Below are 41,668 nucleotides of genomic sequence, written 5' to 3' on the forward strand. Positions count from 1 at the left end.
TCGCAGCGGTCGTCTCCCAGCAGGTTCGTGGCGAGGAGGTCACACCCGCATTACAGCTCCTGCTGTATCCGAAGGTCGATTCCGTCGGTGAGTACGGTTCGATCCGCGAATTTGGCAAGGGATACTTCCTGACGGCCGAGCGAATCGACCAGTTCACGGAGGTGTACGTGCCCGATCCGGCGCAGTTGGCCGATCCTCGTGTCTCTCCGCTACTGGCAGAGGATCTCTCAGGTCTGCCGCCGGCACACGTGGTGGTCGCCGGGTTCGATCCGCTGCGTGACGAGGGCATCGCCTACGCCGACGCACTCGGTAGTGCCGGTGTGCCTGTGACGTTGCAGCGAGAAGGCGCACTGATCCACGGTTTCGCCAACATGGCCGGGTTCAGTCCTGTTGCAGATCAAGCGATCTCGCGGTTCACCAGCGTGGTGTCCGACGCCCTGCGGTGACGCGGTGTCGTACCTCAGTAGAGTGATCAACGGTTCGGGGTGCGACCACACGTGTGACGTTTGGGGGATGGAATGAGTCGATTGAAAAGCGGGCGCGTGATGATCGGGTGGGCGATGGTCCCCGCCGCGGCCGCGGCGATTGTGGGACTCACGGGATGCGGTGGCGGCGGCAGTGATTCGGATTCGACACAGTCGAGTCCGCCCGCGCCCGACACTGCGGCGGCGGTCCCGCTGCAGGGTGATCAGCTCTACCTGGCGGGGCTCAAGCAACTCAACGTGCGGTTTCCCAGTGACGAGGCAGCAGTCGGTGCGGGCAAGCAGGTGTGCACGAACCTGACTGCGGGAGACGGGCTCGTCGATGCCATCGGCAAGGTGGGCAACGGCCTCGACGAGACCGACTCCGGCAAGGTAGTCGGCCTCGCCACACAGACCTACTGTCCAGACCAGATCGGAAAGCTCAGCGGCGTCACGCCGAGCAACTGAGTTCAGAAACGGTGGTCGGCCGGTGGTATGGCCTCCGGCGGCGCCGGCTCGTAATCATATTGGGGTGCAGCAGGATACTGCGGGGGAAGCCCGTCGGGCAGTCTTGTCGCCGGATATTCCTGCAGCCCGGGTGACTGCGCCTGGTAGCCGGGTGGTGGTCCCTGGTAGCCGGGTGGCGGTCCTTGATACCCCGGCGGTGGGCCCTGGTAGCCGGGCGGTGGGCCCTGGAACCCGGGCGGTGGTCCCTGGTAGCCGGGTGGCGGCCCCTGATACCCCGGCGGTGGGCCCTGGAACCCGGGGAAGCCGGGACCGGGTTGTCCCGGATTGAACGAATCCGACACCGTCGCAGCGAGTTCCAGGAACGCATTTCGGGTATCGCGATTCATCTGATCGAGATCGATCTGTGCGCCAGATGCGAGATGGTCGTCGAACGGGATGATCTGGACCGCACGAGTGCGACCCAGGAAGTGCTGGGTCAGCATGTCCAGATCGATGGGGGCGTTGCCCGGCTTCGACGCCGAGACCACCACCACGGCTTGCTGGACGAGTCGCTGGTAGCCGTGAGCGTTGAGCCAATCAAGCGTGGCCGCAGCGCTTTCGGCCCCGTCGACAGCGGGTGACGTGACAAGGACGATGGCGGTCGCCGAACTCAAGACGCCTTCCATGGCCGAATGCATCAGTCCGGTCCCGCAGTCGGTCATGATGATGTTGTAGTAGTTCTCCAGGATCCCGATGACCTCGAGGTAGTCATCGGCGCTGAACGATTCAGACACGGCCGGATCACGTTCGGACGCAAGTACTTCCAGGTGGCTGGTGGATTGCGAGGTATGGCGCCGGACGTCGGCGTACCGCGTGATGCTCGGATCGTTGAGCAGCGAGCGGACCGTCGAGCCGGTCTGCTGCGGGACGCGCCGCCCGAGCGTACCGAAGTCGGGGTTCGCGTCGACCGCGATCACGTGGTCGCCGCGTAGCGATGCGAACGCCGACCCGAGCCCGACTGTGGTGGTGGTCTTTCCGACGCCACCTTTCAGCGATAGCACGGCCAGACGGAAGTCGCCCGCGATCGGTCGGCGGATGCGCGCGATCATGTCGTCGAGTTGCTGCTGCGACTTGCTCTGACCCAGGTTGATCAGACCGCCCGACACGGTACTGAGTGCTCGACGCCATCCGGCTCCACGTGCCGAGAATGGTATGGACGGTTCGGAACTCGGGTATCCCGGTGCAGTTGCTCCCGGGTACGCCCCGACGGCCCGTTGCCCGGCGATCGGGTACTGGCCAGAAGGTGGTTGCGTGGCGAAGTGTTCCTGTGCCGGATAACCGGCCTGTGGGGTCATCGATCCGGATGGGTACGGGGCTGCGGACCCCGGCTGGTACCGGTCGGCGACGGCGGGACCGGGTGGTGGCTGCTGCGGTGCGGTGTACTGGCCGACGGCTGCAGGTGGAGCACCTGCCGGCTGCTGGATTCCGCTGGTCTTGCCCGTATACCAGTCACGCTCGACGGGCGGTTGCGGCGTCGAGTGTGGCGATGGCTGAGATTCTGGCGATGACGGCCCGGTGACCGGAGGCTGCGGGGTTATCCAGGGCGGTGCGACCCGGTCGTCATCAGCGGTTCGAGAGGTGTGCGAGGAGAGTGGCTCGGCCTGCTCCTGGTTCTCGCTGATGTGGGGGCCGATCCGATGATCGGTGTTGCCGCTTGTCTGCAACGACGCTGGTTGCGAGTGTTCGGCATGCGACATCTCGTTCATCATCCCCTCAGGTGTCCGAAGACGTGCGTTGTGCGGTTCGACCACTGATAGTAGGGCGTTCCGCGTGGCGGGTCGCTGTGGCGTCGTCGCGGTCGGCTACGACGCCAGCAGAACGATGCTCACGATGCCGGCCACCAGCAGCGAACCGCCGATCATGATGGCGGCCCAGATGCCGATGACGAGTTTGAGCGTGCGGGCGGGGTGGTTCTCGGAGTGCAGGTGCCACCCGCGGAGGACGAGGTTGTCGTAGAAGTACTGCGAGAGCGGCCCGGTGGGTTGGATCTCCCACTTACCGGTGGCGGGCTCTCGCACGATGGCTGTGGACAGTTGGGTTCCGTGCCCGGCGAGGATGACCGATCGTGCGAACCCGAAGTCGCCGACTCGGGCGTAGCCGCCCGCGAAGTCGTCCCCGACACTGGTGACGCGTTGGACGAGGCCGTCGTAATCGGAGATGGTGAACTGATGATTGTCGTCGTCGAAGGTGATGAGCGCACTTTCGTCGTTGACGCGGGCCGCGATCTCGTTCATGGCGAGCTGCTCGATGGTGACACCCGGTGTGACGTGCTGGGTGCTGAGCAGGCGCTGGATGGCTGCCGCTGAGTTCTCGGGTATGTTCACGCGGGACATCGTATTGTGCCCGCATCTCTGCACAATGCCGGAGCCCGAGGCGTGTGCCCGCCCGACGATCGCAGGCGGCCGGGAGGTCTTCGGTCACTGTGCGGAGACAACGAAGTGAGGATTGAACGAATGCGCAAGGGTGGAATGAAGGTCGGAATCCTGACGGGATTCTGTGCTGTGGCGTGCGTATCGATGGTGGGGTGCTCTTCGTCGGACGAATCGTCGACGGCCGAGCCAACCACGACGGGCAGCGCGTCGCAGATCGACACCACTGGTAGCTCATCCACCGCTCCGGAGGGAAACATGGATGGTAAGTCGGGGATGAGCAAGCAGCTCCTCGCAAAGTCGGTGTCCGAAGAGCTCACGAAGAGCACCGGGCGCACACCAGACGAGGTCCGATGCGAGGGAATGCTGGTCGCCGAGCCGGGCGCAACGCAGACGTGTGCCCTCCGCGCCGGGAGTAGCTGGCTTCCGGTCAACGTGACGGCCACCAACGTGCAGGGCAACGGCGAGGTCGAGTTCACCGCGAGCGTCGGAAAGAGCCCGATCCCCGAGCCGGCGTACTGAATCGCCGGAGCGTCGCGCCCTTGTCAGTCGACATCGGACACGCTCGCAGCGAGCTGGGCTCGTGGCGGTGGTGTGGTGCCTGGTTCGCTGGAAGCGGGAGACGGCGAAATGCGCGCGCGTGATCGAGGCGTCGCCAGCACACCGGCCGCGCACCCGGCAATGACGAGGGCTGCCCCACCGAGTTCGAAGTAGGTGGGCTGCTCACCGAGGAAGAGCCACGCCGCGGTGATTCCGACGACCGGAACCAGCAGTGACATCGGCGCGACGCGACTGGCCGGATAGCGCTGCATCAGCGACGTCCAGAGGCCCGAACCCGCGATGGTTCCGAGTAGCACCACATACGCGAGACCGCCCAGTGCTACGAGGCCCGATGCCGAACCAACCGTTGCAATCGAGTGCCAGCCCGCCGCGGGGCCCTCGACGACCAGACTCAGCAGATACAACGGGATGGGCGGCACCACCGTCATCCACAGGGTCATACGCAGTGCGTCGCCCGAATTAGGTGGCAGCGCGAGGCGATTCCCGATGTTGCCGAACGCCCACGAGAGTCCGGCCAGGACGGTGAGCACGATCGGCACCACGACTCCGATGCCGAGCGCGCTGTGACCCGCTCTGTCGACACCGATGAGCACGATTCCTGCGACTGCGATGACAATGCCGATGACCTGCGCGGGAACGAGGCGTTCACGTAGGAACACGACGCCGAGCAGCACCGTGAACGGAGCCGACGTCTGTAACACGAGTGATGCCAGGCCGGTCGGCATGCCGATGTTCATCGCGAGGAAGAGAAACGCGAACTGCCCGACGCCGAATCCGAACGCATACAACAAGAACCACCTGATCTGCATGCGGGGGAAACGGACGAACAGCACCACCGGAACCGCCATCACGGCGAAGCGGAGCGCGGCGAAGAAGAACGGCGGGAAGTGGTCGAGTCCGAGACGGATCGCGATGAAGTTCAATCCCCATAGCACCACGACGGTCAGTGCCAGCATGCGATCACGCGTTGTCATGTGTCTATCGTCGAGGTCTCATCCGTGAAGCACAATCGAAATTAACTGGATGGACAATGTAGTAGATCTGCACAATCCTGCTGCTCAGGTCGCGTCGACAGCGCCGGAAGGTTCGTCGACAGCACCGGGAACAACGCCGACGGCACCGGGAACAGCGCTGACGGCATCAAAAAGAACGTCGACGGCACCGTGGTTCGGTGCCGTCGACGCTAAATGTGGTGCTGTCAGCGAGCGATGTGTCAGCGCCAGCCGAGCTCAGGAGCGACGTCGTTAAGAATCGACTCCATCACGTGGGCGTTGTACTCGACGCCGAGTTGATTCGGGATGGTCAACAGCAGTGTGTCGGCGGCGGCGATGGCCTCGTCCTCACGCAACTCCTCGATGAGCTTGTCGGGCTCGGCCGCGTAGCTACGGCCGAATCTCGCAAGTCCGCCCTCGAGGTGGCCGACCTGGTCCTGGTCGTCGCGGTCACGTCCGAAGTAGGCGCGATCCATGTCGGTCGTCAGCGGGAAGATGCTGCGGCTCACCGAAACTCGCGGTTCACGGTCATGTCCTGCCTTCTCCCACGCGTCACGGAAGCGTTGGATCTGCTCGGCCTGCAACTTGTGGAACGGGATGCCCGTGTCCTCGGTGAGCAGCGTCGAGCTCATGAGGTTCATGCCCTTCTCGGCGGTCCACTCTGCAGTGGCACGGCTACCGGCGCCCCACCAGATGCGGTCGCGCAGCCCCTCCGAATAGGGCTCGATGCGAAGCAATCCCGGCGGGTTGGGGAACATCGGCCGCGGGTTGGGTTGCGCGAAGGCGGTTCCTTCGATCACCTTCAAGAACACGTCGGTGTGCTGACGTGCCATGTCGGCGTCGGTCTCGCCTTCGGCGGGTACGTAGCCGAAGTACTTGTAGCCCTCGATCACCTGCTCGGGGGATCCCCGGCTGATGCCCAGCTGCAGCCGACCGTCGGAGATGAGATCGGCGGCGCCCGCGTCCTCCGCCATGTACATGGGGTTTTCGTAGCGCATGTCGATCACGCCGGTGCCGATCTCGATGCTGTTGGTTCGCGCGCCTACCGCCGCGAGCAGCGGGAATGGTGACCCGAGTTGGCGTGCGAAGTGGTGCACGCGGAAGTACGCGCCGTCGGCGCCGAGCTCTTCGGCGGCCACGGCGAGGTCGATGGATTGATGCAAGACATCTGACGCCGTCTGGGCCTGCGAACCCGGAGACGCCGACCAGTGCCCAAAGGACAAAAAGCCGATTTTCTTGGTCATGTGATATACAACCGGACCATGGTCCGATTATTCCGGCGGTAAAGGTCTTCCGTGGTGCTGTCGGCGCAGATTTCGGTGCCGTGGGCGGGTTTTTCGGTGCTGTCGGCGCTCGTCGCGGTGCCGTCGGCGCTTCGTCCAGACCGTTAAGCCGGATGACCCCGATCTGCGGAATCGTCGTAGCATCACTTCATGGATGTCAAGCGCCTGCGGCTGCTGCGTGAGTTTGCCGACCGTGGTTCGGTGGGCGCGGTCGCTGACGCGATGCACATGACGCCGTCGGCGGTCTCCCAGCAGTTCAAGGTCCTGGCCAGAGAGGCGGGTGTCGAACTACTCGAGGCGGACGGCAGGCGGGTGCGGCTGACCGCCGCGCGGGGCAGGCGCTCGTCCTGCGCGCCGACGAGGTGATCGCCGCGGTCGAGCGTGCGCAGGAAGAGATGGCCACGTACCGCTCCGGCCGGTCGAGGGTGCGGCTCGCAATGTTCCCGTCCGGCTCGACGCTCCTGCTGCCCGCCGTCCTCGACCGCGCTGCCGACAACGAGATCGCGGTCGACGCCTCGCACCTCGACGTCGGCTATCCCGATGCCCCACCTGCGCTGGCCGATTTCGACGTCGTGGTGACACACCGCGATGAGCGCACGGCTCCGGTCGCCTCACCGCGGGTGCGCGTCACAGAACTCATGCGCGAGCCCCTCGATGTCGTCGTCCCCCGTACGTCGTCTCTTGCACAGCGTGATTCGGTGTCGGTCGCCGAGCTTGCCGACCACGACTGGATCAGTGTCGAGGGAGGATTCCCTGTCGACGACGTGCTGCTCTCGATCTCGGCGGTCACAGGCGTGGCTCCGCGCGTGACACAACGGATGCTCGACTTCACCACGATCGAGGCGCTCGTCGCGGCCAGACACGGGATTGCGTTGATGCCTCGGCACGCGTCACGGCACCCCGGCGTGAAACCGCTTGTCCTGGAGGGTGTTCGAGCGGCACGGGTCTATGAGGCGCTGACGAGGCCTCGACCGCGTCGAGCAGTCGCGGCGGTGGTCGACACCCTTGCGGCTGCGGCAGCCGACCTTGCGGAATGAACCCTTCGATTTCAGGCCGTGGTAGCTCGCCGCCCTCGAGGCATCGCTGCGAGCGGGATGCCGAGGGCTACCAGCACCCCCACGTAGGCGGTGATCCCGGCCCAGCCGAAGGCTGAGTAGGTAAGCCCGCCGAGCGCTCCGACCACCGAACTGCCGAGGTAGTAGTGGAAGAGATATAGCGACGACGCTTCTGCGCGGTGTTCGGTCGCCCGCGCCGATACCCAACCGCTCGCCACGGAATGCGCGGCGAAGAACCCTGCGGTGAACAGGAACAGCCCGATGACCACCGACCAGAGGTGATCGGGGAGTGTGATGAGCAGGCCAGTCAACATCATCGACGTCGAAGCCACCAGGACGCGCCGTCGTCCGAGGCGGTCGGCGAGGCGGCCACCCCACGCCGATGACACGGTTCCGGCGAGATACATCAGGAAGATCGCCGCGACGACCCCCGCGGGCAGACCGAACGGCCCACCGAGCAGCCGGTAGCCGATGAAGTTGTAGACGGTGACGAAACCGCCCATGAGCACGAAGGCCAGTGCGAACAGCGACAGGAGGCCCGGATCACGTAGATGCCCAAGGAGATTGCGTCCGGTGGCACGCAGCGAGACGGGCTGCGGGGTGAAGAACTGTGAGCGAGGGACCATGCGCCAGAACGCGATTGCGAACACGAGCGAGACGATGGCCGCGATCTCCAGCGCCCACTGCCACGACACCACGTCGACCGCGAACCCCGGGATGAGGCGCCCGACCAGTCCGCCGATCGTCGTGCCCGCCACGTACTTGCCCATTGCCCCACCGAGCGAGCCGCCGTCGACCTCCTCGGCGAGATATGCCATGGCCACCGCGGGTACCCCGGCACACAGCAGGCCCTGCAGCGCGCGACCGGCGAGAAGGAACTCCATCGAGGGCGCCCACGGGAGCAGCAGCCCGATGACCGACGCGGCCACTGCGGAGCCGACCATCAGCCGCACACGGCCATACCGCTCCGATAGCGCGCTCGCGGGGATGATCGCGACGGCAAGGAGGCCGGTCGTCAGTGAGACCGCCAGCGCCGAGGTCGTCGGCGACACCTGAAAGTGCGACGACAGCTGCGGTAGCAGCCCTTGGACGTAATACAAGGCCATGAACGTCGTCATGCCCGCCGCGAACAGCGACAGCGTCGCGCGTCGATAACCGGGGGAACCGGGAACGTGTTTGACGGGCGCGAGGTCGGCGGCAGTGGAGCGCAGGGCGGTGGTTGTCACCGGATCCACTGTGGCCGGGTAAGCAGCTATGTGGAAATGAATGTTTAGCGACATATCAATTCATATGTGAATAACAGCAGCTAGGATCGATTCCATGTACGACGACCTCCGCTGGTTCATCGCGATCGCAGAGACGCAGAACCTCACCGCGGCGGCCGACCGCGTGCATTCCTCGCAGCCGACTCTCTCCCGCTTCCTCGGACGACTCGAACGCGACCTCGGGGTAGCACTCTTCGATCGGGATGGTCGACGCCTGGTTCTCAATCGATTCGGGCGGGTCTACCTCGACCGCGCGCGCCGCGCCGCGTCACAGTTGGAGGCCGGGCGACGTGAGATAGACGACATGCGCGCCCCGGCACGCGGCGCCGTGCGTCTGGCGTTCCTGCACTCGTTCGGGCTCGGACTGGTGCCCGAACTCATCAGCGGCTTCCGCATCGAGAATCCCGAAGCCCGATTCACACTGACCCAGGATGCCGCGGCGACGGTCGTCGGACACGTCGTCGACGGCGAGGCCGACCTCGCGATCGTCGCGCCCCGGCCGATGCGGACCGATATGGCGTGGGCGCGTGTCGCGGAACAGAAGCTCGCACTGGTTGTCCCGCGCGAGCACCGCTTCGCCGGGCGTGATCAGATCGGCATCGTCGAGGCGGGCGACGAGGAGTTCATCGTGATGCAGCACGGCTACGGCATGCGGCGGATCTTCGACGAGATCTGTGCAGCACACGATCTCAATCCCGCGATCGCGTTCGAGTCGTCGGAGTTGGCAACGGTGTCCGGGCTCGTCGCCGCGGGCCTCGGCGTCGGGGTGGTACCCGTCGAGGAGTCGGTGCGACACCCCGGCGTCGAACTCATCCCGCTCGCCGGAGAATCGCGCGAGATCGGTCTGACGTGGTTTCGTGGCCGTCCACTGAGCGACGTCGCATCGCGGTTCCGTGACTTCGTGGTGGCGCGAAGTACTGACGTGCGGTGAGCGGCTGACTTACATCCGTTCGGAAACCCGGCCTCACATCCGTTCGGAAACCCGGCGGGCCGCCAATTGCACTGCCTCCCAGACCGTTGCGAACGGTGGCGCGTAGGCGAGGTCCATCTCGGCGAGATCGTCGACGGTCATCTCACCCCACAGTGCCGCGGCGACGGTGTCGATGCGCTTACCCGATTGCATTCCGCCGACGATCTGCGCGCCCAGGATGCGTCGGGTGCTCTTGTCCGCAGTGAGTAGCACGGTGATCGGTGCGGCCTCGGACATGTAACCGCTTGCGGTGTCACTCTGCGTGATCAACGTGAGAGCGTCGTGGCCGAATCGTCCGGCGACCTCGGTGTTCATTCCCGTCCGCGCGATCTCGAGATAGGTCGGGCCCGCGGAGAATCGCGTGATGGCGGTCGCGAGCACCCCGGCGAAGCGTTTGGTCTCGTCGCCGCCCAGATTGAAGCCGCAGACCCGGCCCTGCTTGTTGGCGTGTGTGCCCAGCGGCGCGAAGATACGCTCCCCGGTCATCCTGTCGACGGACTCGCAACAATCGCCCGCTGCCCAGATACCGTCGGCAAGGCGTTGATGGTCGTCGGGCAGGTATCCGCCGTGGACTCCGATCGGTAGTCCCGCAGCTGCACCCAGAGACGTCGACGGTCGGACGCCCAATGCCAGCACCACGACGTCAGCCTCGATTGTCTTCCCGGAAACCGTTGTGACAGAGCGAATCCTCCCACTCGAGGATTCGGCGCTCGCGATGACCGTGTCGGTCAGGACCGTGACACCCGCGGCTCGCATGCCGTCCTCGATGCGATCACTCATCTCCGGATCGAGCTTGCTCATCACCCTGGTGCGCGTGGCGAGGGTCGTGTCGAATCCACGCTCGGCCAACGCTTCTGCCATCTCCACGCCGATGTAGCCGCCGCCGATCACCACTCCTCGACGACCGGAGCCTGCGATCAGATCAAGCCAATAGCGTGCGTCGTCAAGGGTTTTGGCCGGGTGGACGCCCTCGATCAACGCGCCGGTGCTGTCGCGAGCCCACGCTGGGACGATGGCCTGCGCACCGGTGCACAATACGAGCTGGTCATAAGAGATCTCCGACGATTCGTCGAACTCCGACGTCGCCGAGACGTGCTTCCGCTCGCGGTCGATGCCGGTGACCGTCATTCTCATGCGGAGGTCGACGCCGAGTTTTCGGTGCTGCTGCGCGCTCCGTGCGATGAGGTCGGTGTCCGAATCGACGAGGCCGCCGACGAGGTAGGGAATGCCGCAGGCCGAGTAGGAGGTGTCCGACGTCTGCTCGAGTGCGATCACCTCGACGCCGCGCCCAGTGACCTCTGCGGTCCGAAGTGCCTGGTGAGCAGCACTCATGCCGGCGGCGTCTGCGCCGACCACGACGATACGTTCCACCTGCGTCACGCTACCCGCGTTCAGCGAGCATCCGTGTGCCGGAGGTCAGCGTTCCACGCTCACTGCCTTACCGATGACAACCCCGATCCCCGCGACCATGAGCGGCAGCGCAACGAGCACAGAGACCAGGAGAACCACTGTTTGCATACCGCCAATGGTCCGCCCATATTTCCGTGCCGTCGCGCTGACCAGGCGTAAGGTAGCCAGTTTCACAAATGGTACGGGTGACACGTTCTCGGCGTGGCCCAGGTAGATTCTCGTGAACGACAGAATGGGCCGGAACCCCTGCGAAGCGAGGATCGCCCGCTCACAGCAAGGGATTCCGGCCCATGCCAGTCACGCCGAACACCAGGGGTTACCCGCTGTCCCGTGAGTTCTTCGGTGAGAGAGGTTTACGGCGCCCAGGTGCGCGGCGCGGTGTCGGTCTCAGCGGGCGCCGGTGCGGTCACGCGGTAGGCGCGGTTGACCGCCGAGACCACGGCACGCAGGCTCGCGGTGGTGATCGACGACGCGACGCCGACACCCCACACGGTTTCGCCGTTGACCTCGGTCTCGACGTAGGCCGCAGCACTCGCGTCGCCACCTGCGGTCAGAGCGTGCTCGGCGTAGTCGAGCACGCGGACATCGAAGCCGACGGTCGAGAGTGCGTCGACGAACGCGGCAAGTGGTCCGTTGCCGCTGCCCGAGATCTCCTTTTCGGCGCCGTCGACCTTCACCACTGCCGTGATGTGGTCGTCGCCGCCGTCGACCTCGGAGGCGTCGACCTTCTGACGCATACGCTCCAGCGGACGGATCGGGTGCAGGTACTCGTCGGCGAAGACGTCCCACATCTCCTTGGGAGAGACCTCACCACCCTCGCCGTCGGTGATCTTCTGGATCTCGCGGCTGAACTCGATCTGCAGGCGTCGCGGCAGGTCCATGCCGTGGTCGGCCTTCATGATGTAGGCGACGCCGCCCTTGCCCGACTGGCTGTTGACGCGGATGACGGCCTCGTAGTTGCGGCCGACGTCCTTGGGATCGATCGGCAGATACGGCACCTGCCAGAGGATGTCGTCGACATCGGAGTCGGCTGCGTCGGCGTCGACCTTCATCGCGTCGAGGCCCTTGTTGATCGCGTCCTGGTGGCTGCCCGAGAATGCGGTGTACACCAGGTCGCCGCCATAGGGGTGACGCTCGGGTACGCCGAGCTGGTTGCAGTATTCGACGGTGCGCCGGATCTCGTCGATGTCGGAGAACGAGATCTGCGGGTCGACGCCGCGGCTGAACATGTTCATGCCCAGCGTCACCAGGCACACGTTTCCGGTGCGCTCGCCGTTACCGAACAGGCAGCCCTCGATCCGATCGGCACCTGCCTGGTAGCCGAGTTCTGCTGCGGCGACGGCAGTTCCACGATCGTTGTGTGGGTGCAGGCTGAGGATGATCGAGTCGCGACGCTCGAGGTTGCGGCTCATCCACTCGATGGAGTCGGCGTACACGTTGGGTGTGGCCATCTCGACGGTTGCCGGCAGATTGATGATGAGCGGCTTGTCCGGTGTGGGGGCGATGATCTCGCTGACTGCGTCGCACACCTCCTTGGCGTAGCTCAGCTCGGTGCCGGTGTAGGACTCCGGTGAATACTCGTAGCGCCAGTTGGTGTCCGGGAACTTCTTCTCCTCCTCGAGCACCTTGTGCGCGGCGTGCGTTGCGATCTCGGTGATCTTCGACTTGTCGGCGCGGAACACGACGCGCCGCTGCAGTACCGACGTCGAATTGTAGAAGTGCACAATCACATTCGACGCTCCGCGGCACGCCTCGAAGGTGCGCTCGATCAGTTCGTCGCGACACTGGGTGAGCACCTGGATCGTGACGTCGTCGGGAATGGCGCCGTCCTCGATGATCTCGCGGACGAAGTCGTAGTCGGTCTGGCTCGCCGAGGGGAATCCGACCTCGATCTCCTTGTAGCCCATGCGCACAAGCAGTTCGAACATCCGGCGCTTGCGGGCGGGACTCATGGGGTCGATCAGTGCCTGGTTGCCGTCTCGCAGGTCGACAGCGCACCACATCGGAGCCCTGGTGATGACCTTGTCGGGCCAGGTGCGGTCGGGGAGCGAGATCTTCTCGACCTCGTCGGCGAACTGCCGGTAGCGATGCACAGGCATCGCGGAATTGCGTTGCGGATTCCAGGAGGGCTGGTCTGCGGGGATCGGACCCGCCGGTTCGACGATGCGGCTCGCGCCCGAGGTGAAAGTGTCTGCTGGTGCCATGATGGTCAATCTCCGAAGGTGATATCGAGGGGAGTGACCGGCGCGTGATGAGGCCCCGCGACGGAGGGCCGGTCGATCAGACCCCGCCGCGGCAACCGAGAAGGAGTGCACGCTGCATGGCAATGAATGTACTCCCCGGGCCGGTCGTCGATCAAATGAGGGTCGAACGGACGGGGCACGTGCGCGCCGGGGAGAACCCGCATGTCAGGGCTCTGTGGGTGCATGGACCGCAGCGCGATGAGTGCACAGTGTCGCGCGAATGTCGGCGGGGATCGGCGACGACTGGTCGGTGCGGTGGCACCAGTCGAGCGTTTCGTAGCCCACGCGGCACAGTCTGATGTGTCGTGGCCAGCGTGGCGCTGACCAGCGAGGCTCGTCACTGGCGCTGTCCGTTGCGCTCATCTCCGCTTCGAGAAGCGCCCACTGCAGGTCCCGCCGTATCGCGAGCAGCGGTGCAGAACCGACCGGCGCGCGTGCGGAGCGGTCGAGAAGACGGTCGACATGATCGAGAACGTCGGTGTCTGCCCGTGCCCACGTGTGGCGGTGAGCGTGCGGCAGCAGCCAGAAGAGCGCCGCGACGGCCAAGCCGACGCCGAGCAGCGTTTCCAGGAAACGGTCGCGGACAGGGATGGTGATGTCGGAGTCGGGGGTGCCCATCAGCATGGCCAGCGGAGTGATGAAGGAGACGGCCACACCGTAGTTGCCGACGATGGTCAGTTCGATGAGCACGTTGAGCACCGCGATCACCACGATGAGCCAGGCGGTCGTCAGACCGAGCTGATGGAGGCCGACGTAGATCACCAGGCCGACAACGGTGCCCGCGAGCCGGTGGGTGGCACGCACGACTCCGCGGATTCGATCCGGTCCGAGTTGGAGAACAAGAACGGTGCCCAGGATCGCCCAGTCGGGTCGTGAGAGTCCCACCGCGAGTGAGGCGACACCCGCCGCGAGCGCTGTCACCGCCACCCGCACGGTCGTGACCTGCGCGTGGCTGTACTTGCGACGTGCAGCAGCCATCCGGTGTCGCACGGACGGTCGACGCATCGGTGGCGACAGCGGACCCGGCGGCGCCACGTGGAACTGATGTAGCGAGGTCCAGAGACGTTGCGCGAGCGGTGTGTCGGTGGCAGCGGCGTCGTGCAGCACGGTCCACGCGTTGAGCGTCGACATCGCCACACCGTGTCGGTGGGCGGGGTCGGTGGATTGATTGCTGGCGAGGTAGGCGTCGATCGTCTCGATCGCGGCGAGTGTCGCTGCGGTTTCCGGACCGTCGGGTCGCCAGAGCGCAGGCGCCATCCCGACCACGAGTGAACCCACGGCGCCGGCACACGTCGCGATCACCAGGTCTGAGACGTCGACGCCATGTCTGGTCACCACCGACGAGATGCAGGCGGTGAGCACGAAGAAGAACGGCCCAGGTGGTCCGAGACGCATGGCGTTGACGGTGAACACCGACGCCGACGCCCAGACGACGAGTCCGGCAACCACGATCAGCGAGGCGGTCGTACTCGGGTGGGCACCGGCGAGATCGCCCAGAAATCCGAAGATCGTCGCGGCAGCGATCAGCACGACGGCTGCGAGCGCGATGACCCGCCAGCGCACACGGTAAGGACGCTTCTCGCCGTAGAGCACCGCGAATGCGCCGAGTGCCGCGAGCAGGGCATCGCGCTCGAAGCCCGCGGCGAACAACACGGCTGCCGGTACGGCGAACGCAAGCCCTGCACGAATCGCGGCGGGCCATCGCCCGCGCACGTCGGGAATTGCGAACAGGATCCGTGTGGCCCGAGGTCGTGGTGGTGGCAGCGGGGCGTTCACCGCTCACACATTAGGCGGCGTCGTGGTGCCGTCGCGCGGCAACGATTCCAGCGGCCAGGGGGGTGCGGCGCATCCAGTCGGCAGCCAGCGTGTCCGGGTTCGGTGTCCAGTGTTCGGTCGCTCCAGGCCACCCGCCGCCGACCGCGAGGTTGAGAATCGCACATGTGGGCTCGTCGAACATCCATCGCGGCGCCTCGAGTGCTCGACGAGGTCGATTTCACCTGCGGCAGGAAACCTGACGAATGGATGTCGTTGCCCAACAGCCAGAATCCGTAAGTCCCTTATGTCGGATTACGGAAGCGACGAATAGTACATTCCTTTCGGCTGAAAGTCTCTTTGCCTGAGCATTACTGGGTATTAGCACTGTGAATTCTCAGCTGGCACTTAGTATTTGCGAGTTTGCTTCGAGTGGTCGCCGGAAAGCCGGTCGCCCCCACTCGACTGCGAGTGTGTGCCGAGAAAGGTAGAGACATGTCACGTTTGTTCACCGGAGCGGCGGCACGTCGCATCACCCTGGCGCTGGCCGGCGTCGGCGTTGCGAGCGCGATCGCCACGGGCGGTGTGGCAACGGCTGCGCCAGCGCCCGCACCGACAAAGCAGGCTCCGGCCCAGACGACGCCGGTGCCCGGTACCAAGTGCACGCTGGCCGGGGTCGAGAAGGCCTTGGCCAAGGAGGACCCCACATTGTGGAAGGAGATCGAGTCCCATCCACGCGCCAAGGAGCGGTTCGAGAAGACGATCGTCCTGACACCGCAGCAGCGCAAGCATCGCCGTCAGGAGATGCACAAGTCACACCCCGAGCGTGCGCAGATCAAGAACTTTCTTCGCGACCACGGTCTCGCCAAGAAGGACCGCACCGCTCACCGGGCAGCGATCAAGAAGGCCTTGGAGGCCTGCAGCGGATAGCCGAGCACGCGGATACACGTGTTTCTGACACACGCACGGCGAACTTCGCTCGCATTCGTCAGAAACACGTGTATCGACAGCGATCCGTCAGGCCTCGAACGGGTCTCCCCAGCGTCTACCGAACGCGATCTGGTCGAGCGGTAGCCGCTCACGTGGGCGCTCGTCACGTTCGCGGATCTCGTCGGGCAGGGTGGATCGGTCGGCCAGCTGTCCGACGGCGAGCATCGCGAGCGGCTTCTTGTCGTCGGGGATGTCGAAAGCCGTTCTCGCGGCGCCCTTGTCGAACCCCGCGAGCGGATGGCCGTTGAGACCGAGTGCCCCGCACTGCAGGATCATCTGCGCCAACGCCAAACCGAGGTCGACGCCACCGTAGAGGTCGGGTTTCGGGTCGGACGGATCGTCGGTGGTACACAACAAGATCAGCGCACCCGCCGCGGGCGCCCACGTCGTATTCCCTCGGTTGAGGACGGCGGTCAAGGCGTCGAACGTTTCGTCGCCGCGCAGTCCGACGACGAAACGGACCGGTTGCATGCTGCCCCACGTGGGTGCCCAGCGCCCTGCCTCGAGGATCTCGACGACGTCGTCGGCCGAGACCGCGGCGACAGGGTCGTAACCGCGGGCGCTCCAGCGCTGCCGTATCAGTTCGTGCACCGTGACGACGGTACTGGCCGGGGCTTGTCGAGGTGCGGTGACGGCGGGGTGCGGTGGATCGGTCAGAGGCGGGCGAGGTCACGCCGAGGGCGACGCATCCTGCTCCGGTTGGCCGACGGATCGCGGAGTACGCATGACCACCGCGAGGATCACGCCGAGCACGCCGAGCGCGATCACCGCAGCCAGCGACGCCGCGTGGATGCCGCTGACGAACGCCTCCTTGGCGGCGTCGGCCAGTGCTCCGCCCGAGGACCCCATGTCGTGGGATCGATGCAGCGTCTCGCCGAGCGTGTCGCCGAACGACCAACCGTTGTCGTGCTCACGGAACATCAAGGTCGCGAGCGAGCCGAGAAGTGCCAACCCGAGAGCAGTGCCCAACTCGAAACTCGTCTCAGAGATGCCCGACGCCGCTCCCGAACGCTCCGCCGGTACCGATCCGACGACGACGTCGGACACCAGCGAGAACTGGATGCCGTAACCGATGCCCGCGATCGAGGTGAACACGAGATAGATCCACAACGGACTCGACGTGGTGAGCCACAGCAGGCCGAGATTGCCGACGGCGGCCAGCGCGACCGAACCGACGAACGCGGTGCGCATACCCACGAGGACAGCGATTCGGGTGGCGCCGATGGAGAACACCGCGACTGCGATCGCCATGGGCAGTCCGGCGAGCGCGGCGTCGAGGACATCGAAATCTCTCACCGATTGCAGGTACACGCCCGTGAGGTACGACATGCCGCCGAGTGCCATCATCCCGACCAGCGCCACCGACACCGCTGCGCTGAACTGCACGTTCTTGAACAGTTTCAGGTCGAGCAGCGGTGCGGCGATGCTGCGCTGGTGGACGAGGAAGATCGCGAACATCACGACGCCGACCACGCCGACGGCGGCAACGGGAGCGGTGACGCCCTCCGACGCCATGGTCTTGATGGAGTACACCACCGGCAGGATCGCGAGCAGTGAGAGACCGACACCGACGAAGTCGAACGGGTCACCTGTCCCTGCGCGATACTCCGGAATGAGTTTTGGTGCGAGCAGGAACAGCACCGCGAGCACCGGCACGTTGATCAGGAAAACGACGCCCCACCAGAAGTGGTGCAGCAGAACGCCTCCGACGACCGGGCCGATGGCCGATCCGCCCGCGAACGCCGCGGTCCACACGCCGATTGCACGGCCCCGCGCCTTGGCGTCGGGGAACATATTGGCGATCAGCGACAGGCTCGACGGCATCAGCGTCGCACCGCCGATGCCCATCAGAGCGCGCGCCGCGATGAGGATGCCCGCAGTGGGGGCGAATGCGGCGATCACTGAGGCGATACCGAACAGCCCGGCACCAGCCAGCAGTATGCGCCTGCGGCCGATGCGGTCGCCGACGTTGCCCATCGTGATGAGCAGGCCGGCGATGAGGAAGCCGTAGATGTCGAGGATCCACAACTGCTGTGCTGCGCTCGGATCGAGTGCATCGGTGATCGCCGGGATCGCGAGGTAGAGGACAGAGAAGTCCATCGACACCAGCAGCACAGGGAGCGTCAGCACGGCCAGTCCCCACCACGCACGTCGATCGGCGCCCTGCTGTTCGCGGGTGCGCTTCTCGGACGGACGGATGCGGACGGACATGACTACTGCTCTCCTCGGAATAGGTAATGAATGCATCGACGCGTGGTGGCCATCGCGGCACTCGCGTACGCCGTACGCATCGACGGTACGGTCATGAGTACGCTGTACGCAAGTGAGTTATTCCCGCAGATAGAGGAGCGAGGGTGTCCGACGAGCGTGCACCGAAGCTGACGGCTTCGCTCATCGTCGACACCGCGATCTCCGTCGCCGACCGCGACGGCCTCCCCGCGCTCTCGATGAGACGTATCGCCGAGGAGCTCGGCGTGGGTGCGATGTCGCTGTATCGACACATCGCGGACAAGGATGCGCTACTCGAGGCCATGGCCGAGGAGATTGGTCGGCGCTTTCCGTATCCCGTCGACGAGACCGGCACGTGGACGTGGCGAGAGCGGGTGGCCATCGCGGTCGACGTCGACTGGGAACTGTATCGGCGTCACCCCTGGGTGGTGCTGGCTTACTCGGCGCCGAGGTACAGCTTCGGCGTGGACGCGCTCGAGGGACTCGATTGGCTCGCCGCGGGTTTCACCGAACTCGGCGTCGACATCGCGACGGCAACGGAAATGGCGCTCGCGGTGTGGAACTACGTCAACGGCGTCGCGCTCGCGCAGGTCAGCGAGCAGTTGCTCGAAACAACGCCGGGTGAGCGTCCGAGTGGGCTCGCCGACCTCATCGACGGTCGGGTCGCGTCACGCCTGCCGCATCTCTCGACGCTGTCCGACGCCCCCGAGGCGGCACGCCTCAACGATCCGCGCGCGCTGCTCGACGCGGGCATCGACTATCTATGCGCCGGATTCGAGGCGAGAGCGGCGTCGTCGTAGGGTCTTGGGCCCGCGCTCGCTCGGGGTGCTGGTCGGCTTCGCTGGCGTGGCCGAAAGTGGGGGAAGGGTTGCGGCGCGGGGCTGGAAGTCGCGGAAGGGTCTCGCGGTGCGGCCGAAAGTGGGGGAAGGGTTGCGGCGCGGGGCTGGGAGTCGCGGAAGGGTCTCGCGGTGCGGCCGAAAGTGGGGGAAGGGCCTCTTCCGCTACTTTTGTGCTCTTCCGCTGGTTGTTTCTCGGGGAGATGACAGGAACTCGCGGAAGAGCCGCGCCAGCGTGCAGGATCCCGCGGAAGAGTTGCGCCAGCGTGCAGGAAGCCGCGGAAGAGTCGCTCCGACGTGCAGAAACCCGCGGAAAGGACACTGCTGCTCGGCCGAGATTCGCAGAACGGCTGCAGGGTGCGCGACGAAACTAGCGGAACAGCTTCCGAGCGCGCCGAAATGCGCGGAAGAGCTGCGCCGAATGTGCTTGAACGCGCGAAGGGGCTTCGTGGCGTGGCTGAGCGCCGCGACAGCGCCGCGGCGCTGGAACCCGCCAAAAGTAGGGGAAGGGCCTGTTCCGCTGCTTTTGCGCTCTTCCGCTAGTTGTTTCTCGGGGAAATGACAGGAACCCGCGGAAGAGTCTCGCCAGCGTGCAGAAACCCGCGGAAAGCCCGCGCCAGCGTGCAGAAACCCGCGGAAAGCCCGCGCCGGCGTGCGGAAGCCCGCGGAAACGCACCGCACCGCGCCGCGGCTACCCACGACCACCCACGACCACCAGCGCCGCAAGAGTCCCGCCCGGAACCCCGCCCTCACATCGCGTGCGGGTAGACCGTCAGCATGTGCGCGCCGAACCATGCGCTGCCGATCACCATCGGGACGACGACGGCCATGGCGACCGAGGTCTTCTGCCGAGCCAGCGCTATGGCCAGCGGCAACAGCAGGACGAAAGCGGGGAGCAGTAATCGTGGTCGACTGATCATCAGGCCGCTGGACAACACGATCGACGCCACGATCAGCGTTCCGTAGACCAGCACGGGCCACGGCAGGCGGGCCCAGAACGCGACGACGACCATGACGAGCGTCGTGATGATGATCCACGCCGTCGCAACCGACGCCACCTCGCCGGAGTTCACCAGGGCGTCGTTGACGAAGTTGAAGGTGACCACTCCGCCGTCGATCCGGGTGTCCCACCCTTCGGTCTGGATGCGGAACCAGCCCGTCGGAGATCCCGTGTGTGCCCAGACGACGGCCAGATACCCGAGGTACCCGAGCGGGCTGATCACGATCGCCAACCAGAGGTAGACACCGCTGCCGCGCCGTGATCGCCACGACCTCGCGTCACGATCGCGCAGCAGTGTCAGGGCTGCGGCCACCATGACCACGCCGATCATCACGACGGCGGTCGGGCGGACGGTGCCCGCGAGACACGCGGCGATTCCCGCGAGCAGCCAGTTGCGTTCGAGGACGCCCACCAACGCCCAGACCGTCAACGCGCAGAACAGCGTCTCGGTGTAGGCCATGTTCAGCACCACCGACATCGGCGTGGCCGCCAGGATCGCGACGAGATACAGGCCGACCCGCTCCGGATTGACCGACGCCCCGCGCGTCAGCGGTGAACGGTTGCCCATGGTGCGCACGCAATCGGCGCCGAGGCGCGCGGCTCCGACGGCGGTCAGGCAACCGAGCACGACGTTGAGCGAGATCGCCGCACCGAACGGCGTGACGAACGGCAGCTTGGCGATCCACCCGACGAGGTAGGGGTAGCCGGGGAAGAAGGCATATGCGGTGTCGGCGGTGTGCAAGCCGCGGGCGTCGGTGAGCGTGTACGGGACGTCGCCGTAACCGTGCTCCGCGATCGCGAGCATCCATTTGCCGTCCCACGCCGAGAGTGCATTGCCGACCGTGGTGTCGCGTAGCTGTGCGAACCGGGCGAGAACCAGCAAACCGACGAGCCGGATAGCGATGAAGACCCCGATTGCCGAGACCCAGTAGGGCAGGGAATCGTCGTAGCCGCGGCCGTCGGTGGTCTCAACTCGACGCTCGGTGGTCGCGTCGGCTCGTCCAGCGGAGGGTGCGTCGGATCGAGTCGACGGGGGTGCGTCGGCGCGACCGGCGTCGAGGGTTGCGTCGGCTCGACCAGTGGAAGGCATGCGTGGGGTCCTGCGGTGCGTGCGCACCTTCCCGACCTCGGTCTCGCTGGTCACCACAGCGATGTTAGGTGACATGTGTGGTCTGCAGCACGGGTAAGGCGTCCCGTCGCCACCACGCCGTGGGCCAGCGGAGCGTCGTCGGTAAGGTTGTCTCGGCAGTGAAGCGGAAAACCCGACGTCGAACCCTGCTGGGAGGTTATCTACGTGGCACTCGTCGTGCAGAAATACGGTGGATCATCGGTTGCGACAGCTGAGCGCATCCGTCGGGTCGCCGAGCGCATCGTCGAGACCAAGAAGCAAGGTAACGACGTGGTCGTTGTGGTGTCGGCGATGGGTGACACCACCGACGAACTCCTCGACCTCGCGCAGCAGGTCAACCCCGCGCCGCCCGCCCGTGAGATGGACATGCTGCTGACCTCGGGCGAGCGGATCTCCAACGCGCTCGTGGCCATGGCCATCAGCTCGTTGGGTGCGCAGGCACAGTCGTTCACCGGCTCGCAGGCTGGCGTGATCACCACGAGTAGTCACGGCAAGGCCAAGATCATCGACGTCACGCCGGGGCGTGTGCGCAGTGCGCTCGACGAGGGAAAGATCGTGCTCGTCGCGGGTTTCCAGGGCGTTTCACAGGACACCAAGGACATCACCACGCTCGGTCGTGGCGGTTCGGACACGACAGCCGTCGCGCTCGCGGCGGCGTTGGAGGCCGATGTCTGCGAGATCTACACCGACGTCGACGGTGTCTACACCGCCGACCCGCGCATCGTGCCCGACGCACGTCGCCTCGAGACCGTTTCCTTCGAGGAGATGCTCGAGATGGCGGCCTGTGGCGCGAAAGTCTTGATGCTCCGGTGTGTGGAATACGCCCGCCGATACAACGTTCCCGTTCATGTGCGCTCGTCGTACTCGACCAAACCCGGCACGCTCGTAGCCGGCTCTATGGAGGACATTCCCGTGGAAGAAGCGATTCTCACCGGTGTCGCACACGACCGCAGCGAGGCCAAGATCACCGTCGTCGGCCTCGAGGACCAGCCCGGATACGCGGCCAAGGTGTTCCGCGCGGTGGCCGACGCCGAGATCAACATCGACATGGTGCTCCAGAACATCTCGAAGGTCGACACCGGAAAGACCGACATCACCTTCACCCTCCCGCGCGAACTCGGTCCGCTCGGCGTCGAGAAGCTCACCAAGCTGCAGCACGAGATCGGCTTCACCGAAGTCCTCTACGACGACCACATCGGCAAGGTCTCGCTCGTGGGCGCCGGCATGAAGAGCCATCCGGGCGTCACGGCGACATTCTGCGAGGCGCTCAGCAACGCAGGGGTCAACATCGAGCTGATCTCGACGTCGGAAATCCGTATCTCGGTGTTGTGCCGCGACACCGAACTCGACGACGCCGTGCGCGCACTGCACGAGGCATTCGACCTCGGCGGAGATGAAGAAGCTGTTGTCTACGCAGGAACGGGGCGCTGACATGGGCGAGCCCTTCGACGGAGCTCAGGAACCACGAAGCGACGGGAGATGTGACTGATGGGTGTACGTATCGGAGTTGTCGGAGCCACCGGTCAGGTCGGCGGCGTCATGCGAACCCTGCTGGCGGAACGCAACTTTCCCGCTGACGAGGTCCGCTTCTTCGCATCACCGCGGTCGGCCGGTAAGAAGTTGCCGTGGGGCGACGGCGAGATCGTCGTCGAGGACGCCGCGACGGCTGATCCGAGCGGACTCGACATCGCACTGTTCTCCGCCGGTGCCACGATGTCGCGTGAGCAGGCACCGCGCTTTGCCGCCGCAGGCGTGACCGTCATCGACAATTCGTCGGCATGGCGCAAGGATCCCGATGTGCCGCTGGTGGTTTCGGAGGTCAACGGCGAGCTCGCGAAGAATCCGCCCAAGGGCATCGTCGCCAATCCCAATTGCACGACCATGGCAGCGATGCCGGTCCTCAAGCCGCTGCACGACGCCGCCGGACTGGAACGACTGATCGTGTCGTCGTATCAGGCGGTCTCGGGAAGCGGCCTCGCAGGTGTCGAGGAACTCGCGACGCAGTCGCGTGCCGTGATCGACGACGTCGAGAAGCTGGTGTACGACGGCTCGTCGGTCGACTTCCCGGCTCCGAACAAATACGTGGCGCCCATCGCCTTCGACGTCCTGCCCATGGCGGGATCGTTGGTCGATGACGGGTCGGGTGAGACCGACGAGGACCAGAAGCTCCGCAACGAATCCCGCAAGATCCTCGGTCTGCCCGACCTGCTGGTCAGCGGCACGTGTGTGCGTGTTCCGGTCTTCACCGGGCACTCGCTGTCGATCAATGCCGAGTTCGCACAACCACTCTCCCCTGCACAGGCAAACGAGATCCTCTCCGGCGCAGCAGGAGTCGAGCTGGTCGACGTACCGACCCCATTGGCGGCTGCAGGTAAGGACAACTCGCTGGTCGGCCGTATCCGGCAGGACCCGGGTGTGCCGGAGGGTCGCGGGATCGCATTGTTCGTCTCCGGCGACAACCTGCGAAAGGGTGCGGCGCTCAACACTATCCAGATCGCCGAGCTACTCGTCCGATAGTCGATTTCCACCCACGGTCCGGATTGTCCGAGGCCGTCAACCGCCCGATTGGGGTCATTTCATGTCCACGCCCACAGACACCCCAGCGGTTGCCGACAGGCTCGGCCATTACTACAAGATCGACGAGCCCTATCAGGTCGGTCGCGAGAAGGTGCGCGAGTACGCGCGTGCGGTACAGGACCACCATCCCGCACACCGCGACGAGGCTGCCGCGCATGGGCTCGGCTACTCGGGACTCGTTGCGCCACTGACGTTCACCGCCATCCCGGCAATGGCGGCCAACCGGGATCTGTTCGAATCGGTCGTCGTAGGGTACGAGACCTACGTACAGACCGAGCAGGTCTTCGAGCAGCACCGACCCATCGTTGCCGGCGACGAACTGACCACCGACGTCGAGTTGTCGTCCATCCGGCGCGTTGCCGGGCGCGATCTGATCACCGTGACCAACACGTTCACCGATGCGGCAGGGGAGGTGGTGCACACGATGCACACGACCGTCGTCGGGGTGAACGCCGACGAGGTCGACCCGTCGATCAACGACGCGGTTCGCAACATCATGGTGCACGACGTGAACGTCCTATCCGCCGACGCGTCGGATGCCGCATATCAGAAGACAGTGAGACCCGAAGGTGTGCAGGTTATTTCGACTGCGGGTATCGAACGGTCGTCCGGTGCACTCGACTTCGATTCACTGAGCGTCGGCGATGAACTGCCTGTCCGTCACGCTCGCCTCTCGCGTGGAGACCTGGTCAACTACGCCGGGGTGTCAGGAGACGGAAACCCCATCCACTGGGATGAGTCGATCGCCAAGCTTGCCGGTCTTCCCGACGTGATCGCACACGGGATGCTCACCATGGGACTCGGCGCGGGGTTCGTGTCAGCGTGGTCGGGAGATCCGGGTGCGGTGACCCGCTACTCGGTCCGACTCTCGCAGGTGGCTGTGGTGTCGGCCGCGGAGGGCGGCGACATCGAGTTCACCGGCCGGATCAAGTCGCTCGATCCCGAGACCCGCAGCGGCGTCGTTCTGGTCGTGGCGAAGTCGGGCGGACGGAAGATCTTCGGCCTGGCGACGATGAACGTCCGCTTCGCTTAAACCGCCTCGTCGGCGGGCACTTTCACACTCGGCAGGGCGCGCTGAAAACAGTCCGCCCTGCGACGCCACGGCGAGAACTATGACTATGAGCGCGTATGCGCAATTCCGGCATACCGGTCCGCGATGGAGTCCTGGCTCACACGCCCACATTACTGTGCGGTAGGTTACTGGCCATGACACGGATTCGGGGATTCATCTCAGGTTGGCGGGTTCGTCGTGCGACGCGACGGTCCACGGTGGCGCTCACGGCAGGGGCGCTGGCTCTCGGAGCAGCGACAGCGGCGGTCGGCCCCGCCCACGCGGCCGACTTCTACACGCCACCCGCACAGTTCTCGGCGACCCCGGGGGCGATCATCCGCAGCGAGCCCAGCCCGCTACTGCTGCAGATTCCGGGCTTGAGTAATCAGTGGCCGGGAACGGCGACCCGGATCATGTACACCTCTCGTTATCAGAACGGGTTGCCTGCAGCGGTGACCGGGACCGTCGTCGAGCCGACCGCGCCGTGGAAGGGTAAGGGGCCACGACCCACAGTCGTCCTCGGACCGGGCACCATCGGCCAGGGTGATCAGTGCGCGGGATCGAAGCTCATGAACCTGCCCGTGGCCATCGATCCCGCCAAGCCGAGTCTCGCGATCAACTACACCGCGCTCGAGATGAACCTCCTGCTGATCAACGGCGTGCGCGTCGCGATCACCGACTACATCGGGATGGGCACGCCCGGCATCCACACATACGTGAACAGGGTCGAGACCGGACAGGCCATGCTCGACGCTGCTCGCGCGGCATTGAAGGTCGAGAAGGCCCCGGCCAACGCTCCGATCGCCTTCTCCGGGTACTCGCAGGGTGGCGGGGCGTCGGCGTCCGCGGCCGAGCTGGCGTCGACGTATGCACCAGAGCTCAATGTGAAGGCCAGCTACGCCGGTGCACCGCCGGCCGATCTGTCGAAGGTGATCAACCAGATCGACGGCACATTCATCGTGGGCGGTATCGGATATGCGATCAACGGTCTCGAGGCCCGGTATCCGGAGCTCAAGAGCGTCATCGACCAGGAGACGAATCCTCGGGGGCGGCAGGCGCTGAAGCAACTGTCGACGCAGTGCATCGCCGACACCGGACTGGCCTTCGGATTCCAGCGAACCAGTGCGTGGACCCGTGACGGCAAGCCACTCTCGGCGGTCATCAACAGGCATGCGAACGTCAAGAAGATCGTCGACGAGCAGCGAATCGGACGGCTCAAGCCCAATGCGCCGGTCCTGCTCGAGGGTGGTATCAACGATGACGTCATCCCGTACGGTCAGGTCGCGCAACTCGATCGTGACTGGCGGGCGCAGGGCGCCGATGTCCAGATGATCAGCAACACGATTCCGCCGATCTTCCCGGGACTCGTCGTCAACCATGCGCTGCCGATGGTGGCCACGCTGTTGCCCGCGACGAACTTCCTTCTTGCGCACCTGAACAACTGATCTGACGACGGACACGACGATGCCCACGACCGCTCAGGCCGGGGGCATCGTCGTTGATCGAGCCGTGAGACTATGCCGTGGATGAGGTCTGGTGGCGAGGCCCGACCCTTTCATGGTCGGCGTGGTGTTCAGCGACGCGGTCAGGTTGACGACGCCGCACCCCGATGGACGACCCGATCACCAGCAGCACACTCGCAACGTACGCGGCGAGCGCGTAGGGCAGGGGTCCGATCCGACCGCCACTGGGGGCCACGCCGTCGACCGCTGCGAAGTAGTCGGGAAGTGCACTGATCCAGAGAACTGCTGCGACGAGCAGGTAGATCACGCAGCAGATGACCGGAAACCATTCGCGTGCAAGGGCTTCGGGTAGTGCGGCAGGATCGGTCCGGCGTGCGCGGTAGGCGCGATAGAAGGCCACAGCGGTGATGATCGCCAGAATCGCGACATAGGCCCACGCCGAGGCAGCGCGGCCGACCAGCAGTGAACCGCCGAGAAGGTCGACGATCGTCGGGGGAATCGATCCGACGAACAGTACGGGCCACACCAACACACTCGTCACCACGACGTCGCGGACGATATACCACCCGCTGCGGTGGGGAATTGCGCACAGCCACCGGGTCACCAACGCGATGCCGAATGGGAGCATCACGCTGAACGCGCTCATGTTCAACAGAGGGATGCCACTCAGCGACGGGTGAGCTGTCGAGACCTCCTGGTTCCACACCCACCACTTCAGTTGCGGCCCTAGACCATCGACGACTTGGTACAGGCAGTGGAAGACAAAGGCCACGCACGCCGCCGACACGAAGATGTTGTTGCGCGAGAAGATCCCGGTCCGCTGGACGAGCGTGTACGCCACGTAGAGATACACCGGATACATCGCGATGATGTACAGCGGCAGACGGTCGTAGAGGAACTGCACGGTGAACAGGTTGTGGGCGAACGTGAGTCCGAGCTCGTCCTCGATACCGAACCACTGCGGAAAGTAGGCGATCGGCTCGACTACGAGTAGCGCGAGGATGCCACTGCACCACACCACGAGGTTCGACGCGTCGTGCTGCGACCGGTACCAGCGTACGGCGTGGACCAAGCATGCGAAGAGTCCGATCACAAGGGTCGCCTCGATGACGGGCAGGGTCCAGTTGTCCAGGTCCGCCGGGTTGGTGATGGTGATGAACGGGTTACCGTCGCACCGGACGCCGTGGAGAGTGGCCGACAATCGTGCGTACTCGGCTGTACATGTCTGCATCGTGCACCTCAGGATTGGTGGTGTCGTGACCCGACAGCCCGATCATACGAGTGTGTGCAATATGTATGACCGGTTTCGCGAATTCTCGTGGAACAGCACATGCGACGATGGACCGATGAGGACACGAGGGTGGGGCGGGAACCTACCGCGCACCGAAGACGAAGCGCGCGAGCGTATCGTGGCTGCCGCGATGCGGTGTATCGATCGATCCGGTCCGGCCAAGGCGACACTCGCCGACGTCGCTTCTGAGCTCCAGGTCACCAGACAGACCGTATATCGCATCTTTCCGACGACAGCGGATCTACTGACCGCTGTGGGCGAGGCGGGCGCTGATCAGTTCCTCGACCGACTCGCTGATCACGTCGCCGACATCACTGAGCCGCGCGATGCCCTCGCCGAGGCAATCGTCTACACGCTCGGCAGACTGCCGGAGGAGCCGTACATCGGATTGCTCGTCCAGGTCGGGGAGAACGAACTCTTCAGCTGGGGAGTGACGTCGTCACGTGCGATGGAGTTCGGGACATCGGTACTGCGCCGCTTCCCGATCGACTGGGCTGCAGCAGGATTCGACGACGACGAGAAGCTCGACGGTCTCGCAGAGTTCATGCTGCGAGTACTCATGTCCTTTCTGCAATATCCCTCTGATCCTCCCCGGAGCCCGGAGCAACTGCGTGCCTATCTTCGACGCTGGCTCGGTCCCGCAGTCGACTTCGGGCCCGCAGACGGCACACCCGCGCGGTAGGCCGCTGTCGAGAGGATCCTCAGGGCAATGAGATCTTGAGCTTCTCGGCCATCACCCGCACCATGTGCTGGACGCCGATCTCATTGCGGCCCAGCACCATGTGGTCGTGCTGGCCACGCCGGACGCCTTCGCCGCACTGCGGCAACATGGTGAAGTCCTCGTCTCTGACTGCTGCGTGCACCTGCGCGAAGATGCCGTCGTACATCTCTGTTTGCTCTGGGGTTGTCGCGGGGTAGCGGGCCATCCAGCTGTGTCGGACCGTGCAGGTCGTCGCCGAGTCTGCGGGCAGGATGTCGATGACTTCGACTCCGACCGGGCTATTCGCGAGGATGAGATTGGGATAGACCCAGTAGATGATGCCCATCTGTTGAACGGGGTCCCAGTTGTCGGCGGGCTCGGTGCCCTCGAGCTGGGTGATCCAGTTGAACGGGAAACCGATTCGGTGATGCACACCGAACTCGTCGTACACATGGGTGTTGGCCAACGTGTTCATGCCGATCACGCTGTTGCCGTGGACAAAAGGAAAGTGGTAACCCTCGGCGAACGCCTCCAGCGCCCCTTTCCAGCTCACCTCTGAGGTCAACAGTCGCTCGTCGTGATAGCCGAAGGCCTGGTAATTCCACTGTGCCAGTTCGGAGTCCATGGGTCCCAGGTGAGCATCGAGGTCCATCTCGGCTTCGGCTGTCAGCACGGCCCAGATGAAGCCATGGCGTTCCTCGCTGGGGAGCTCGACGAGTCCGTACTGATCACGGTTCATCGACTCGAATCCCGCTGCCCCCGGGACGCCCTTGAGTCTGCCGGTGTTGTCGTACACCCAAGCGTGGTAGGGACAGGTGAACCTGCGCGCATTCCCCGACCCGCATGCAGGCATCGCCCCTCGATGGCGGCAGTAGTTGAGCAGGACATGTGCCGTGCCCTCGCGATCGCGGGTGATGAGAAGAGAGTCGCCGATCACCGAACGCACGACATAGTCGAAGGGGTTGGGGATCTGGGCCGTTGCGAGGACGGCGATCGGCACGCGCCGAAGGATGCTCGATTCCTCCAGATCGCGAAGTGTGTCGTCGCTGTAGTAGTCGAGCGGTACCCGCAGTATGTCCGGGGCCATGTCGGTGGTCTGAGACAATGCCAGATCGAGTGCGCGGCCGGTCAATTGCCAATCGAGTTGCGTCGGCTGCGTGGCGACATCGGGGCTGGTGGTCATCGGGTGAATCCTCCTCGGAGGTTGTCTGATGATGACCATACGCCGATGTGGGTTAGTGTCTAGTCATGTTCGGCAAGTTCTCCGGCGTTGTCGTAGGCGAGCGTCATGGCGGTTGATTGGACGCGATTCGCAGAATTCGTGCGTGACGAAATCGTCGACGCTGTCGAGAATTTCGTCGCGGACGAGCCGGGGTGTCGTCCACAGCGCGCGGCGATTCACGACCTTCACACCGACGGGCTGGTGATCCTGTTTCCGACGATAGCAGTGGCCAAACCCGGCGAGGACGTGTGGTCGCCGGATGAGTGGGCATCGCAACGTGATTCGACGCGGAAGGCCGATCGGTGGGCGGCGCGGCTGACTGCCCACGCGGGCTCGGGCTGGGCGGGCTGGCCAGATGTCATCCACGGCTTTCGCGAGGGCATCGCTTCGGGATGTCGTGCCGCGAGTGCCGAACTGATCGAATCGGACCTTGTCGCAGAGGAATTCGTCGCGGTGGCGCTGGGCGACGACGAGCTCGTCGCCGCATGCCTGACGCCCGCCCGCCTGGACAGAGAGTTTCCGGCGGTGGCGGCTCGTCGGCACGGTTCCACGCGGATCGGCGCGATCGAGCCCGCCCGAGGCGGTAGGGTCGTCGCGCAGCAGGACGTCACCGTCGGGGTGGACACGGAACCGGTGTCGTTTTCGATGCTGGATTCGATCGATCTGGCGTCGTTCACCGACAGTGAAGCGCTCGCCGCGATCGCCGGGCCATACCTCGGTACGCGAAAGAACGGGCGACTGACATATCAGCCCCTGGAGCGGATTCTCTTCGAGCGCCCGAGACTTCACGATCGACTGATGAGCCGACTGACACCCGCCGAGATGTATCCGATCGACGCCGACGATCTGCCTGTGGCGGTTGCTGCGCTGTCGTCGGGCTGGCCGTTCATTCGGAGACACGCGGCCATCGTTCTCCTGAGTGCGCACCTGTGACGCCATTTGGTGAACGTCGACGCGCTGCAGAGGTGGATGGCCGCGTGCGAGGCCGGAGTGCTCAGATCTTGAAACTCCCCGCAAACGCGCGCAGGGGCAGATCGTTGCTCGTGATGATGCCGGGCCGCGCCTCGACCACAGACCGAATCGAGTTCAGAGCGGGTAGCCCGGTCACGGTCATTCCGATGGAGGCGAAGTTCTCGGGTTTGGACAGGTCCATGTCCGCCCTGGGGAAGATCATGTGTTTGCTGTAGATGCTCGGGTCGCCGGTGATCTGAGTGATGTAACAGGCCTTGATATCCCACGCCGGATCGGTGTGCGGGGTCATTTGCCATTCGAGGTGGGTCTCGACGCGCGGCACCCCGTCGACCATCCCCTGATACTTGATGTAGTTGGCACCGAGAGATCCCTTGGGTAGGAAGTACCACCCGAGATCGACGTCCTTGGTACATGCGCCGAGTTCGTAAGAGTACTTCACCTCGTCGAGCTCCAGACCGAATGCGTCGGCCATGAGATACACCGAGTCGGCGAACACCGCGGTGTACTTGTACAGCGAATCGGGGATTGACGGGTCATCGACGGGTAATCCGTAGCCCACTGCTTTCCAGGTGTCCACAGAGTGGTGGCATGAGACGTCCACCGACTCGGTGACGGTGACGTTCTCGATCTCGGCGACATCGGCGCTGTGCACGATACCGAGGATCTGGCAGAGTCCGGGATTCATGCCCGTGCCGTAGAACGTGGAACCTCCGCGTTGGCACGCAGCCTCGATGACCTCGCTGACCTTGCGTCCGGAAGGGTGCTGCCAGTTGGTGTCTCGGTGATACCCGGTGATCCAGTCGGCGGTGGTCACGACGTTGATTCCTGCCTCGAGTACCTTCTCGTAGAGGTCCTCGTCGGGGAAGACGCCGTGGAATGTGAGCACGTCGGGCTTTGCCGCGATGATCTCCTCCACCGTACCGGCGGCCGTCACGCCGAGCGGTGGTAGCCCGACGATCTCGCCCGCGTCGCGGCCGACTTTGTCGGCCGTGTAACAGTGCAATCCAACGAGTTCGAGGTCGGGATGGTTCTGGATTCTTCCGATCATCTCTGTTCCCAAATTACCTGTGGCGACCTGGAATACGCGGATGGCGGGGGAGGTACTCATGGATGGTCCTTTCGTGTGGACGTAGTGCTCAGGCGGTTGCGGCAATGGCCGAGGGATGCAGCGGAACGATCGCGCCGCTTTCAGGCCGGGCGGGATCCCGGCCGTACGAGGAATCGCCCCCGGGATAGAACTGCACTGCCCAGTTGCGTAATGCGGTGAAACCCTTGAACTCTCGTTGAGAAAGTGCGGGCGGGTCGGAATAGCGTTGGTGCGACCAGATCTCGACGTCGTTGTCGAACTGCTCGACGACGAGGTCGGTCATCACCTTGCCGTACTTGGTCAGTTCGGTGGCCTGTTCCTCACCCGGCTTCTTGCCGATCCAGACGGTGAAGCGTACGTCGCAGGTGGATTCGTCGACCGGCGTCACCGCAGGCATCGTCCGGTTCTCGACCATGCCCCATGACTTCGTGATCGAACAACCCAGTCCAGCGTTGACGGAATAAACGCCGCTGGAGGCTGTTTCGAGTGTGACGCCCTCTTCGAAAGCGATGGTGAAGTCGACATAGGAGACGGGGCCGTCGAAATCGTGCCGCGTGAACTCGGGCATGAACGGTGTCTGGTGTACGAACTTGAAGTGCGCGAAGTCGACACCGTTCTCCATGATGTACTGCGGATGGAGCTCGCGTTGCTTGTGGAACAACGTGCCGCCGGGGATCGGAGGGTAATAGTTGTCGGCGTCGCTCGGGTCGTCGCCGAAGGCTGTGAACATGTCGGGTACTTCGAAGTACGGCGGACGGGAATCGACGTCGAACCAGATCCAAACCGCATGGTTGCGCTCGACGACGGGGTAGCTGCGAATGCGCCTGCCCTTGTTGGGGCGCTTCTCGTACGGGATGCAGACATTGCGTCCCTGTTCGTTCCACTGCCATCCGTGGAACGGGCACACCAGATTCTCGCCCTCGACCCGACCGCCGTATCCGAGATGCGCGCCGAGGTGCTCGCAGTAGGCGTCGAACACCGACAATCTCCCCGACGCTGCGCGCCACGCGACCATGTCACGTGAGAAGTACTTCATGGTGTGGACGTCGCCGATCGCGATCTCGTTCGACCAGGCGACCTGATACCAGCCGGTCGGTTCCATCGACAACGGGGTCTGTGCCATGTGCAAAACCGTAGAACCCTCTGTGAAAGAATGCAAGAGGGTTCTGTGTAAATATCGCCGGGCGGTTAAACTCGGTCAGCATGAGCGAGGCGACGACCACCCCCCGACGCGCGAACAAGCGCGGTCAGGCGACGCGCGACAGCATGATCCGGGCCGCCATCGCGGCGCTGGCGACAGGTGATCCGACCGCTGTGTCGGGCAACCGCATCGCCCGCGAGATCGGCGCCACCTGGGGTGTGGTCAAGTATCAGTTCGGCGATATCGACGGTCTGTGGGCGGCGGTTCTTCGGCACACGGCGGACGAACGCGGCGATCTGCCGGCGAACGTCAAACCCGGTGGCACATTGGAGGAGAGGGTGTCGGCCCTCATCGACGCAATGTTCTACGGACTGACGACGCCCGAGGCACGCGCGATAGAGACACTACGCGCGGCCCTACCGCGCGAGCACGCCGAACTCGAGCGCGAATTCCCGCTCACCGCAGCAGAATTGGCATCGTGGAAACCGAGTTGGGATGCAGCGTGCGAACGTGCTTTCGCCGATCTCGACCTCGACCCGCAGAAGGTTCGCCAGATGGCAGCCCTCATCCCGGGAGCGATGCGTGGACTCATCTCCGAGCACACGTTGGGCACATACGGCAACCTTGACGACGCCCGTGCGGGAATGGTGGGTGCCATCGTCGCCTATCTGTCTACAGTGACCCGGTGACATTGCTGCGTCGTCGGTGGACTGCTGTTCTCATCGGCCTGCTCGTTGCCTCGGTATGCGTGGTTTCGGTGTCCACCGGAATCGCGCTCGCGGCTCCCCGGCCGAGTGGTTCGGCGGCACCGGCTCCCGGCCCGACGATGGGCCTCGGTCCCGTCGGGACGTCGCTGATGCACGGCGATCTCTGGTCGTCGGACTCGACGCCGTTCGCCGGGCCCGGGGTGAGCGCGCACGTCGCCGCGTCGTCGGTGCCGGGCGGCGCATGTGCGGCCACATTCATCGGCGGTGACGGGTTTCCGGTGTCGCTGTGTACCCAGTACGTCGGTACGGCTCCGCTCAGCGTCGCGGTGGCGACGGTGACCCTCTTCGACCCGAAGACCGCGGCCCCCATCGCCCGTAGGCAGCTGACCAAGGGTGGACTTCTCGGTGGTGTGTACGGGTATCTGGACGACCGGGACAGGGTCGTCGTCGCCGACGGTTCCGGTGCGATTCTGCGAGTGGCACACAGACATTCGTCGCAAGGGTGGCAACTGTATGTCGACGACCGTATCGATCTGGCAGCTCATGTGCCTGCGGGAGATTCGGTCACGGCTCTCGCCCCCGACTTCGCCGGCCGAACGTGGTTCGTGACCACACACGGTGTCGTGGGAACGGTCGATGACGCTCGGCGCGTTCGATCGATGCACTTGCCGGCGGGTGAAGATCTCGGTAACGGTTTGTCGGTACGTGCGACAGGGGTGTCGGTGATATCGACACACGCACTGTACGAGATGCGTGCCGCTGCCGACGGAACGCCAGAAGTGTTGTGGCGCCGAGAATACGACCGCGGCCCGGCACGCAGGCCCGGCCAGCTGACCTGGGGATCCGGAACGACGCCCACCTACTTCGGACCGGGTGGCGACGGATGGGTCGCGATCGTCGACAACGCCTCCCGACCACAATTGATCGTCTACGACAGCAACAACGGCGAAACAGTCTGCCGCATCCCCGCATTCGGCTCGTCGGGTCAGGGCACAGAGAACTCGCCGATGGCGTGGGGGAACTCGCTCATCATCCCGAGCACATACGGCTACCAGTACCCACCCATGGCCGTGACCGGGGCGAGCATTCCCGGGGACGCACCGTTCGTCGGCGGATCGACTCGCATCGACGTCACGGCCGCCGGCTGCCGTCGGGTGTGGGAGAACGGAGACCGGCTGGCGTCGCTGCCCCGGCTCTCACGAGCCGACGGACTCATCCACGGTCTCGGCTACGGGCCGTACCGTCCCGGTGCGATCCAACAGGTCGGGCCGATCGACTACATCGCCACCGACTTCGCGACCGGCGCCCGTGTGCGGACCCTGCACGTCGGAGAAGGTCCGGTCGACGAGCCGCTCGAATTGACGGGAACCATTGGTCCCGACGGCGCTCTCTGGCAGGCCACGGCGACACGGATGATCAAAGTCGCACCGCGCTGAGGTGCGAGGCGTGGCTCCGGAACACGTGTGTGCGGGCCGCGTCGTGGTGGTGGACCGATTCGGGGATCTGCCGGGCGCGGCGCGGGTGTGCGGGAACTAGGGGAAGGGTTCGTTCCGCGGGTTTTGTCACTTTCCGTGGGTTGTTTCGCGGGGAAGGGGCGGGAACTGGGGGAAGAGTTGTTTCCGCGGGTTGTGTCGCTTTCCGCGGGTTGTTTCGCGGGGAAGGGGCGGGAACTGGGGGAAGGGTTGTTTCCGCGGGTTTTGTCGGGGCGCGGGGCTGCGTTGACTGCCTGGCTGCGCGGGTGCTGGAAGGGGTCTTTCCGCGGGTTGTGTCGCTTTCCGTGGGTTGTTTCGCGGGGAAGGGGCAGGAACTAGGGGAAGAGTTGTTTCCGCGGGTTTTGTCGGGGCGCGGGGCTGCGTCGACCGCCCCGCGGCGCGGGACCGGCTTCGCAGCGGTCACCGCGCCGCGATCCCGTCGTCTGACGGCGGGGCGCGGATCTCAGGATCGCGCTGTGCCGGCAGTGCGACAATCGTGACCATGACCGACCCCGACGACCCAGATCGCGTACCAACCCAGGCTGAGCTCGACGCCGAGGACCTGGCAGCGATCGAGCGTCGATCGAAGGACAAGGACGAGGCGATGCTCTACCCCTCGCGGCCGGTCGATCCCGGTCCGCCGCCGCGCGCGTTGACGGTCCATGCGCGCGTCGCGTTCTGGGGCGCGGCCGTCGCAGCGATGGTCTCGTTCGTCTACGGCCTCGTCAATATCGGCACGATCGAGGGCTTACTTCGCGATCGGTTGCGAGAGGGCGTCGCGAGCGACCCACGCAACGCGGCGCCCGCCGATCGCATCGACTCGCTGGCGAACTTCTTCCCGGTGTTCATGTTGGTCATGATCGTCGTGTTCCTCGTCGTCGAGTACGCACTGCTCGTCGGAGCGGCGAGTCACCACAGCCGCAACTGCCGGAACTTCTACCTCGCGGCCGTCGTCGTGAATCTGCTCTGCATCCCCAGCGGCATCGACCTTCTGTTCCGTTACCCCGATCTGTGGTCGGCGATGCCGATCATCGGGTGGTTGCAGTTCGCCCTGTTGGTGGTCTCTGCGCTGTGCACGATCCAGAAGTCCGTCAATCGGTGGCTGCCACAATCGACGCGGATGCGACCGACCAGGATGCTGCGGGGTAGCTGAGGGGGTTCCCGACCCGGGCGGCGGAATCGGCCCGCTCAACCAGCGGGCACGAACTCACCCAGCGAAGAACAGCGAACCGAACGTCACCGCGGTGCTCGCTGCGAGAAGCCCGACGATCACCGCTCCGGACCTGGCCGACGCGATCAGTGGAGCCGCCTCGGGTGTTTCGGCGGTTGTCGTCGTTCCGGCGAGCGGCTGGTCCTGAGATGGGCCGGGGGCGCTGCCAGGGTGAACGTCCGTGGTGACCACCGACATGAGCGTCTCCTCACTCCAGATGTCGTCACGAAACGGCTGCCATGACGCTCTGTGGTCGACAGTAGGTCTCAGCGCACATCGCTGACCAGCGCGAAAGAGTTCTGATACCTCAACAGCAACCCTTGGTAACGAACCGATCACAAGGTCCCCGGGGACCCTGTACAAGCCACTGACTTTCGCATATCTCGTAAATGGATGGTTAGCTAAGAAGATGAAGCGTCTTTCTCGACGATCCACTTACCACTCGTCGGTGCTGTCTGCCGAAGATCTGTCGATGGAGGTCGTCATGCAGTTCGCCCCGGTCCGCCGTCTCTCGGACGGTGCGCTCGCGGCTGTCGAATTGCAGGTCCGTGGTCTTGCCGGAAGCGCGATGGGCACGGCAGAGTCGTTGCGTCGCGCAGCTCGACTCATGGAGCAGAAGGCTGCACTCGACAAGCAGAAGATGGTCTTCGCCGAGTCGCCGCAGGCCGACGAGCTCGCCGAGATCCTCCCGGTCCTCATCGCCATCGACATGGATTCCATTGCGGTCGACGACCTCGAGGCGCTCCCGACCCCGCCGACATTGCAACGACTGGTGTTCTCGGTCTCACCAGCACAGTTGCTCTCGCGTCCGCACGAGATGCTCGCCGCCGTCGCGGCCGCGCGCAGTCGCGGCAGGGTGATCTGCGTCGACGGCATAGGCGTTGACCCGCATGCGATCTCTATGCTGCCGCTCATCGAACCGGACGTGATCATCACTGGACCGGAACTGCTCTCGGTGACCACCGAACCCGACATGGCCGAGGTGGCGCACGCACTCGCCGCCCACGTCGAACGAAGCCACGCCGTCGTTGTCGCGGAGGGAATCGACGACGAGAAGTCGCGATCAGCGGCCCTGACGATCGGGGCGACCCACGGCACCGGCAAGCTGTATCCGGCGGTAGCCAATCCCTCAGAACTACCTGACGATGAGGTCGTGCCCTTCCCCGAGGCGCCGGTCTGGTCGAGTCCCGCCCCGGCGGCCGACACGCCCTATGGGCTGGCGTCCGGTCTGTCCGAGCCGCGGCGGGGAACCAAGCGGTTGCTGGTGGAGATGAGCAAATCCCTGGAGTCGCAAGCGGCGTCGGCAGGGCAGGCGATGATCGTGGTCGGGACATTCCAGCACGCCAAGCACTTCACCGAGGTGACAGCCTCGCGCTGGCGTGAACTCGCGGATGTCACCGGATTCGCGGGCGTCTACGGGGTCGGTTTGTCGCACATGGTCGACGGCAACATCCGGCACGCGCCACTCGATCCGGCGGACGATCTCGTCAACGAGTGGACCGTCGCTGTGCTCGGCCCGCACTTCGCGGCATTGCTCTCGGCGCGCGATCTGCACGACGACTGCGCGGACCTCGAACGCAGCTTCGATTTCGTGCAGTCCTACGACCGACTCACCGTGACACAAGCGGTCCACAGCATCCTGACCCGGTTCTGCTGACGAAGGGAGGGGAGTCAGACGCGGCGGCGTCGACTCCCTCCCTTCGTCCGAAACGCCGGCCCGCAGGGTGGTGTCGATCCTCAGGACAGGGCTGCGATTTCCTTCGTGAACGCGGCCTCGTCGATTCGAACGCTACGACCGTCGGAGATCACTACGTCGCCGTCGACCATCACGATGTCGACGATCGAGCGCGAGCCGGTCGTGAGCAGTGATGCCCCCGGATCACGCACCGGCAACGTCGCGTAATCGCGGTCGAACCGGACAAGCGTCAGGTCGGCCGGTGACCCGACGCTGACGCCACCGATCACCTCGGGCAGCCCGAGCGCCACATTCGCTCCGCCGCAGGCGATGTCGAGCATCGTCTCGAAACCCATGAGGTCGGCGCGTTTGTGCGCCGCACGCTGTAGATACGCTCCGACCCGGAAGGTCTCGAGCATGTCCTGGGTGTCGTTGCTGGCTGCGCCGTCGACGCCGAGTCCGACGCCGAGGCCGCGGTCGAGCATCGCTGGGACAGGTGCGATGCCGCTGCCGAGCCGCATGTTCGACAACGGATTGTGCGACACGGCAACTCCACGCTCGGCAAGTATCGACTGTCCGACGTCGTCGAGCTCGACACAGTGCACGGCGAGTACCCGGTTCCAGAGGAAACCGTTCGAGTCGAGGTATTCGACAGCACCGAGCCCCGCGTGCTCGAGGCACATGACGTCATCGGTCGGCGTCTCGAGTAGATGGATCATCACTGACATGTCGCGTTGCTGTGCGAACTCGCGCAGCGTGATCATTCCGGTCTCGGTGACCGATCGGGGATTCGGCACGGCCAGCGCGACGGTGATCGGGGAGTCGGCGACCTGATTACGCAGATGGTCGACGTGATCGAGCACGTCGGTGAGCGGTTGCATGAGGCGCGGCTCGAAACCCCACTTGCGGGTGGCATCCGGCCTGTCGGCGACACCGCGCCCGAGGACCGCGCGGATCCCTGTGTCCTGCAACGCTTGGATGACCGCACCGTGTACCTCATCGGACGGATGTGGCCACATGTGCTCCACAACGGTCGTGGTGCCGGATCGAAGCATCTCGAGGCTCGCCGCGACCGCCGCCGTGTAGGCGCGCTCCGGCGTGATCGCGACCGATTCCTCACCAACCGCGAGCAACCATTCGAGCAGCGGGGTGCACTCGGCGATGCCACGCATGAGCGACTGCTGCAGGTGCGTGTGCGTATTGACGAAGCCGGGGATGACGTAACCACCGGTCGAGATCGATTCGCCTGGAGCATGTTCCGACGACGCATGAGCAGTGATGGATTCGACGACGCCGTCGACCACGCGTACGTCCTGGTGCTCGATCCAGATACCCCCGCTGTAGACCGAGGTGTCGGAGAACACCGATGCCCGGTGTCCTCCGACGGTCACTCCGGTCGTCACTTGGCGAAGTTCGCGGCGATGCGCTGGGCGATGTAGTCGCCGCCGGTGATCGGCGGGTACTTGCCTGCGGCGCTTTCGATCACGGCATCGGTGTTCGCCTGCGCGAAGTACGCGATCGTGTATCGCGGCCCCGTGTACTCGCCACGACGCGGTGCGCGCACGCGATGGAAGTTCGACGGCAGACGGTCGTCGGACCAGCGCATCAGCATGTCGCCGATGTTGCAGGTGATTGCTTCATCGGAGGGCTCGACGGGCGTCCAGGCCTGCGACGAGGCCTCGGCTCCCGGCAGTACCTGCAGGCCACCCTGGCCCGCGCGCTGGAACAGCAGCGTCAACGCGTCGAAGTCGGTGTGTGCGCCCGCACGCCAGACGTTCGGCTCATCGAGCATGGCGTCGGGGAAGGCGTAGTAATGGAGCAGACGTAGTGTGCTCTGGTAGGTCGCTGTGCTGGGATCATGTGCGCGAGTGAAGAATTCGCGGTCGAAGCCGAGCTTGTCTGCGAAGCACCCGAGGATGTCCATAGCGAGCTTCCAGCACTTGTGCTCGAAGTCGAGGAGAGTCTGGCGGAAGCCAGCGAGCTCCTCCTCGGACGGCCACAGGCCCTCCATGCGGGGAAGCGTGAGCTGGTAGGACTCCTTCTGGTCCGGTGTGCCCACCGACGGGCGAACCTGGCTGGAGAACTCCCAGCCCGCGTTCTGCCCCTTCTTGAGTGGGAACTGCTCCTTGATCTCACGCGGGAGCTCGAAGAATTTCGCCGACATCTCGAAGGCGTGGTTGACCTCGGCCATGTCGATGCCGTGGTCGACAACCTGAAAGAATCCGATGTCTGTTGCAGCGGACCACAGTTCGTCGGCGATCTGCTCGCGACGCTGTTCGAAGTCGGCGAGGCTGATACGCCGGACCTCGCGATCGGTGGTCTCGGTGCCCAATCCACCCATCTGCGCTTCGCGGTTGAGCTCGGTCATTCCGTAGGAATCGGATTCCGGGGAGGATGCAGCGGCGGTTGCCGAAGTGGTGTTGCTCATGGTGTGTTCTCTCTTCACGAATGAGATCGCGTGCGCTTTTCGACGCGGGACCCGAGAGAAGGGCCGTCACGGACGCGAACATCGGGACTCTTCCCCGTTGCTACACGTGATCTCGTGGGAACAACGATACGACAGGCGGAGCGGCTGCGCCACTCGAGAGTCCGGCGACGGGCGAGGTCAGACGACCGGGAGTCGGAGGGTCTGCTCGGGGCCCGCATCGATCGACACCGGGGTCGGGCGCATACCGCCGCGATAGTTCGTCGATCCTCCGGAGACCACGAGCCGTAGCCGGTGGCCGGGGCCGAAGCGATGGACGACTGCGGGAAGAGTGATGGTCAGCGGGTGGTCGGGATTCGAAATCCGCACCGGAGCAACGAGATTGCCGACCGTTGTCGATACTCCCGCCGCATCGACGTCGACAAGCCGGGCGAACAGTACGAGTTGGTCGGCGAGAGCCGCGCTGCTCGTCTTCGGTGCTCGCACACGCAACCGCAGTGTCGGTGTTCCGACGACATCGAGGGCGGCAGGCAGCGGAGCGGTGTCCCACTGTGCGAAGGTGCCCGCGACATCGCGTTCGGGGGCGCTGATCAGTCCGAGCGCGTCGGGCTTGTCGTGTGAGGTCGGCAGTCCTGCAGGTGGCGTGGTCAGCCGCGCGGTGCCCCGACTCGGCATCGACGAGGAGGGCACCAGGCCGTTCACCCCGGAGAGGGCGAACTCCTCGCGGTCGCCGACGTCGACAGTTGTGGCCGTCGCATAGGCGGGGGTCGCGATGCCCCGATAGTCGATCCAGTTGCGGAAGTAGGCAAAGGCGGGGCCGGTACCGGTACCGATTCCCTTCAGATAGTGGTCGAGCCACGCCGTGGCGCGATGCATGACGTACTGGCCATCGGGGTCGGGCTTGTCAGACGAGAAGTCGCCGGGAGCGGGCGATCCCGAGTGTCCGCCGGAGAACCAGATCATCGACGTGGGGACGCCCCTCGCCAGCAGTCCGCGGTGGGTGGCCAGTGCTTCTCGGAGAGTGAACAGGGTGTCCTGTTCGCCCTGCACGAGCAGTGTGGGAATGGTGATGCGATCGAGGAACGAGGCAACCGAGCCCCGTCGGAATCCATCCAGGATCGACGGGTCGACTGTTCCGGTCGTGGCCGATTGGACGAGCGCGTCGCACACCGCCGCAGGAAAGTCGGGGCACCCTGCCAGTCGTTGCGGCTCGACAGCCGCGTGCTGGACACCGGAGACGAGTCCTCCGGCGACCAGGGTGGCGCTCCAGTTGAGCTTGACCGCACCCTGTGTCGGGGTACTGACACCGACCGTTTGGCCGGTGTTGTTGGGCGACAACGAATACGAGAGGTCGTTCCAGGTCGCCATCGGCACGATCGTGTCGATTCTCGGATCGACAGAGGCGGCGGCGAACTGGATGTGGCCGCCGTAGGAGCCACCGATCATGCCGACGCGCGGATCGTGGGAGCTGTGGGCGCCCCGATGGTCGACGCTGTCGCGCTCGACGACGTCGAGTACGGGTGCGGGCGTCGTGTGTGCGGCGTCGCGGAAGGCGATGCCGTTCGTGCCGCCCAGATAGCTGACGAGTCGCGACGCGGCGTCGCCGTCCGGGGTCGGACTGTC

The 41,668-nt window shown here is 65.0% G+C and carries 35 protein-coding genes and 1 pseudogene; 17 read left to right on the forward strand and 19 right to left on the reverse strand.

What is annotated here, in order from left to right; genetic code table 11:
* A partial coding sequence (locus GOOTI_RS03660) for an alpha/beta hydrolase fold domain-containing protein (RefSeq protein ID WP_007237213.1) occupies positions 1–446 on the forward strand: 446 nt, incomplete at its 5' end.
* Between the two features lie 72 nt (positions 447–518).
* A complete protein-coding gene (locus GOOTI_RS03665) occupies positions 519–929 on the forward strand; it encodes a DUF732 domain-containing protein (RefSeq protein ID WP_227922373.1) in 411 nt (136 codons plus the stop codon).
* Between the two features lie 2 nt (positions 930–931).
* Here the strand turns inward: GOOTI_RS03665 and GOOTI_RS03670 are convergent, their stop codons facing one another.
* Positions 932–2,665, reverse strand: a complete 1,734-nt coding sequence (locus GOOTI_RS03670; protein ID WP_373279012.1) for a MinD/ParA family ATP-binding protein — start codon at positions 2,663–2,665, stop codon at positions 932–934.
* 105 nt (positions 2,666–2,770) lie between these two features.
* Positions 2,771–3,301 carry a hypothetical protein gene (locus GOOTI_RS03675; protein WP_039993317.1) on the reverse strand — a complete coding sequence of 177 codons (531 nt, stop codon included), beginning with the start codon at positions 3,299–3,301 and terminating at the stop codon, positions 2,771–2,773.
* 120 nt (positions 3,302–3,421) lie between these two features.
* On the opposite strand from GOOTI_RS03675, the gene GOOTI_RS03680 reads away from it, so the two are divergent.
* The gene (locus tag GOOTI_RS03680; protein ID WP_007237217.1) at positions 3,422–3,859 is read left to right on the forward strand and encodes a DUF4333 domain-containing protein; all 438 of its coding nucleotides are present in this window, start codon (positions 3,422–3,424) and stop codon (positions 3,857–3,859) included.
* Between the two features lie 23 nt (positions 3,860–3,882).
* On the opposite strand, the gene GOOTI_RS03685 is transcribed toward GOOTI_RS03680, so the two are convergent.
* Both GOOTI_RS03685 and GOOTI_RS03690 read right to left on the reverse strand, forming a co-directional pair.
* Complete coding sequence (locus GOOTI_RS03685) at positions 3,883–4,872, reverse strand: EamA family transporter (RefSeq protein WP_007237218.1); 990 nt, start codon at positions 4,870–4,872, stop codon at positions 3,883–3,885.
* A 239-nt stretch (positions 4,873–5,111) separates the two neighbouring features.
* Positions 5,112–6,134 carry an LLM class flavin-dependent oxidoreductase gene (locus GOOTI_RS03690; protein ID WP_007237219.1) on the reverse strand — a complete coding sequence of 341 codons (1,023 nt, stop codon included), beginning with the start codon at positions 6,132–6,134 and terminating at the stop codon, positions 5,112–5,114.
* Positions 6,135–6,323: 189 nt separating this feature from the next.
* Between GOOTI_RS03690 and GOOTI_RS03695 the strand changes: the two are divergent.
* Positions 6,324–7,210, forward strand: a pseudogene (locus GOOTI_RS03695) (LysR family transcriptional regulator).
* Between the two features lie 11 nt (positions 7,211–7,221).
* Here the strand turns inward: GOOTI_RS03695 and GOOTI_RS03700 are convergent.
* On the reverse strand, positions 7,222–8,508 hold the full coding sequence (locus GOOTI_RS03700; protein WP_007237222.1) for an MFS transporter: 1,287 nt from the start codon (positions 8,506–8,508) through the stop codon (positions 7,222–7,224).
* Between the two features lie 40 nt (positions 8,509–8,548).
* Here GOOTI_RS03700 and GOOTI_RS03705 point away from each other — a divergent pair, with 40 nt between their 5' ends.
* Positions 8,549–9,424, forward strand: coding sequence for a LysR family transcriptional regulator (locus tag GOOTI_RS03705; RefSeq protein WP_007237223.1), 876 nt, complete (start codon positions 8,549–8,551; stop codon positions 9,422–9,424).
* A gap of 33 nt (positions 9,425–9,457) precedes the next feature.
* Here GOOTI_RS03705 and GOOTI_RS03710 read toward each other — a convergent pair whose 3' ends face one another.
* The 3 genes from GOOTI_RS03710 to GOOTI_RS03720 all read right to left on the reverse strand — a co-directional run bounded on the left by GOOTI_RS03710 (position 9,458) and on the right by GOOTI_RS03720 (position 14,892).
* Complete coding sequence (locus tag GOOTI_RS03710; RefSeq protein ID WP_227922368.1) at positions 9,458–10,834, reverse strand: FAD-dependent oxidoreductase; 1,377 nt, start codon at positions 10,832–10,834, stop codon at positions 9,458–9,460.
* Between the two features lie 392 nt (positions 10,835–11,226).
* Complete coding sequence (gene leuA / locus GOOTI_RS03715) at positions 11,227–13,077, reverse strand: 2-isopropylmalate synthase (protein ID WP_007237225.1); 1,851 nt, start codon at positions 13,075–13,077, stop codon at positions 11,227–11,229.
* Positions 13,078–13,281: 204 nt separating this feature from the next.
* Positions 13,282–14,892 carry an FUSC family protein gene (locus GOOTI_RS03720; protein WP_007237226.1) on the reverse strand — a complete coding sequence of 537 codons (1,611 nt, stop codon included), beginning with the start codon at positions 14,890–14,892 and terminating at the stop codon, positions 13,282–13,284.
* A 471-nt stretch (positions 14,893–15,363) separates the two neighbouring features.
* Here GOOTI_RS03720 and GOOTI_RS03725 point away from each other — a divergent pair, with 471 nt between their 5' ends.
* Positions 15,364–15,798 carry a hypothetical protein gene (locus tag GOOTI_RS03725; RefSeq protein ID WP_007237228.1) on the forward strand — a complete coding sequence of 145 codons (435 nt, stop codon included), beginning with the start codon at positions 15,364–15,366 and terminating at the stop codon, positions 15,796–15,798.
* 87 nt (positions 15,799–15,885) lie between these two features.
* On the opposite strand, the gene GOOTI_RS03730 is transcribed toward GOOTI_RS03725, so the two are convergent.
* On the reverse strand, positions 15,886–16,449 hold the full coding sequence (locus GOOTI_RS03730; RefSeq protein ID WP_007237229.1) for a nitroreductase family protein: 564 nt from the start codon (positions 16,447–16,449) through the stop codon (positions 15,886–15,888).
* 78 nt (positions 16,450–16,527) lie between these two features.
* Positions 16,528–18,069, reverse strand: coding sequence for an MFS transporter (locus tag GOOTI_RS03735; RefSeq protein WP_007237230.1), 1,542 nt, complete (start codon positions 18,067–18,069; stop codon positions 16,528–16,530).
* Positions 18,070–18,212: 143 nt separating this feature from the next.
* Here GOOTI_RS03735 and GOOTI_RS03740 point away from each other — a divergent pair, with 143 nt between their 5' ends.
* Positions 18,213–18,887: a TetR/AcrR family transcriptional regulator gene (locus GOOTI_RS03740; RefSeq protein ID WP_007237231.1), complete on the forward strand. Its 675-nt coding sequence runs from the start codon at positions 18,213–18,215 to the stop codon at positions 18,885–18,887.
* Positions 18,888–19,672: 785 nt separating this feature from the next.
* On the opposite strand, the gene GOOTI_RS03745 is transcribed toward GOOTI_RS03740, so the two are convergent.
* Positions 19,673–21,088 carry a putative hexosyltransferase gene (locus GOOTI_RS03745; protein ID WP_007237232.1) on the reverse strand — a complete coding sequence of 472 codons (1,416 nt, stop codon included), beginning with the start codon at positions 21,086–21,088 and terminating at the stop codon, positions 19,673–19,675.
* A gap of 129 nt (positions 21,089–21,217) precedes the next feature.
* Here GOOTI_RS03745 and GOOTI_RS03750 point away from each other — a divergent pair, with 129 nt between their 5' ends.
* The 4 genes from GOOTI_RS03750 (at position 21,218) to GOOTI_RS03765 (ending at position 26,125) form a co-directional block, all read left to right on the forward strand.
* A complete protein-coding gene (locus GOOTI_RS03750; RefSeq protein ID WP_007237233.1) occupies positions 21,218–22,483 on the forward strand; it encodes an aspartate kinase in 1,266 nt (421 codons plus the stop codon).
* A 57-nt stretch (positions 22,484–22,540) separates the two neighbouring features.
* Positions 22,541–23,569 carry an aspartate-semialdehyde dehydrogenase gene (locus tag GOOTI_RS03755; RefSeq protein WP_007237234.1) on the forward strand — a complete coding sequence of 343 codons (1,029 nt, stop codon included), beginning with the start codon at positions 22,541–22,543 and terminating at the stop codon, positions 23,567–23,569.
* A gap of 61 nt (positions 23,570–23,630) precedes the next feature.
* Entirely contained in the window at positions 23,631–24,662 is a 1,032-nt protein-coding gene (locus tag GOOTI_RS03760; RefSeq protein ID WP_007237235.1) for a fused (3R)-hydroxyacyl-ACP dehydratase subunits HadA/HadB, read from the forward strand.
* Between the two features lie 173 nt (positions 24,663–24,835).
* Positions 24,836–26,125 carry a lipase family protein gene (locus GOOTI_RS03765; RefSeq protein WP_039993321.1) on the forward strand — a complete coding sequence of 430 codons (1,290 nt, stop codon included), beginning with the start codon at positions 24,836–24,838 and terminating at the stop codon, positions 26,123–26,125.
* A gap of 70 nt (positions 26,126–26,195) precedes the next feature.
* Here the strand turns inward: GOOTI_RS03765 and GOOTI_RS03770 are convergent, their stop codons facing one another.
* Complete coding sequence (locus tag GOOTI_RS03770; RefSeq protein WP_007237237.1) at positions 26,196–27,374, reverse strand: hypothetical protein; 1,179 nt, start codon at positions 27,372–27,374, stop codon at positions 26,196–26,198.
* A 115-nt stretch (positions 27,375–27,489) separates the two neighbouring features.
* Between GOOTI_RS03770 and GOOTI_RS03775 the strand changes: the two genes are divergently transcribed.
* On the forward strand, positions 27,490–28,116 hold the full coding sequence (locus tag GOOTI_RS03775) for a TetR/AcrR family transcriptional regulator (RefSeq protein ID WP_007237238.1): 627 nt from the start codon (positions 27,490–27,492) through the stop codon (positions 28,114–28,116).
* A gap of 19 nt (positions 28,117–28,135) precedes the next feature.
* Here the strand turns inward: GOOTI_RS03775 and GOOTI_RS03780 are convergent, their stop codons facing one another.
* A complete protein-coding gene (locus GOOTI_RS03780; RefSeq protein ID WP_007237239.1) occupies positions 28,136–29,317 on the reverse strand; it encodes an aromatic ring-hydroxylating oxygenase subunit alpha in 1,182 nt (393 codons plus the stop codon).
* Positions 29,318–29,422: 105 nt separating this feature from the next.
* Between GOOTI_RS03780 and GOOTI_RS24630 the strand changes: the two genes are divergently transcribed.
* Entirely contained in the window at positions 29,423–30,289 is an 867-nt protein-coding gene (locus GOOTI_RS24630; RefSeq protein ID WP_007237240.1) for a hypothetical protein, read from the forward strand.
* Between the two features lie 61 nt (positions 30,290–30,350).
* On the opposite strand, the gene GOOTI_RS03790 is transcribed toward GOOTI_RS24630, so the two are convergent.
* Both GOOTI_RS03790 and GOOTI_RS03795 read right to left on the reverse strand, forming a co-directional pair.
* A complete protein-coding gene (locus tag GOOTI_RS03790; protein WP_007237241.1) occupies positions 30,351–31,436 on the reverse strand; it encodes an NAD(P)H-dependent amine dehydrogenase family protein in 1,086 nt (361 codons plus the stop codon).
* Positions 31,437–31,464: 28 nt separating this feature from the next.
* Positions 31,465–32,538: a Rieske 2Fe-2S domain-containing protein gene (locus tag GOOTI_RS03795; protein WP_007237242.1), complete on the reverse strand. Its 1,074-nt coding sequence runs from the start codon at positions 32,536–32,538 to the stop codon at positions 31,465–31,467.
* An 80-nt stretch (positions 32,539–32,618) separates the two neighbouring features.
* On the opposite strand from GOOTI_RS03795, the gene GOOTI_RS03800 reads away from it, so the two are divergent.
* From GOOTI_RS03800 to GOOTI_RS03810, 3 genes are all read left to right on the forward strand, one after another.
* Positions 32,619–33,245, forward strand: a complete 627-nt coding sequence (locus GOOTI_RS03800; RefSeq protein WP_007237243.1) for a TetR/AcrR family transcriptional regulator — start codon at positions 32,619–32,621, stop codon at positions 33,243–33,245.
* Between the two features lie 80 nt (positions 33,246–33,325).
* A complete protein-coding gene (locus GOOTI_RS03805) occupies positions 33,326–34,699 on the forward strand; it encodes a hypothetical protein (RefSeq protein ID WP_085949766.1) in 1,374 nt (457 codons plus the stop codon).
* A 538-nt stretch (positions 34,700–35,237) separates the two neighbouring features.
* The gene (locus tag GOOTI_RS03810) at positions 35,238–35,888 is read left to right on the forward strand and encodes a hypothetical protein (protein ID WP_039993323.1); all 651 of its coding nucleotides are present in this window, start codon (positions 35,238–35,240) and stop codon (positions 35,886–35,888) included.
* A 54-nt stretch (positions 35,889–35,942) separates the two neighbouring features.
* On the opposite strand, the gene GOOTI_RS03815 is transcribed toward GOOTI_RS03810, so the two are convergent.
* Entirely contained in the window at positions 35,943–36,143 is a 201-nt protein-coding gene (locus GOOTI_RS03815; protein ID WP_007237246.1) for a hypothetical protein, read from the reverse strand.
* 286 nt (positions 36,144–36,429) lie between these two features.
* Between GOOTI_RS03815 and GOOTI_RS03820 the strand changes: the two genes are divergently transcribed.
* The gene (locus GOOTI_RS03820; RefSeq protein ID WP_007237247.1) at positions 36,430–37,602 is read left to right on the forward strand and encodes an EAL domain-containing protein; all 1,173 of its coding nucleotides are present in this window, start codon (positions 36,430–36,432) and stop codon (positions 37,600–37,602) included.
* A gap of 80 nt (positions 37,603–37,682) precedes the next feature.
* Here GOOTI_RS03820 and GOOTI_RS03825 read toward each other — a convergent pair whose 3' ends face one another.
* The 3 genes from GOOTI_RS03825 to GOOTI_RS03835 all read right to left on the reverse strand — a co-directional run.
* Positions 37,683–39,023 carry an amidohydrolase family protein gene (locus tag GOOTI_RS03825; protein ID WP_227922355.1) on the reverse strand — a complete coding sequence of 447 codons (1,341 nt, stop codon included), beginning with the start codon at positions 39,021–39,023 and terminating at the stop codon, positions 37,683–37,685.
* Positions 39,020–40,048, reverse strand: coding sequence for an isopenicillin N synthase family dioxygenase (locus GOOTI_RS03830; RefSeq protein WP_007237249.1), 1,029 nt, complete (start codon positions 40,046–40,048; stop codon positions 39,020–39,022). Before GOOTI_RS03830 ends, GOOTI_RS03825 begins: the two co-directional genes overlap by 4 nt.
* A gap of 177 nt (positions 40,049–40,225) precedes the next feature.
* Positions 40,226–41,668, reverse strand: a 1,443-nt coding sequence (locus GOOTI_RS03835; protein ID WP_007237250.1) for a CocE/NonD family hydrolase C-terminal non-catalytic domain-containing protein, incomplete at its 5' end; no start/stop codon positions are given.

Origin of the sequence: Gordonia otitidis NBRC 100426, from assembly GCF_000248075.1 — a bacterium.
Classification (GTDB): Bacteria; Actinomycetota; Actinomycetes; order Mycobacteriales; family Mycobacteriaceae; genus Gordonia; species Gordonia otitidis.

Coding starts and splice junctions, on each gene's coding strand:
- GOOTI_RS03665 (WP_227922373.1), top strand. CDS start 519: ATGAGTCGATTGAAAAGCGGGCGCGTGATGATCGGGTGGGCGATGGTC.
- GOOTI_RS03670 (WP_373279012.1), bottom strand. CDS start 2,665: ATGTCGCATGCCGAACACTCGCAACCAGCGTCGTTGCAGACAAGCGGC.
- GOOTI_RS03675 (WP_039993317.1), bottom strand. CDS start 3,301: ATGTCCCGCGTGAACATACCCGAGAACTCAGCGGCAGCCATCCAGCGC.
- GOOTI_RS03680 (WP_007237217.1), top strand. CDS start 3,422: ATGCGCAAGGGTGGAATGAAGGTCGGAATCCTGACGGGATTCTGTGCT.
- GOOTI_RS03685 (WP_007237218.1), bottom strand. CDS start 4,872: ATGACAACGCGTGATCGCATGCTGGCACTGACCGTCGTGGTGCTATGG.
- GOOTI_RS03690 (WP_007237219.1), bottom strand. CDS start 6,134: ATGACCAAGAAAATCGGCTTTTTGTCCTTTGGGCACTGGTCGGCGTCT.
- GOOTI_RS03700 (WP_007237222.1), bottom strand. CDS start 8,508: ATGTCGCTAAACATTCATTTCCACATAGCTGCTTACCCGGCCACAGTG.
- GOOTI_RS03705 (WP_007237223.1), top strand. CDS start 8,549: ATGTACGACGACCTCCGCTGGTTCATCGCGATCGCAGAGACGCAGAAC.
- leuA (WP_007237225.1), bottom strand. CDS start 13,077: ATGGCACCAGCAGACACTTTCACCTCGGGCGCGAGCCGCATCGTCGAA.
- GOOTI_RS03725 (WP_007237228.1), top strand. CDS start 15,364: ATGTCACGTTTGTTCACCGGAGCGGCGGCACGTCGCATCACCCTGGCG.
- GOOTI_RS03735 (WP_007237230.1), bottom strand. CDS start 18,069: ATGTCCGTCCGCATCCGTCCGTCCGAGAAGCGCACCCGCGAACAGCAG.
- GOOTI_RS03745 (WP_007237232.1), bottom strand. CDS start 21,088: ATGTCACCTAACATCGCTGTGGTGACCAGCGAGACCGAGGTCGGGAAG.
- GOOTI_RS03755 (WP_007237234.1), top strand. CDS start 22,541: ATGGGTGTACGTATCGGAGTTGTCGGAGCCACCGGTCAGGTCGGCGGC.
- GOOTI_RS03760 (WP_007237235.1), top strand. CDS start 23,631: ATGTCCACGCCCACAGACACCCCAGCGGTTGCCGACAGGCTCGGCCAT.
- GOOTI_RS03765 (WP_039993321.1), top strand. CDS start 24,836: ATGACACGGATTCGGGGATTCATCTCAGGTTGGCGGGTTCGTCGTGCG.
- GOOTI_RS03770 (WP_007237237.1), bottom strand. CDS start 27,374: ATGCAGACATGTACAGCCGAGTACGCACGATTGTCGGCCACTCTCCAC.
- GOOTI_RS03775 (WP_007237238.1), top strand. CDS start 27,490: ATGAGGACACGAGGGTGGGGCGGGAACCTACCGCGCACCGAAGACGAA.
- GOOTI_RS03780 (WP_007237239.1), bottom strand. CDS start 29,317: ATGACCACCAGCCCCGATGTCGCCACGCAGCCGACGCAACTCGATTGG.
- GOOTI_RS24630 (WP_007237240.1), top strand. CDS start 29,423: ATGGCGGTTGATTGGACGCGATTCGCAGAATTCGTGCGTGACGAAATC.
- GOOTI_RS03790 (WP_007237241.1), bottom strand. CDS start 31,436: ATGAGTACCTCCCCCGCCATCCGCGTATTCCAGGTCGCCACAGGTAAT.
- GOOTI_RS03795 (WP_007237242.1), bottom strand. CDS start 32,538: ATGGCACAGACCCCGTTGTCGATGGAACCGACCGGCTGGTATCAGGTC.
- GOOTI_RS03800 (WP_007237243.1), top strand. CDS start 32,619: ATGAGCGAGGCGACGACCACCCCCCGACGCGCGAACAAGCGCGGTCAG.
- GOOTI_RS03810 (WP_039993323.1), top strand. CDS start 35,238: ATGACCGACCCCGACGACCCAGATCGCGTACCAACCCAGGCTGAGCTC.
- GOOTI_RS03815 (WP_007237246.1), bottom strand. CDS start 36,143: ATGTCGGTGGTCACCACGGACGTTCACCCTGGCAGCGCCCCCGGCCCA.
- GOOTI_RS03820 (WP_007237247.1), top strand. CDS start 36,430: ATGCAGTTCGCCCCGGTCCGCCGTCTCTCGGACGGTGCGCTCGCGGCT.
- GOOTI_RS03830 (WP_007237249.1), bottom strand. CDS start 40,048: ATGAGCAACACCACTTCGGCAACCGCCGCTGCATCCTCCCCGGAATCC.